Raw genomic sequence first — 56504 nt, forward strand, 5'->3', positions numbered from 1 at the left:
AGTTTGATACCGACGGCGTGGCCGGTGTCCTGGGCCATCACCACCTTGCCGGCGCCGGGGGAGTAGACCGTGTCGCCGCTGGGAATGATGCCGACACCGGGCCCCATGGTCCCGGATGCGAAGACGGGATCAGGCACCGATGACAGCGGTACGACATCGCCGTCCAGCGGGGAGGCGATCTCGGTGACCAGGGAGGTCGGCGAAGTGTCCGCCAGCGAGCTGGCGGCGGCCGCTGGGGTGGCGGAGGAGGTCTCGGCCGCTTCCGGGTCCTGCGAGGTGCTCGCCGCCGTCGAGGCTGCGGCAGCCGCGTCGGCCTGCGTGTCCACCGCACCCTCGGCAGCAACCGCCGGCTCCGGCGTCTTGTAGCCCGAGACGATGACCAGGAACATCGCGGTGAAGAACGCCGCGAGGACGGCGATCGCGTAGAGAATGGTCGGGCTGAACACCGGGATGGTCAGCAGCGAGGTGAACGCGAACGCACTGGTCTTCACGCCGCCGCCGATACCAATGATCACACCGCCGACCAGACACCCGACGAGCATTCGTGGATAGATCCGTTTGAACCGCAGATGGATTCCGTAGAGCGAGGGTTCGGAGATACCACCTAGCAGGCCGGCTGCCAGCGCACCGGTCGCCGTCTGCTTCATGTCCTTGTCACCCTCCCTCCAGGACAGGAACAGCACACCAGCGGTCGCGCCGAAGCAGGCGAAGTTCCACGCACCCATGGGGCCCTGGATGAAGTCGTACCCGAGGGTGCTGATGTTCGCGAGCATGATCGCGTTGATGGGCCAGTGCAGACCCAGCGGCACCATGAAGGGGTAGGCCAGCGGGATCACGATCGCAAAGATCAGTGGCGAGAAGTCGTTGATGCTCTTGAGCAGACTGCCCAGGCCGGCGCCGGCGAAGATGCCGATCGGACCGATCAGGAATGCCGTCAGCGGGATCATGATCAGCATCGACAGGAACGGCAGGAAGATCAGCTGGACGTTCTCGGGGATGATCTTTCTCAGGCCCTTCCAGAGCGCACCGAGCACGACGGCCATCAACAGCGGTGGGAACACCTGCGAGCCGTAGTCACGGATGAGCAGCGGGATGCCGAAGATGTGCGCGACGGGGATACCCGAGGTCCCGAAAAGGTCAGTCGTAGTCCCGCCGTTGGCTTTGTCGCCCAGCGCCTGGAAGGCCGGCAACATCAACACGGCCATGATGGCGAAACCCACCCACGGGTCGGCACCCACCTTCTTGGATGCGTTGTAGGCGACCATCAACGGCAGGAAGGTGAAGACGCACTGCCACATGAGATTGACGAACTGCCAGCTCGCGGGCAGCGTGACGTTCGGATCGTTCCAGGCCGGGATGACCTTCAACGATGCCATGAGCGCCATGAAGGTGATGAACAGCGAGGCACCCAGCAGGGCACCGATGAGGGGCCGGAACGAGTCGGACAGGAACTCGAAGAACGAGTCGAGCCAGTCGAACTTGCCCCGGGGCCCCTTGGCTCGTTCGGCCGCCTTGATGTCGGCGTCGCTCAACTGCGAGCTCGACGACATCGAGGGCAGCTTGTTGATCTCGTCATAGACGGTCTGGACCGCACCGCCGATCACGACCTGGTAGCGATCACCGCTTTGCGGTACGACGCCCATCACCTCGGGCACGGCCTCAACTTCCGCCGCGTCGACCTTGGAGGCGTCGCGCAACTGGAATCTCAGCCGCGTCGCACAGTGGGTGAAACTCTCGATATTCTCCGGGCCACCAATCCCGTCCACGATCTGCTGCGCTGAATTCGTCACGGGAGCCCCCAATTGGCCACCAACCGATGACGGACGCCGCCGCCGCGGGCACGTCGCACGAGCGCGTTGTGCGCTTGTAATTATCCTCCGGTACCACCCGCGGGGCGAGGGGGCAGCCGGGTGTTTTGGTGCTTCTTACCGGCCGCGGGCAGCGCGCCGATCGACCCGTGGAGCGTTACGCGGATCCATCCCCTTGGGAATTGGCGGTTTGGCGGCGCCGAGCGCGCGCAGTCGCTTGTTGACCGCGGCCACTTCGGCATCGGTCAGCTTCTTGTCCATCTTGTTCAGGCGCTTGGTCAACTCGGCAACCGGCACGGTGTCGGTGCCCTGCCCGACGCGCAGCAGGTGCACCGGGACCTCCGGTCCGGCAACCCGCACGACGCGCTTCTTCTCCGACTCCAGCAGTTTGCGGGTCGAGGTCGCCGGACCCTCTCCGACCAGCACCACACCGGGACGGCCGACGGCCCGGAAGACCATCGCAGCAGAGGCCAGGTCGTTGACGGAACGAGCCCGGTTCGCTTCTGCCGCAACAGGTTCCTTATCGAAGTACCAGCCGCGTTTGAGCGCGGACAATGCGGCGGCCGACGCGCCGGGCTGACCCTCGAGCTGGCCGTACGCGGCCTTCTCCGCCATCCGGCCGAAGACGATCATGGCCAGCAGGATGCCGATCAGCAGGCCGAAGAAGCCGAAGATGAACGGGTGGTGCAACAGCAGACCGATGATGAGCAGGATGCCGAATCCGAGCACGAACGCCAGCGCCATCCACCACGGAATGGACGGGTTCTGGGCCCGTGCCATGGTGAACAGCTGCTTCATCTGGGCGATGCGGCCCGGTTCTCCGGACGTGTTCTTCTTGCGCGAGAAACGCGACTTCTTCTCGGCGCCCGAGGCGGCCTGTGACGACGGTGACGGCATGGGGTTCAGGATACGCGGCTGCGGGACACCACGGACGCCGCTTCCTGGCGCGCGGGGGACTGTGCCGCCGCGGCCAGGTGCGCCAACTGCGGGGGCAGCTCGCGGCCCGAGGCCCGCATCGCCTGGGCGTACAGACGACCAGCACGGTACGACGAGCGCACCAGTGGCCCGCTCATCACACCTTTGAAGCCGAGATCGTTCGCGACCTCCATCCAGTGCACGAACTCCTCGGGTTTGACCCACCGGTCGACCGGGTGGTGTCGCAGGGAGGGCCGCAGGTACTGCGTGATCGTGATCAGGTCGGTGCCGGCGTTGTGCAGATCCTGCAGCGCCTGCTCGATCTCGTGGTCCTCCTCGCCCATGCCCAGGATCAGGTTGGACTTGGTGACCAGTCCGGCGTCGCGGCCCATCGTGATGACGGCCAGCGAACGTTCGTAGCGGAACGCCGGCCGGATCCGCTTGAAGATCCGCGGCACCGTCTCGACGTTGTGCGCGAACACCTCCGGCGCGGCGTCGATGACGGCGCCGACCTGTTCCGGGATCGCGTTGAAGTCCGGGATGAGGATCTCGACACCGGTGCCGGGGTTCAGTGCGTGCACCTGCCGGATCGTCTCGGCATAGAGCCAGGCGCCGCCGTCCTCGAGGTCATCGCGGGCGACACCGGTGATGGTGGCGTAGCGCAGGCCCATCTGCTGCACGGACTCGGCCACGCGGCGTGGCTCGTCGCGGTCCAGGTCGGCCGGTCTGCCGGTGTCGATCTGGCAGAAGTCGCAGCGGCGGGTGCACTGCTCACCACCGATCAAGAAGGTGGCTTCGCGGTCTTCCCAGCACTCGAAGATGTTGGGACAGCCGGCCTCCTGGCAGACCGTGTGCAGACCCTCGCGTTTCACCAGGGAGTGCAGCGAGGTGTACTCCGGGCCCATTTTCGCGGTGGTCCGGATCCACTCCGGTTTGCGTTCGATCGGGCTCTGCGCGTTGCGGGCCTCAACCCGTAGCAGCTTGCGTCCTTCGGGGGCGATGGTCACCCCGCAACTGTACGCCGCTGCGGGATCACCCCAGCCCGCCCGATCAGGAGGCGAGGGTCTCGCTGAGGTGCTTCTCGACGTACGGGAGGATCTCCTCGACGCTCACATCACGCCCCAGCTCCTGGCTGATCGAGGTGACCCCGGCATCGGCGATCCCGCACGGCACAATGACCTGGGACCACGACAGGTCGCAGTCGCAGTTGAGCGCGAATCCGTGCATCGTGACGCCCCGGGAGACCCGGATGCCGATCTGACCCAGCTTGCGTGCCGGTTTGCCGTTGTCGGCGGGCAGCCAGACGCCGCTGCGCCCCTCAACCCGCTCGACGTCCAGGCCTACGTCGCGGCAACTGCTGATCAGCACTTCTTCGACCTTCCGGACGTAGCCGACCACGTCCAGCGGTTCGGCGAGGCGCACGATGGGGTAGCCGACCAGTTGGCCCGGGCCGTGCCAGGTGATCTTGCCGCCCCGATCGACATCGACGACCGGAGTGCCGTCGAACGGACGCTCGTGGGCCTCGGTGCGTTTGCCCGCGGTATAGACCGCTTCGTGCTCCAGCAGAAGGACGGTGTCCTCCCGTGTCCCGTCGGCTACCTGCTCATGGATCTCGCGTTGCGTGGCCCACCCCTGCTCGTAGGGGACCAACCCAGGGAGGTACTCGAAGTGCATCGCGCCAGCGTACGCCGCGATTCTGGTTGTATGAGGTGTGACCTTCGACCGGGCGCTCGTCAGCCGCATCTTCTGGGTGCTGGTGGGTATTGCGCTGATCGGCCTCGGTTCGGCGACGTTGCGCGTCGCCCAGGTCGGCGTCGACCCGTACACCGCGGCCAACATCGGGATCAGTCACAAGCTCGGCCTTGACCTGGGCACCTACCAGCTGATCAGCAACGTGGTGCTGTTCATCCCGATGCTCATCTGGGGTCGCAAGTACATCGGCATCGGATCGATCCTGAACATGGTCCTGACCGGTTTCTTCGTGCAATGGTTCACGGCCCTGCTGGACCCGGTCGTACCCGACCACCCGGCGCCCTGGCTGGTCACCATCATGTTCGCCGTCGGCATCGCCGTGTTCTGCCTGGGCGCCGCTCTCTACATGCAGGCCGGCCTGGGCACCTCGCCGTACGACGCGCTGGCCCCGATGATCGTCGACCACTCGTCGGCGCCCTACCGCGCGATCCGCGGGTCCCAGGATGTGTTGTTCCTGGTGATCGCCGTGATCTTCCACGGCCAGATCGGACCGGGCACCGTCGTGACGGCGTTCTTCACCGGGCCGCTGATCCAGTACTTCACCCGAACCGTGACCGAGCCGCTGATGCGCAAGGCACAGGCCGCCGACGCGGCGCACGCCGCCAACCACCCGGTGACGGCCCGCAACCACTTCTGATCGACGAGCCCTGTGGATAACTTCTGCGGGAACCCCACGGGCACCGGCACTGTGGGCAGGTGACTCCTGACGCACCCGAGATCCCCGGTTATGAGGTCGTCCGCCAGATCGGGTCGGGCGGCAGTTCGACCGTGTGGGCGGTGCGCCGGCCCGACGGGATACGCCTGGCGGTCAAAGTGCTGCGTGATGACCGACGGGCGCCCGAATCCCAGTGGTCGGCGGCAGTCACCCACGCGCATCTGCTGCCCGTTCTGGACACCGTGATCGGCCGCTGGAACGACCGCGACGTGACCTGTCTAGTGATGCCTCTTGCCGAGGGTGGCTCGCTGCAGGACGTCCTGGCTGCCCGGGGTCATCTGACGGTCGGAGAGATCGTGACCGTTCTGGTGCCGCTCGCGCAGGCGCTGCACCACCTGCACACCCTGGGCATCGTGCACGGTGACCTCAAACCGGCCAACGTGCTGCTCACTGCCGACGGGCGGCCGCTGTTGGCCGATCTCGGTGTGGCCCGCCTGCCGGTCGACCAGAGCGACCGTGAGGTCTGGGCGACCGATCGCTGGTCGGCGCCGGAGGTGTTGCACGGTCAACCCGCCGATGCCGCCAGTGACGCCTACGGGCTGGGGGCGATCGCGTGGGCCTGCGCGGCGGGAGAGCCGCCACCGCCGGCCGCGCTACGACCGCTGCTGCACGACGAGGCCAGCCACCTGCCGCCTGCGGTCTGCGACGTGATCACCGCCTGCCTGTCCCACACGGCGAGCGCCCGCCCCTCGCCGGCGCAGTTCGCCGAACTCATCTGGTCGTCTGCTCAAGCCGAACCGTCTCCGGTGGCCCTGTCGCCGGGGGCTCGCACCGCGACGACCCTCCGCGAGCCGGGTGACGAACTGACCCGGCGGTTACGGTCCCGGGCGAAGGCGGCGGCCGACGAGCCCACCGCGGCTCCGCGCCGGCGGATCGCCCGCGGCCGTAACTCGGCGATCCGCGCCCACTGGGAAGTTGCCGCCCGAGACTTCCGGAACACTGCGGATTTCCGAGCAAGGGGACGGCGGCCCAGGCACGCGGTAGCCGGATCCAGTCCGTGGCGCCGGTGGGTCGTGCCGTTCGTGGGCCTGGTCGTGGTCGCCATCTCGGCCGGGTGGTGGCTGAGCAGGCCGCAGTCGCAGGTGACCGCTACCGACGGTCCGCCATCGGCCGGCGTGGCCCCGACCCCGTCGGCGGACTCCGCACCCCCTCGTCACGCCGCAACCGCCGCGTCCGCAGTGTCATCTCGCAGTCCTGTTGCCTCGGGTGAGGGGGACCCGGCGGCGGCGCTGCAACCGTTGTTGACCGCGCGCGCGGCGGCCTGGAACAACGGTGACGTAGGCGCCCTCACGAACGCCTTCGCGGCGAATTCGACTGCCTGGCAGAGCGATAGCGGTGCGATCAAGACGGTAGTGGGCCGCTCGGCGCACTACCGCGGACTGGACTTCCGCGTGCGGGGCGTGCAGCTCATGTCGCAGTCCGCGGACCGGGCCACGGTGCGTGCGCAGATCCTGCGGACGGCCGCGACCCTGACCGTCGGAGCAGACCGGCAGGCGGTGCCCGAGCAGGTCAGTACCGTCGACCTCGACCTGGTGCGTACGCCGGTGGGCTGGCGGATCGTCAATTGGCGCGGCGCGTGAGCCTCAGGTGAGCAACAGGGTCGCCAGGCGGCGGCGGACGATCGCCGTACCCAGAAGTCCCAACGCGATCAGGTAGACCACGGAGATCCCGGAGGCCCACGTGACGTGCCCGGTGGTGAGTTCGCGGCAGAGCACCACGCCCCGGTAGAGGGGCGTGCACTGCACGATCCATTGCAGCCAGGTCGGGAACGCGGTCAGCGGGAAGAAGGTCGCCGAGAACAGGAACATGGGCAGCGTTGCGAGAGTGATGTATTCGAAGTCCTGCCACGATCGCATCCAGGTGGTCAGCCCCATCGCGATGGCTGCGAAGGCGAAGCCGATCAGGAGCGCAGCGGGTAGCGCGAGGATGGCCAGCCACGAGTCGATCAGACCCATGAGGGCCATGACCACCAGGAACGCTGCTGAGTAGATACCGCCGCGGATCAACGCCCAGCTGATCTCGCCGCGCGCGATGTCCGATGGCGTCCGTGGAGTGGCCAGGATCTGGTCGTACAGCTTGGCGTAGCGCAGCCGGAAGAACACGTTGAACGTGGCGTCGAAGAGAGCCCCGTTCATCGCCGACGCGGCCAGCATGCCCGGGGCGACGAAGGCGGCGTACCGGATCAGGTGCCCGTCGACCTCGAATCCGGGGATCAGTTTGCCGACCCCGATGCCGATGGAGAACAAGTACAACACCGGCTCGAGGAAGCCGCTGACGAAGACCAGCCAACTGCGCCGGTAGACCAGCAGGTTGCGGTAGACGATGGTGCCGGTTGCTTCGAGCGCAGAGAGTTTGCGCCCGGTGACCCGGGCCGTGGTTGGGGCGATCACGGACATCAGCGCACCAACCGTCGGCGCAGGAACCGGACCGAGAGCACCGTGAAGACCAGTGCGACGGCCAGGAGGTAGAGCAGATGCCACCAGGCGCTGGAGTTCCACGTGCCCAGCGTTGCCATCCGGGTCAGTTCGACGCCCTGCCACAACGGAGAGATCTTGGCCAGATGCTCGAGCACGTCCGGCAGGTTCTGGATCGGGAAGAACGCGCCGGAGAACAGCACCAGCGGCATCACGACGAGTCGGAAGATGAGGGAGAAGCCGCTCTCGTTCTTCAGCAGGCAGGACACCGCGTACATCGGCGCGACGAACGCCCAGCCGATCAGCAACTGGACGGCGAACGCCGCGAAGCCGCCCGCCACGGTGGTGATCACGCCGAACGGGGCCATCACCAGCACGAAGACGGCCGAACTGATCGCGATCCGCAGCATGATGAAACCGAAGTGGGCCGCGACGATCTCGCCGATACCGACGGGGGAGGCGAGCATCGAGAAGTAGGTCTTATCCCACTTGATCGCGCCCATGACCGGGTAGGTCGCATCGCCGATCGCCAACTGCATGGACTGGGCCGCCAACAGGCCGGGCACCACGAAGTTGAGGTAGCTGGTTGCCCCGTCCAGGGTGGCCGGGTCGCTCTTGATGAAGCCGCCGAGGAACACCCCCATCGCCGCGACGTAGAGCAGCGGGTTGAGGAACGCGGTGACGATGCTGCCGCGCCAGGTGCGGCGCAAGACGGTCAGCCAGTAGTCGGTTAGTCGGGTGGTCAGCGCCCAGTGCGAGGGGGCGGCGGGTACGGCGCTCATCAATCCACCAGACTTCGGCCGGTCAGCCGCAGGAAGACGTCTTCCAGCGAGGCCCGACGCACCAGCGCGGCGGTGGGATGCAGACCGCGCTCGCCGACCGCCGCCAGGACCTTCTCGCCGCTGTCGGTGTAGAGCAACAGCCGGTCCGGGAGCACCTCGATCCGGTCGGCCAGTCCGTCGACCTGCTCGGCGTACGCCGCGTGGTCGACAACCCCGAACCGCACCTCGGCGACCTCCCGGCTGGCGTACTGCGCGATCAGGGTCGCGGGCGTGCCTTCGGCAGCGATGCGGCCCTGGTCCATGACGACCAGGCGGTCGCACAACTGCTCGGCCTCGTCCATGTAGTGCGTGGTGATGACCAGGGTGACGCCCTGCTGTTTCAATCGAAAAAGCTTGTCCCACAGGACATGTCGGGCTTGCGGATCCAGGCCGGTGGTCGGCTCGTCCAGGAGCAGCAACTCCGGATCGTTCACCAGGGAGCGCGCGATGGTCAGCCGCCGTTTCATCCCACCGGACAGGTCATCGACCTTGGCGTCGGCCTTCTCGGTCAACTGCGCGAAGTCCAGGAGTTCGTCGGCTTTCGCGCGCACCTGTTTGCGGCCGATCCCGAAGTAGCGGCCGTAGACGATGAGGTTCTCGCGGACGGTCAGTTCGTTGTCGAGGGTGTCGTCCTGCGGGCAGACCCCGAGGCGCGCGCGGATCTGCGAACCGTCCGAGGCGGGATCCATGCCCAGGATGCGCAACTCGCCGCTGGTGACGGGGGAGACCGCAGCGATCATTCGCATCGTGGAGGATTTGCCGGCACCGTTGGGTCCCAAGAATCCGAAGGACTCGCCGCGGGCGACGTCCACGTCGATGCCACGAACCGCTTCGAAGTCGCCGAACGACTTGTGCAGGTTGCGGGCCCGGATCATCACCTCGGGCGGAACGGCTGCAGAACCGGTGCTTACGTCGATCGGGCCAACCACTCCGCGACCGTATCAAGTGAGTCGAACTGCCATTGAAAGCCGTTGTCCTGCAGCACTTCCGGGACGATCTTCGTACTGGCGAGCACGTCACTGGCGAAGTCCCCGAGCACGGCGTGCAGCGCGAACGACGGGGCGGGCAGCACCGCCGGCCGGTGATAGGCGCTGCCCAGCGCCTTGGCCAGTTCCTTCTGCCGGGCCGGTGTCGGTCCCACGAGGTTGACCGGGCCGGTGATCTGCGGGTTGTCGAGCAGGAAGAGCATGGCGGCCACGTGATCGGGCAGGGCGATCCAGGGGAACCACTGCCGCCCGGAACCCAACGGCCCACCCAACCCCCACTTGGCCAGTGGCAGCATCCGACTGGCCGCGCCACCCTCCGGAGCCAGCACAATGCCGGTGCGCAGGTACGCGGTCGGGGCGCCGGCCTGCACGGCGGGTTCGGCCGCGTGCTCCCAGTCGCGCACGACTCCGGCCAGGAACCCCTCACCGGAGTCGCTGCGCTCGGTGAGTTGCTGCTCGCCGCGGTCGCCGTAGAAACCGCTCGCCGAACCCGACAGCAGACGCACCGGTCCCTCCAGGGCGGCGACCGCCGTGGCGATGGTGGCCGTGGAGTCGACCCGTGAGGAACGGATGACTTGTTTGTATTCCGGAGTCCAGCGTTTATCACCGATACCGGCACCGGCCAGGTTCACGACCGCTGAAACACCCTGCAGCGCCGAGGAATCCACCTGCCCGGCGCCCGGATCCCAGGTGACCTCATCCGGTTTCCCGGCCGGTCGGCGTACCAGCCGGATGACCTCGTCGCCGCGTTCGGTCAGCGCATGACTCAGCGCGCTGCCGATCAGGCCGGAGGATCCGGTGACGGCAACGCGCTGAGTCATGCGTTCAACCTAAACAGTCTTAGACCTCGAAGGCACCCTCTTCGAGACGTGCCTTGATCGTGGTCAGGAACCGAGCGGCGTCCGCTCCGTCGACGATCCGGTGGTCGTAGGACAACGCCAGGTAGACCATCGAGCGGATGGCTATGGTCTCGCCACCGTCCGCGTCGATCTCCACCACCGGACGCTTGACTACAGCGCCCGTACCCAGGATGCCGACCTGCGGCTGGTTGATGATCGGCGTGTCGAACAACGCGCCCCGGCTGCCGGTGTTGGTCAGCGTGAACGTGCCGCCGCCCAACTCATCCGGGGTCACCTTGTTGTCGCGGGTGCGGCTGGCAAGGTCGGCGATCCGGCGGGCCAGACCAGCGATGTTGAGGTCGCCGGCGCTCTGGATGACGGGTACGAACAGGCCCTTGGGGGTGTCCACCGCGATTCCGAGGTTCTCGCTGGCGTGGTAGACGATCGAGTCGTCCTCCACGCTGGCGTTGAGCACCGGGTAGGCCTTCAGGGCCTCGACTGTGGCGAGGGCGAAGAAGGGCAGGAAGCTGAGCTTGATCCCTTCGCGGCGCTCGAACTCGGCCTTGCTGCGAGCCCGCAACCGGGCGATCTTGGTCACGTCGACCTCGACCACCGTGGTCAACTGCGCCGACGTCTGCAGGGACTCCACCATGCGCGTGGCGATCAGCTTGCGCATCCGGCTCATCTTCTCGGTGGTGCCACGCTTGGCCGATACCGCAGCAACCGTGGCCGCCGGGGCGGCTGCAGCGGCGGGGGCCGCCGGCCCCGGCGCGGACTCCTGCGCAGCAGGCTGCTCCGCAGCCTTCTTCGCCGCTTCCGCCGCGGCCAGGACGTCCTGCTTGCGGATCCGCCCACCGACACCTGAACCGGTGATCGTCGACAGGTCGACGTCGTTCTCGGCGGCCAGTTTGCGCACCAACGGCGTCACGTAACTCGCCGCGTCATCAGTCGGCGCCTTCTCCGGCTCTGAACCGGCCGCCGTACCGACGGGTTCGGGCTCCTTGGCCGGCTCTTTCGCGGGCTCGGGCTCCTTGGCCGGTTCGGGCTTCTTGTCCGCCTCCGGCTGCTTCTCGGGTTCCTTCACCGGCTCGGGCTCGGGCTCCTTGGCGGCTTCCGGCTCCGGTGCCTTCTCGGCGGGCGCCTCCTGCGCCGGTGCAGCGGCACTGCCACCGACGATCGCGAGGTCGGCGCCGACCGGCACCGTCTCGTCCTCGCCGACCAGGATCTTGGTCAACTTGCCGGCGACGGGGGAGGGGATCTCGGTGTCGACCTTGTCGGTGGAGACCTCCAGCAGGGGCTCGTCCACGGCCACGTCGTCACCCTCGGCCTTCAACCACCGGGTGATGGTGCCTTCGGTCACCGACTCGCCGAGAGCCGGCATGGTGACGGTCTCACCACCGGACACCTCACCGCCCGAGGAAGACTCCTGCGCCGGCGCAGCCTGTTCGGTGGAAGGAGCGGTCGGCTCGGCCTCGGCCTGCGGTTCCGCGGCTGGCTCCTGCGCGGACTCCGTTGACTGCGAGGCGGATTCGGCCGGTTTGTCCTCCGCGGGTGCGGCGTCACCGTCGCCGACGACGGCGAGGTCGGCCCCGACAGGGACGGTCTCGTCCTCCTCGACGAGGATCTCCTGCAAGGTGCCTTCAACCGGAGACGGGATCTCGGTGTCGACCTTGTCGGTGGAGACCTCCAGCAGCGGTTCGTCCACCGCCACGTGATCGCCCACCTGCTTCAACCAACGGGTCACCGTGCCCTCGGTGACCGACTCTCCCAATGCGGGCATTGTCACGCGTTCAGCCATGCTTCCCAGTCTCTCCGATCTCTCCCAGCCCGCGCACGCGGGGTCCGTGGCTTGGTCAACGTCGGCGACGAGCACGGTCGGGACCGGTATGTCCGAACGCCTCGTCGCGTCGCTGTCCGCTCACCGCGATTGTGTCACTGGCCGTGCACAAATGGCTGGTCCGGCCAGCGGTGAGCATGCGAGAGTGGCCCGAAGGAATCCATCCACCGGGAGGTGATCGAGGTGGCCAAGACCCCTCAGGCAAGCGATGACGATCAGGCTCCGAAGGACGCAGAAGACTCCGCGAGCACTCCAGCGGACGAGGCCAAGCGCAAGTTTCGCGAAGCCCTGGACCGCAAGCACGCGCACGGCGGACGTGATGTCAGCGCCGGTGGCTCGGACAGCAAGGTGCACGGCTCGCACCGCGCCGAGACCAGCGGCGCGCAGCAGATGTTCCGTCGCAAGTCCGGCGGCTGACGGCCGCATCGGACTGCTGCAAGGGACGCGCGCGCGGTGAGCGTTTACATCGACGACGCCTTCATCGATGCGACGGTCGGCGGTCCCGATCGCCGGTTCCGGTCCCGCTGGTGTCATCTGGTCGCTGACAGCACCGCCGAGTTGTTGCAGTTCGCGCAACTGCTGGGCATCGACGAGCGCTGGCTGCAGCGACGCGGCGAGCCCGGCGAACACTTTGACCTACCCGAACCGCGTCGGGCCAGCGCCCTGCTGTGCGGCGCCATCGAGATCTCCTGGCGCGAAAGCGTGGCGCTGGTGCGGGCGCACCGGGCCGGCGAGACCTTCGATCTCGCCGGCCTGCGCGCGGCGGCTCAGCCGGCCAACGACTCGGCGAGCGCGACGACGGTGCGCACGCCGTGGCCGGTGCCGCCGGCGGGGGTGTAGCCGTACGGCGACTTGTCGTTGAAGGACGGACCGGCGATGTCCAGGTGCGCCCAGGGGATCTGGGTCCCGCCGACCTCGCCGACGAACTCCTGCAGGAACAGCGCAGCAGTGATCGCACCGCCCCAGCGCTCACCGGTGTGCTTCACGTCCGCGATCTGGGAGTCCAGCGACGGCCGCATCTCCTGCAGCAACGGCATCGGCCACATGTCCTCACCGGTGCTCTTGGCGGCGCTGATGACCTGCTCGACGATGTCATCGGTGTTGCCGATCACCGCCGTCGTGCGACCGCCGAGCGCGACCATCGCCGCGCCGGTGAGGGTGGCGACATCGAGCATCAGGTCCGGCTTCACGGTCGATCCGATCGCGAGGCCGTCGGCCATGACCAGGCGACCCTCGGCGTCGGTGTTGATGATCTCGACCGTCTTGCCGTTCGGCATCGTGACCACGTCGCTGGGGCGCTGCGCGTCGGAGCCGGTCATGTTCTCCGCGAGACACAGGTAGGTGGTGATAGCGATCGGCAGTCCGAGCGACGCGATCGCCCCCGTCGCGGCAGCGACCGCCGCGGCACCGGCCATGTCGCTCTTCATCGTGACCATCCCGTCGGCGGTCTTGATGCACAGGCCACCGGAGTCGAAGGTGATCCCTTTGCCCACGAGCACGATGTGCGCCTTCGCGCGCGCCGGTTTGTAGGTCAGGGTCACCAGGCGCGGCGGGCGCGCCGAACCGCGGCCGACGCCGATCAGGCCGCCGCACTGCTGACGCACCAACGACTTCTCGTCGGCGACCCGCACCGCGACCTTGCTTCCGGTGAAGTGCTTGCGGGCCTCGGCGGCGAACGAGGCCGGGTAGAGGTCCAACGGCGGGGTGTTCACCAGATCCCGTGCCCAGGTGACCTGCTCGGCAACGGCGATGGCCCGCGACAGCACCTTGCGCGCCGCGGCGCTCTTGGCGTCCGGGGTGACGACCGTCAACCGCCCCACCGGTGCCGTGCCGTCCTTGCTCTTGTACGTCGTGAACGAGTAGGCGCCGAACAGTGCGCCTTCGGTGACGGCAGCCAGCAACGCCGGTGTGGCGGCGGGGAAGAGCAGGGCCGCGTGCGACGTACCGGCAAGAGCGCGCGACGCCGAACCGGCGGCGCGGCGTACCGCTTCCGCGTCCTCGTCCCCGGGCGCAGCGTCCAGCCCGCTGCCGATCACCAGGACCAGGGCATCGGTGCCGGGGACGCCGGTCACCTTGATGACCTCGTCGGCGGCGCCGGAGGCGCCCAGGGCGCTCAGGTGCTCATCGAGGTACGAGACGGCCTCCGCGGAGAGCCCCTCGACGGGGATGACGTGAGCACCCTTGTCCTGCTTGTGCGACAGGAGCACCATCGTCGCGACGGCCGGTCGGGCAGGGATGCGGTCGGACAGACTGATCGAGGTCATGAAGCGGTTTCCTTCGCGTCGTTGGAGGATCGGGACACCGCCACGATCTGCGGTACTCCCGGTAAAGATACGCCGCAGGCTTCGATACCGTTCGGTCATGACTCTCGCGCATTCCCCGCTGCATGACCGCCACGTTGCCCTCGGTGCCAAGCTGGCCGACTTCGGCGGCTGGGAGATGCCCATCGAATACCCCGGTGGCGGGGTGCTGCGCGAGCACCAGGCGGTGCGTGAGCGCGTCGGCATCTTCGATGTCAGTCACCTGGGCAAGGCGCGCGTCGCCGGGCCGGGTGCGGCCGACTTCGTCAACTCCGCCTTCACCAACGATCTGCGCAAGGTGGCACCCCCGAAGGCGCAGTACACGATGTGCCTCGATGAGGCGACCGGCGGAGTGGTCGACGACCTCATCCAGTACTTCGAGGCCGAGGACGACGTCTTCCTCGTCCCGAACGCTGCCAACACCGCCGAAGTCGTGCGACTGCTGGAAGCGGCTGCACCCGAAGGGATTTCGGTCACCAACCTGCACACCGAGTACGGCGTGATCGCCGTCCAGGGCCCCAAGAGCGCCGAAGTCGTCGCTGCGCTCGGACTGCCCACCGAGTTGGACTACATGTCCTTCGTGCGCGCTGACTGGGGCGGGCGCGAAGTGATCGTGCTGCGCTCGGGCTACACGGGGGAGAAGGGCTACGAGTTGGTGCCGCGGTGGGACGACGCGCCGGCGCTGTGGGACGCCCTGGTCGAGGCGATGGCGCCGTACGACGGTCTGCCGGCTGGTCTCGGTGCGCGCGACACGCTGCGCACCGAGATGGGGTATCCGCTGCACGGGAACGACCTGTCGATGGACATCACCCCGAACATGGCGCGCGCCGGTTGGGCGGTCGGCTGGAAGAAGGACGCCTTCTGGGGCAAGGAAGCACTGGAAGCGCAGAAGGCACGCAAGGACTACCGCCTCACCTGGGGGCTGCTGGCCACGGGCAGGGGTATCCCACGAGCGCACTGCGCCGTCCTGGGTGCCGACGGTCAGGTGATCGGCGAAGTCACCTCGGGCACCATGTCGCCCACCCTCAAACAAGGTATCGCCCTGGCCCTGCTGGACCGTGGCGTCGCCGAGGGTGACGAGGTCACGATCGACGTACGCGGTCGGTCCCTGCCCGCAACCGTGGTCAAGCCACCGTTCGTCACGCCCCACACGAGCTGATCGCGCCAGTCAGCTCGGCGGGTGCAGTCAGCTCGGCGTTGCGGGTCAGTACGGCAGCGCAGGGAACGCCGATAGGTCGACAGCCCGGCCCCCGAGCAGCAGGACAGCCCGGCTCAGGTGGTTGGACAACACGGTGTTCGCCTGGCCGAGCGCGTCCTGCAGCGCCCGATCGACCGGCGAGTCCGCGGCCACCATCAGGCCCAGTTCACGGCTGATGACCACGGCGTCGTAGGGCAGCGCTGACAGCAGCGCGGCCAGTTCGAGCGTGGCGTCGGTGACGGCCGCGGTGGCCTTCTGAGGTGCTTCCCAGGCATCGGCCGCGGTGATCTTCGCGGCTACCCACGCGGCCAGGTTGTCCACCACGACAGCGCTGCGGGAGTAGAGGATCGAGCGCACCAGGTCGGTCGATTCCTCGGTGACCCAGCCCTCGGGCGGACTATCGAACACCGGCGCCGTGACGGTACTGATCGTGTCGGACAGCGCCGGGTTCGCGCCGTCTGCCAGCGGGCGCAGCACCCGGGTGCCGTCGCCGCTCAGCAATGACTCGGCGTACCGGCTCACAGGGGTATGCACCCCGGCGAGGACGAGAGTCGTGGTCACGGGGATGAGACTAGCGCGCGGGCCGGGCGGGCCCGGGCGCGGCCGGATGGTTGCGATACCCTGGCCACCTGCCCGGATCGTTGAGCCGGGTAGGCACGGTGGAAGGGGAAGCCGGTCAGAATCCGGCGCTGGTCCGCAACCGTAGGTGGTCATCACGACCACGAGCCGGGATACCAGCCATCGCGCAGCAACTCACACCCGTCGAGATCTGCGGGCCGAGTTCCAGGCGTTCCGCCCAGAATCAGGTCAGGCAGAGGACCTTCAGGAAGGCCTCATGCACCCCTTCACGACCGCGCGCCGCGCGGGACTTTGCGCTATCCCCGCCGGCATGGTTGCGCTCACCCTCGCGTTCGGCCCGCCCGCCACGGCCGCAGCGACCATCTCTGCGCCGGTCGACGCCGCCTCGCGGTACCTGGCACTGCGGATCGCTGATGGTGGCGGCCGGTTGCTCTACGACCCCGCCCCCTCCCAGGGGACGCAGTACGACAATCCGGGGGGAACCGCGGACGCGATGATGGGGATGATCGCCAGCGGCACGAGCATGACTGCCGTCAAGCAGGCGCGTACCTATCTGGAGAAGAACGTCGCCAACTACATCGGCAGCGGCAGCGAGTTGTATTCCGGTGCGACGGCGAAACTGCTACTGACGGTCACGAGTTCGGCCAGCCGGGTGGACCCGGGGCCCAGCGCTCGCAACTTCGGCGGCGTGGATCTGATCGCGCGACTGCAGAGCCTTCAGACGGCCAGCGGCCGGTTCAGTGACAAGTCCAGCTACGGCGACTACTCCAACGGCATCACCCAGTCCCTGGGCGTTCTCTCGCTCTCGCGCCTGAGGTACAAGGTCCCGACATCGGTCAGCTACCTGCTGAAGCAGCAGTGCAGCAACGGTGGTTTCGACCTCACCCTGGATAACCCGAAGGGTTGCACCAGTGATCCAGACACCACTGGTTATGCCGTCCAGGCGTTGGTCGCGGCGGGCGGTCAGAGCGGTGCCGTCGCCAAGGCCGTCGCCTACCTCGGCGCTGCGCAGAAACCGAGCGGGGCGATCGGGACCGGTCAGACCGGAGTAGCCAACTCGACGGCACTGGCCGCCATGGCATTCACCGCGGCGGGCGACAAGGCCCGGTGGGAGAAGGCCCGCCGCTACCTGTTCACCCTGCAGTACCCGTGCAGCACGCCGGCGAAGTTGCGGGGTGCGATCGCCGCCAACCCGCAGATTCTCGCGACCAAGATCGCCCAGGGCAGCAAGGCCACCCCTGACCAGTCCGACGATGTCGCGACCGGTCAGGCGTTGGTAGCGATGTCGGGAACGACCTACGTCTCGGTGGACGCCGAACTGACCGTGGATGCAGTGCCCACGGACCAGTGCGCCTCGACCGGGTCGGCGACGTCGTCGTCGACATCATCCTCGAGTACGTCGACCAGCACCTCCTCGGCACCCGTGACCGGGCCGCCGGTGATCACCGACGGCGCTGAGACTGATGGTGGTCCGGGCGCCGTGGGTATGGGCCTCATCGTGCTCGGTGGCGCTGCGCTCAGCGCCGGTGGTGTCGCCGCAGCGCGTCACAGCCGCGGTCGCCACGCCCGATGAACCGTTTCATCAGGGCGACCTTCGCGATCGTCGCCGCAGTGGTGGCGGCCATGGCACTGCTCGTGTGGCAGGCGCCCGCGAGCCGGGCGGCTGCCTGCGCCTCTGCCACCAGCGGCGTGACCGTCGTCGTGGATTGGAACGGTGTCGACGGCAAGACCGGGGTGACGGTCCGCTGCGCCCCCGGCGCCCCGTCATCCGCGTGGTCGGCCCTCCAGGCGGCGGGGTTCAGTACCACCGGGGTGCAGCAACAGCCGGGCTTCCTGTGCCGGATCAACGGCTCGCCGAGCACGGATCCGTGTGTGCGCACACCTCCGGGATCGGCCTACTGGGGTCTGTGGGTCGGACCCGCGGGAGGCTCCTGGAAGTACAGCTCGCTGGGTGTCGCCAGCTATTCCCCGGCGCCCGGGACCGCGGTCGGATTCAACTTCGGCGCAGGGGCCCAGCCGGGTGTGAGCCCGCCGGCCATCAGCTCAGGAGGCAGCACCAAGCCCACCGCGAAACCCACGGCGAAACCGTCGCCGAAGCCCACTGCCAGCTCCACGTCCGCGGCCCGGCCCACGACCAACCCTAAGCCGTCGACTCCGGCGAAGACATCCGGGCAAGGATCTTCGGGACCATCGAGTCCCGCTGCCGCGCAACCGGGTTCGACCCCTTCACGTACGTCGAGTGCAGGCTCTGCAGGCACCCCAGGTTCCAGCCGGGTCGCCCCGGGGTCCTCCACCGCAGGCCCGTCCGGCGCCGGGAGCAGCAGCCCCGGGGCCACACCGGGCACCAGCACGACTGGATCAACCAGCCCCGGCACGACCAGCCCCGGCACGACCAGTTCCGGCGCAGCCACCCCGGCCCCGTCCAGTGATGACAACACCGCAGTCGCCGCAGGGCAACCAGCGACGGCCTCGACCGCATCCGGCACCACGCCGGTGGCCATCGGTGCCGGTGTGCTTGCTGTCGCCGGGTTGGGTGGCGCGGGTCTGTTTGCGGCGCGTCGCCGCCGCGGCTGAGCACGATCAGTGGCCCGGACCCTGCACGCAGCCTCGGTGGTGCGATCGCTGCACCCCGGCGCGTGGTGGGCCTGGGCGATCTGCGTTGCGGCGGCGGTCAGTCAGATCACCAACCCGCTGCTGCTCGCGCTCGCCATGGCCGCGGTCATCTTCGTGGTGTTGTCCCGGCGCACCGACGCTCCGTGGGCTCGCGCCTTCCGGTGGTACTTCTACCTCGGTGCCTTCGTCATCGCGACCCGGGTGGTGCTCTACATCCTGGTGGGCGCCAAGACCGGTGAGACCGTCCTGGTGCGGCTGCCCACCATCCACATGCCCGGCTGGGCGGCCGGCATCCAGCTACTCGGCCCGGTCTCCGTCGAGGGACTGGTGGTGGCGTTCTGCGAGGGTCTGCGACTGGCAGCGATGTTCCTGTGCTTCGGCGCCGCCAACGCACTGGCCAACCCGCGGCGCCTGCTGCGACTGCTGCCCTCGGCGCTGCGGGACGTGGGCACGGCGGTCGTCGTCGCGGTCAGCGTGGTGCCGACGCTGGTGCTGGGCGTCGGCCGGGTGACCCGTGCCCAGCAGCTTCGCGGCGACCTGCGCGGCGGCATCCACCGCATCCGACGGATCGGTCTGCCGTTGATGGAGGAAACCCTCGAACGCTCGTTAGCCCTTGCGGCAGCGATGGATTCGCGCGGTTACGGCGCCCTGCGGGAGCAGTCCCGCACCAGTCGGCTCACCACCGGTGCGGTGACCTTCCTCGGCCTGATCGGGGTCTGCGTGGGCTTGTTCGGTCTGCTGGACCAGGGCGACATCCCGCTGCGGCTCAGTCTGGGTCTGCTGATCGGTGGCCTCGGACTCGGTGTTGCCGGAATCGCGCTGGCCGGTCGTAAGAACCCGGTCACGATCTACCGTCCCGACCCGTGGGGCGTGCCGGAGGCGTTGACCCTGGAGTGCGGGTTGTGGACCGTGGCTCTGGTGTACGCGGCGGTCAGCCTGCACCCGGATGCGGCCAGCATGCCGACCGAGCCACTCGGCGTACCTGCCGTCCCGCTGCTGGCGCTGCTCGGGTTCCTGGTTGCTGCCCTGCCCGGGGTACTCACCCCGGATCCCATGCTCGACCGGGACTCCCGGGGCGCCCGGGATGAGGTGGTGAACGCATGAGCGGCATCGTTCAGTTCGACCGGGTGAGTCTGACCTACGAGGGGGCGCCCGCCCCGACGCTGGTCGCAGTGGACCTGAGCATTGAGCCCGCCGAGCTCGTTTTGATCGTCGGGCGCACGGGTTCGGGCAAGTCCACCCTGCTCACCGCGATCAACGGGTTGATGCCGCACTTCACCGGCGGCACCGTCACCGGCACCATCACGGTCGCCGGCCGCAGCACCGCCGATCATCGTCCGCGCGATCTGGCCGACGTGATCGGGTACGTCGGGCAGGATCCGGCGGCCAGCTTCATCACCGACACCGTCGAGGAGGAACTCGCCTACGGCATGGAGCAACGCGGGCTGTCGCCCGAGGTGATGCGCAAACGGGTCGAGGAGACACTCGATGTCCTGGGCATCGCCGAGCTGCGCGACCGGCCGCTGTCGGATCTGTCCGGCGGTCAACAGCAGCGCGTGGCGATCGGCGCGGCCCTGACGATGCAGCCGCAGGTGTTGCTGCTGGACGAACCGACCTCGGCGCTGGACCCGAACGCCGCCGAGGAGGTGCTGGCCACCATCACCCGCCTGGTGCACGACCTGGCCGTCACCGTCATCGTCGCCGAGCACCGGATCGAACGCGTCATCCCGTACGCCGATCGCGTGATCCACGTGGGCACCGACGGTCGGGTGCAGATCGGCGAACCCGCTGTCATCATGGCGGTTTCGGATGTGGCGCCACCCCTGGTGGAACTGGGTCGCCTGGCCGGTTGGTCACCGCTACCACTATCCGTGCGCGATGCGCGACGACAGGCCGGGCCGCTGCGACAGGTCGCCGCCGACCTCGCGGAACAAGCTCCCAGCGGCGTCGGCAGCTCGCCGATCCTGACGGGTAGGAGCGTCGGCGTTACCCACGGGCGGGTCCCCGCCGTTCGCGGCGTGGATCTGGAGTTGCTTCCCGGGCAGGTCACCGCCCTCATGGGCCGCAACGGATCCGGCAAGTCCTCGCTGCTGTGGGCGCTGCAGGGCAGCGGACCGATGGATCACGGCACGGTACGGGTCAGCGGTCAGGACCCACGGGCATTGTCCGCCGGAGCACGCCGCGAACTGGTCGGCCTGGTCCCGCAGACGGCCTCCGACCTGCTCTACCTGGCCAGCGTCGGTGCCGAGTTACGTGCCGCCGACAAAGCGGCCGGTGCACCGGAGGGAACTGCACGCGGGCTACTGGACCAGTTCGCCCCCGGTGTCCCCGACGACCGCCACCCGCGGGATCTGTCTGAGGGACAACGACTTTCGCTGGTCCTGGCGATCCAACTCGCGGCCCGGCCGCACGTCGTACTCCTGGATGAACCCACCCGCGGGCTGGACTATGACGCCAAGGCGGCGTTACGCCGCACGGTCCGCCGGCTCGCCGACGAGGGCGCCGCGGTCCTGATCGCCAGCCACGACGTGGAGTTCGTCGCAGCGGCCACTGACCGGGTGGTGTTGATGGCGCAGGGCGAGGTCATCGCCGACGGGACCACCTCGGACGTGGTGCTCGCCTCCGCCGCCTACGCCCCGCAGATCGCCAAGATCATGGCGCCGGTGCCTGTCCTCACTCTCGAGCAGGTTGCTCCCCTGGTGGAGACCGCGTCATGACCGCCGCGATCGCTCTGAAACCACGGTCCCTGGCCGCCATCGTGCTGGTGAGCGCCGTGGGTGCGTTCGGGTTCCTGTGGCCGCTGTTCGTGGCACCCGGATCGGCGCTGGCGCAGCACGCACGCGACGCCCCGTTCCTGTTCGGTCTGCTGCTTCCACTACTGCTCGCCGTGGTGCTCGCGGAAGTGTCCGAGGGCGGCATCGACGCCAAGGCGATCGCGATGCTGGGTGTGCTCAGCGCCCTGGACGCGGCGATCCGCCCGCTCGGTGCGGGCACCGCCGGGATCGAGGTGATGTTCTTCCTGCTGGTCCTGGCCGGTCGGGTCTTCGGGGCCGGGTTCGGTTTCGTGCTGGGGGCCACGAGCATGTTCGCCTCCGCCCTGCTGACCGCCGGAGTCGGGCCGTGGCTGCCGTTCCAGATGCTCGGTGCCGGCTGGGTCGGGATGGGTGCCGCTCTGCTGCCGCGGTGTAGGGGATGGCTGGAACTGGCCCTGCTGTCGGCGTACGGCGCGGTGGCCAGTCTGTTCTACGGGTGGGTCCTGAACATGTGGTTCTGGCCGTTCGCCACCGGTGGCGACACCTCGATCAGTTTCGTGGCGGGTGCGCCGCTGGGGGAGAACCTCACGAGGTTCGTCGCATTCAACCTGGCCACCTCGTTCGGCTGGGACCTGGGCCGTGCGATCACCACGGTGACCCTCATCCTGCTGACCGGTGTGCCGGTGCTGGCAGCGCTGCGCCGGGCGGCACGCAAAGCCAACTTCCGGCCCGCCGTCAGCTTCGAATCCTGACCACATCCCGGCCCGGTCGTGCCGGCGAGGTGGCGGCTGTGGTTGAGTATGGCCCCTGGAGGCCACCCGCACCTCTTGTCTTTCGGTAGCCGGTCCACGTCGATCCCATCCGGGCCCTACTCTCGAAACACCTGCTTTCAGTTCCCTTTTTGGAAGGTCCCCTTGTCATGGCTTCGGCGCCTGCTGACCCCGCGTCCACGTTCGACTTCGACCCGGCTGACCCGGTCTTCGTAGCGCACGAGGGCGGCAAACTCGGGGTCGTCGCCCGCACGGAACTGCGGGACAGTTCCGACCTGTCGGTCATCTACACCCCCGGCGTGGCCCAGGTGTGCCGGGCCATCGCCGCAGACGCCACCCTCTCGATGCGCTACACCAGCCGCAGCAACACCGTGGCTGTCGTCAGCGACGGATCTGCCGTGCTCGGGCTGGGCAACATCGGCCCCGAGGCAGCCATGCCGGTGATGGAGGGCAAGGCGGTGCTGTTCAAGCACTTCGCCGATGTCGACGCGGTCCCGGTGTGCATGAACAGCGGCACCGTGGAGGAACTGGTCGACGCCATCGCGCGCATCGCCCCGACGTACGGCGGCATCAACCTGGAGGACATCTCCGCACCGCGCTGCTTCGAGATCGAGCGCAAGCTGCAGGAGCGGTTGAACATTCCGGTCTTCCACGACGACCAGCACGGGACGGCCGTCGTGGCCCTGGCCGCCCTGATCAACGCGGCCAAGGTCACCGGGCAGGAGTTGAAGCAGCTGCGCGTGGTGATCGGCGGTGCGGGCGCGGCCGGGGTGGCCATCACCGACATCCTGCGTCGCTCGGGCATCCCGGACGTCGTCGTGTGCGACACCCGCGGGGTGGTCGAGCCCTACCGGACCGACCTGAAGGACCACAAGCCGCGCCTGGCGATGTCGACCAACCCTCGTGGTGTGCGTGGCACGCTCGGCGATGCGTTACGCGATGCCAACGTCTATATCGGCGTATCCGGCGGCACCGTGCACGAGGAGTACCTCGCGGCCATGGCCCCGAAACCGATCATCTTCGCCCTCGCCAACCCCGACCCCGAGGTGCACCCCGACCTCGCGCATAAGTACGCCAGCGTGGTGGCCACCGGCCGTTCGGACTTCCCGAACCAGATCAACAACGTGCTGGCCTTCCCGGGTATCTTCCGTGGCGCCCTCGACTCCGGTGCACCGGCGATCACCGAGTGGATGAAGATCGCTGCGGCGCAAGCGATTGCGGGCCTGGTGGAGAATCCGCGTGCCGACATGATCGTGCCGTCGCCGTTCGATGAGCGGGTGGCGCCCGCTGTGGCCGCGGCGGTGGCCGCCCACGCCTGAGCACGACCTCTGGCAGGTACGACGAGGGGCTGGGTTCCGATCGGAACCCAGCCCCTCGTCGTACGTGGTGCGTTACTTCTTGCCGCCACCCAGCAGGCCGCCGAGGATGTCGCCGATACCGCCGCCGCCACCCGAACCGCCGGCGCCGCCACCCAGCAGGCCGCCCAGGATGTCGCCGATACCGCCGCCGCCACCGCCGGAGCCGCCACCCAGGACGCTGCCGAGGATGTCACCCAGGCCGCCACCGGATGCGCCTGCGTCACCCGCGGCTGCCGAACCACCCAGGTTGTCCGGCAGGGACACCGGGCCGGAGCCGTCACCTGTCGCAGCGGCCGCAGGGGAGGCGCTGGTCGCACCCTTGTTGCCGGTGAAGACCTTTCCGGCCAGGAAGGCCATCACCATGGGGGCCAGCATCGGCAGCAGCTTCTTCAGCAGGTCACCGCCGCCGGGGGTGGTCGCGCCCAGCTTCTGCACGACCTGGTCGGAGTTGTCGCCGAAGACGTTGTTGACGATCTTGCTGCCGTCTTCGACGTCGATGTCGTCCAGGCTCGTCGGCTCGTTGCCCGCGTGCTGCTGCAGCGCCTGGGCCAACGACTCCTCGCCGCCGTCGGCGGCGTTCGCGGCCATGCCGCCCACCAGCACCGGAACGGCCTTGCTGGCCGCGTCCTGGACTTCGTCGGGGCTGGCACCCAGGGCGCCAGCGATCTGGTCAATGGGAAGTTGCGCCAGGATGGCGTCGAGGTCGCTCATAGGACGTCCTTGTCATTCAGGAACCGAGTGGTTCTCCCGTGAGTAACCCGATCGGGTACCCCTTGGTATGAACTTACCGCGGGGGAAAGCGGGTGGACCAGGAAACGTTCAGGACGGTGTGTTGGCGCCGGATAGGTTGGGTCCGTGAGCGAATCGTGGACCTGGACCTATGAAGATGCCGCCGGAGCGCCGGTGAGCGATGTCACGCTGCCGCAGACCAGTTACCCGACCCAGAGCGACGCCGAGTCGTGGTTGGGACAGACCTGGCAGGAGCTGCGCGCGCAGGGGGTCAGCAGCGTGACGTTGTACCTTGATGGGACGCCGGTGTACGGCCCGATGGGCCTGACCGACGGAAGTTGACCAGGCTCAGTCGATCGCCGCGCCGCGCTTGACCTTCGGCCGGGGGATGCGCGACATCCGCATCTGGAACGAGCGCATGACCGTGTAGAACGCGCTGCCCTTGGGCGGCGGAGTGCCGAACTTGGCGGTGACCTTGCGCTTCACCCGCCGCCACAACAGTGCGGAGTCAATCACCCCGGCGACCAGAATCAGCCAGACCACCAAGAGACCGCCGAACTGCAGTGCCCGCACGGGCAGGAAGGTGAGCACCAGCACCACCAGCATCAGCGGCAGGATCAGTTCGCCGACGTTGAGGCGGGAGTCGACGATGTCGCGGATGTAGCTCTTGACCGGTCCGCGGTCCTTGGGCGGCAGGGCGCTCTCGTCACCGGCCATTTGGGCCGCGCGCACCCGCGCACGCTCCTCGCGGGCCTGGTTTCGGGCTTCCTTCTTGGCGGACTTGCGATCCTCCGGCACCAGGGGGCGACGCAGCGCCGCTTCGGCCTCTTTCCGCTTCGGAGTGGGCCGGCCCTTCTTGGCCGTTTCACCGGTCGCCAAGACCTCGCTCACCTCCGGGGTGGCCTGCGGGGTTTCCACGACGCTGTCTTTGCTACGACCGAACACGGAGCTATTTTCCCACACCCGTAGGGTGAACAAGTGACGTCTTCCAGCAGCCCCATCAGTGCGCAGCGCCGCTCCGAACTCGCCCAGCGGATCCAGGATGCGATGCCCGGTGTCCGCAGCGATCTGGAAGCGCTGACCCGCATCCCCAGCGTGTCGCTGGGCTCCTTCGACCAGGCCCATGTCGACCAGAGCGCTCAGGCCGTCGCCGAGTTGTTACGCGCGGAGGGACTCGAGGTCCAGATCGTGCGCGAGGGCGGGGCTCCGGCGGTGCTCGCCCACAAAGCCGGTCCGGCAGGCGCGCCGACGATCACGCTCTACGCGCACCACGACGTACAACCACCGGGCGACGAGAAGGACTGGGACAGTAAGCCGTTCGAACCTGTCGAGCGGGACGGGCGGCTGTACGGTCGCGGCGCCGCCGACGACAAGGCAGGGGTGATGGCCCACATCGCCGCGCTGCGGGCGCACGGTGACCAGCTGCCGGTCGGCGTGAACATCTTCGTCGAGGGCGAGGAGGAGGCCGGCTCGGAGTCGCTGCCTGCCATCCTCGAAAAGTACGGCGATGCGCTGGCCGCCGACGCGATCGTGCTGGCGGACTCGCAGAACTGGGAGATCGGCACCCCGGCCCTGACGACCACCCTGCGCGGTCTGGTGCGTGCGGTGGTGACCGTCCGCACGCTGTCGCACAGTGTGCATTCGGGGATGTTCGGCGGCCCGCTGCCCGATGCGTTGACCGCACTGGCCCAGTTGCTGACCCGGTTGCACGACGAGAAGGGGGACGTCGCCGTACCCGGCCTGGTCAGCGACGACGTGACCGAATTGGCGTACGACGAGCAGCGGCTGCGCGCCGAGTCCGGCGCGTTACCGGGGACCCGGCTGATCGGCACCGGAACGATCCTGCAGCGCCTGTGGGGCAAACCCACGATGACGGTGATCGGGATCGATGCCCCGAGCGTCGCGACCGCGTCCAACACCCTGGTCGCATCGGCCAGCGCCAAGCTGTCGATGCGGATCGCGCCCAGCCAGGACCCGCAGGTCGCGTGGGAGGCGCTGCGCGACTTCGTGCTCGCGCAGGACGTGTGGGGCGCGCAGATCGAGATCGACCTGGACGACATCGGGCCAGGTTTCAGCGCGAACACCCAGGGTCCGGTCTACGACGCGACCCGAGCAGCGTTCGCGTCGGCCTGGGACGGCACCGATCCGGTCGACATCGGCGTCGGCGGGTCGATCCCGTTCGTGGCTGCCTTCGCGGAGCGCTTCCCGCAGGCGGCCATCCTGGTGACCGGCGTCGAGGACCCGGACACCCGCGCCCACGGCGCCAACGAGAGCCTGCACCTGGCGGAGTTCGAGAAGGTCTGTCTGGCCGAGGCGTTGTTGCTGGAGCAGTTGGGCACGCAGGGAAAGGCCGATGACTGATGGCACAAGGCAGTTACGTGGAGCAGTCCTACGAGCGGGACACCCGCTACATCAACGACCGCATCACCAGCGACGGCTCGGGGCAGTGGCCGGTCGAGCCCGGCCGCTACCGCCTGGTGGTCAGCCGGGCCTGCCCGTGGGCCAGCCGCCTGGTGATCACCCGGCGGTTGCTGGGGTTGGAGGACGCGATCTCGATGGGGATCTGCGGTCCTACCCACGACGCCGACAGCTGGACGTTCGACCTCGACCCGGGTGGCCTGGACCCGGTGCTGAAGATCCCGCGGATCAAGGACGCCTACGAGAAACGGGAACCCGGCTATCCGCGCGGCATCACGGTCCCGGCCATGGTCGAGATCGCCAGCGGCAAGGTGGTGACCAACGATTTCGCCCCGATGGAGTTGGACCTGATCACTCAGTGGGGCTCCTTCCAGCGGCAGGGGGCACCGGATCTGTATCCCGAGGCGTTGCGCGAGCAGATGGACCCGTTGATGCGCCGGATCTACACCGAGGTCAACAACGGCGTCTACCGGTGCGGGTTCGCCGGCACCCAGGAGTCGTACGACGACGCGTATGACCGGCTGTTCACCGCCCTGGACTGGCTGACCGATCACCTCAGCACCCGGCGCTATCTGATGGGGGACCACCTCACGGTCGCGGATATCCGTCTGTTCACCACCCTGGTGCGCTTCGATCCGGTCTACCACGGCCACTTCAAGGCCAACCGCAGCAAACTTGCCGAGATGGAGGTGCTGTGGGCCTACGCCCGCGACCTGTTCTGGACCCCCGGATTCGGCGACACCGTCAATTTCACCCAGATCAAACAGCACTACTACCGGGTGCATCGCGACATCAACCCGACCGGTGTCGTCCCGGACGGGCCGGATCTGGCCAACTGGGCCGTGCCGCACGGTCGGGAGGCCCTGGGCGGCAGTCCGTTCGGGGACGGCAGCGCGCCCGGACCCATCGCTCCTGGTGAGCGGGTCGACCCTGCGGACAACCCGTTCGCCGGGCCGGACGGTCTGCTGGTGCACCCTGCCGGGTCGTGACTGCTCGGGTGGTCATCGCCCCCGACCGGTGGGGCCCGGTGGCAGCACCGCAGATCGCCGACGCCATGGCGCGCGGCTGGCGGACACGTAATCCGTCGGTGCAGGTGATCAGCTGTCCGCAGTCGAACGGGGACGCCGGTCTCATCGGGTCGATCGCCACGGCGAGACCCGACGCCACCATGGGTGTGTGCGAAGCCATCGGGTCCGGCGGTTCGCCCGTCCTCGTCCCTTACGTTCAGGTCGAGGATGAGGGTTCCCGCACGGCGTACCTGCCCCTGTCGTCCGGGCAGGCACCCGGTAGTGGTGGCAGTTCCTACGTCACCGGCCGGGCGATTCGCGACCTGATGGCCGCCGGCGTCGATTGCATCGTGGTGGGTCTGGCCGACAGCGGAGCGCTGGATGGCGGAGCGGGATTCATCTCGGGCCTGGCCGGCGCCGCACCGCCCGGAAGTCGGCAGCACCCAGAGGCGCCCGTCGTGGCGTTGGCCAAACAGGTGGTGCACGACCACGGAGTGGATCTGGTGGGCGCCTACGACACCGCCATCCCGTTGCTCGGCCTGACGGGAGCTGCGGCAGCTGCGCAGGACGGCCTCGGCCTGGACCCGTACCAAGCCCAGGATGCCGAGGCCTGGATGAGCCGGTGGGCCCACGACCTCCAGCAGCTGCTGCCCGGCCGGACCGATCTGCTGACCGGCAAGGCGCACCGCCACGACCGGACACCCGGCGCCGGTGCCGGAGGGGGAGTGGGCTTCGCGCTCGCGGCGCTGGGGGCAGACCTGCGCCCGGCTGCCGAGGTCGTCGCGGAGGCTACCGGGCTCAGCGACGCGATCCGGGCCGGTGACCTGGTCGTCACCGGAACGCTGGTGTTCGACTGGCACGAACTGAGCGACAGTGTGGTGCTACAGGTCGGCTCATCGGCGCAGGCCCTCGCCCGGCCGGCCGTGATCCTGGCGGGCCGGGTCGACGTCGGACGCCGCGAGCTGATGAGTCTTGGCTTCTCCGGCGGGTACGGCGTCGTGCAGTCCCCGCGTACCCCGCTTCCGGGACAGGCTGCTGAGATCACTTCTGCCGTCGAACAGCTGGCCTACCGGGTGGCCGGGACCTGGACACCTGTCGACAGCAGCCCGCACGGATGAACGCTCCACAGGCATCCAAGGGTTATCGTGATGGAACGGGAAGAATCGACGGACGCCTCACGTTGACGCTGCTGAGGCCGACGACGGCACCACGAGATCCAGACTTATATCCACTAGACGGACGAAGGATTCACCAATGACCTCATCGACCGACACCGGGACCCCGACCCAGTCCGAGACCCACGCTGTTCTGTTGACCGACGTGGCTGCCGCCAAGGTCAAGAGCCTGTTGGAGCAGGAGGGCCGTGATGACCTGCGCCTTCGCGTCGGGGTGCAGCCCGGTGGCTGCTCCGGCCTCATCTACCAGCTCTACTTCGACGAGCGCGCCCTGGATGGCGACCTGGTCCGTGACTTCGACGGTGTCGAGGTAGTGGTCGACCGGATGAGCGCGCCCTACCTGGACGGCGCCACCATCGACTTCGCCGACACCATCGAGAAGCAGGGATTCACCATCGACAATCCCAACGCCGGCAGCTCCTGCGCCTGCGGTGACTCCTTCAGCTGACCGCTGCGAATCCACCAACGACCCCCAGCCGTGCACACGGCGGGGGTCGTTGCCGTAAGTTTCCGGTATGCGGATTGCCATCACCGGGTCGATTGCGACCGATCATCTGATGACGTTCAGCGGTCGCTTCGCCGACTCGCTGGTTGTTGAGCAACTGGACAAGGTCTCGTTGTCCTTCCTGGCCCAGGACCTGCAGATCCGCCGGGGCGGGGTGGCCGCGAACATTGCCTTCGGCATGGCGCGCCTGGGGCAGCAGCCCATCCTGGTCGGCGCGGTCGGCGAGGACTTCGATGACTACCGGTCGTGGTTGGAGCGACACGGTGTCGATTGCGATTCGGTGCATGTCTCCGAGACCCAGCACACCGCCCGGTTCGTCTGCACGACCGACGACGACATGGCCCAGATCGCGACGTTCTACGCCGGTGCAATGAGTGAGGCCCGGGACATCGAGCTTGCGCCGGTGGCGGCCCGGGTCGGTGACCTGGATCTGGTTCTCATCGGGGCCAACGATCCGGAGGGCATGCTTCGGCACACCACTGAGTGCCGCACCCGCAGTATCCCGTTCGTCGCGGATCCCTCCCAACAGCTGGCGTTCGCCGATGGTCCTTTCATCCGTCAATTGATCGACGGTGCGGCCTATCTCTTCACCAACGAGTACGAAGCCCACCTGACCGAGCAGAAGACCGGGTGGAGCGCACAGGAGATCCTGGATCGAGTGGGCACCCGGGTGGTCACCCAGGGCAGCAAGGGTGCGGTGATCCAGCGCACCGGCGAGCCCGAGATCCATGTGCCGGTGGCCGGTGAGGTACGCCGCGCCGACCCGACCGGGGTCGGTGACGCCTTCCGGGCCGGCTACCTGTGCGGTCTGTCCTGGGGCCTTGCGCCCATGGAGTGTGCGCAGGTCGGGTCGATGCTCGCGACGTACGTCATCGAGACAGTGGGCACCCAGGAGTACCACCTGACGGGCGCGGACTTCTTGCGGCGCTTGGAAGCGGCGTACGGCGCGGCCACGGCATCGGCCGTGCGGCCGCACCTGCGCGTGCGCTGAGAAGGGTCATGCCGGCGCGTCCGCCCTACCCACCGATCGAGCCACCGCCGACCGCCTGGCGGTTACAGGATGCTCCGGACCGGGCGCAGGACCTGCTGGCCAGCGGCGCGGATCTCGCGCCGGGGACCCTGCTATCGGCGTACCGCATGGGGTTGTTCCCTATGGGCCTCGGCCCTGGGGGCGCCGAGCCGATCGGCTGGTGGTCGCCGGTACGCCGGGGAGTGCTGACACCGGGCGATCATCACGTGCAACGGTCACTGCGACGCTCCGCGCGGCGGCTGCGGGTCAGCGTTGATGAAGCGTTCGACGGCGTGGTCGCTGCCTGCGCCGACGCGTCACGGGACGGCCGCTGGATCACTCCGGCAGTCGCCCACGCCTACCGTGCGCTGCACGACCTGGGCTGGGCGCACTCCGTGGAGGTCTGGGCAGGCACGGAACTTGCCGGTGGCCTCTACGGAGTGTCCATCGGTGGCTTCTTCGCGGGGGAGTCGATGTTCCACCGGCACACCGACGCCGGCAAGGTCGCCCTGTGGGCACTGGCCGCCGCGGTCCTTGCCCATCCGGACGGCCTGATCGACGTCCAGTGGCAGACCGAGCACCTGCGCACCCAGGGGGTTCGTGAGGTGTCCCGGCAGCGGTACCTTGACCTGCTCCCGGCGGCGCTGCGTGCCCCCGTGCCGGCATTGCTGCGCGGCGAGGCGGCGGCGCCAGGATTGATGCCGACTCGTGATCGGTGACTATGGTGACCTCCCCGCAGGAACGAATGGGACTGGGATAGGGTTTCCCCGTGCACGGAACCGATCATCGCGAAGCTGACGAGCCAGGCTTGCGCTCACGCAGCGACCAGCAGAAAACGCCCGCCGGACACCGTCATTCGCGCATCGCCTTCGGCGCGCTCCTTGCGGTCGCGACGGTGGTCCTGACCGGTTGCAACGCGACCGTGGACCGCGGCTTCCTCCCCAAGGGTGTGACTGCCGTGACCCCGGAGGTGACGGACTTCTGGAAGGCCACCTGGCTGTGGGGTCTGGCGGTCGGTGTTCTGGTCTGGGGTCTGACGCTGTACTGCGTCGTCCGCTACCGCCGCAAGAAGTCCGACACCGGTCTTCCGCCGCAGTTGGCTTACAACGTCCCGATCGAGATCCTCTACACCGTCGTGCCGGTGTTCATGGTCGCCGTGCTCTTCGGCAAGACCGTGGAACTCGAGAACAAGATACTCGACATCCAGCCCAACCCGAACGTCACCATCAACGTGGTCGGCAAGCAGTGGTCATGGGACTTCAACTACGTGGGTGCGGACGTCTACGACACCGGCATCCAGGCCGACCTGCAAAGCGGGAAGCCGGGACAGGAAGCGGACCTGCCCACCCTGTACCTGCCGGTGAACGAGCGGGTCGAGTTCGTGCTCACCACGCGCGATGTGATCCATTCCTTCTGGGTGGTGCCGTTCCTGCAGAAGATGGACATGATCCCCGGCAAGGTCAACAGGTTCCAGGTCACCCCGACCCAGATCGGCACCTTCCGCGGCAAGTGCGCCGAACTGTGCGGTGCCTACCACTCGGACATGCTTTTCAACGTGAAGGTCGTCTCCAAGGCGGACTACGAGGCCCACCTGCAATCTCTGCGTGACCGCGGCCAGGTCGGCTTCCTGTCCAACGCGCTGAACCGCTCGACGCTGGAGCCCGGTCAGCAGCAGTACCTACCCGAAGGCGTCAAGGAGTCCGACATCAAGGAGGACGCAACATCATGACGAGCACCCTCGATCCCGCCACAGGGACGATCCCCGCGCCTCGGGTTCCCCGGGAGGACCGGGTCGGCCGCACCTTCGTGAAGTACATCACCACGACGGACCACAAGGTCATCGGCAACCTGTACTTCATCACCTCGTTCACGTTCTTCCTGATCGGCGGCCTGATGGCTCTGCTGATCCGCGCCGAACTGATCGAGCCCGGCCTGCAGGTCGTCGACAACCCGGAACAGTTCAACCAGCTGTTCACCATGCACGGCACGATCATGCTGCTGTTGTTTGCGACCCCGCTGTTCGCGGGCTTTGCCAACGCTTTGGTTCCCTTGCAGATCGGTTCGCCGGACGTCGCCTTCCCGCGGCTGAACATGTTCGCCTACTGGCTCTACCTCTTCGGTGGCCTGATCGCTTCGGCGGGCTTCCTCACGCCACAGGGTGCTGCCGCCTTCGGTTGGTTCGCCTACGCGCCGCTGTCGGACACCACCTTCAGCCCGGGCCTGGGCGGCAACCTGTGGGTCTTCGGTCTGGCCCTGGGTGGTTTCGGCACGATCCTGGGTTCGGTCAACTTCATCACCACGATCATCTGTCTGCGCGCACCCGGTATGACCATGTTCCGGATGCCGATCTTCACCTGGACGATCCTGATCACCTCGTTGCTGGCGATCATCGTCTTCCCGGTGCTGGCGGCCGCGATGTTCGGCCTGGGTCTGGACCGGGTGATGGGCGCCCACGTCTTCGATCCAGAAACCGGCGGAGCGCTGCTGTGGCAACACATGTTCTGGTTCTTCGGGCACCCGGAGGTCTATATCATCGCGTTGCCCTTCTTCGGGATCATCTCCGAAGTCCTGCCGGTATTCAGCCGCAAACCGATCTTCGGTTATAAGACGTTGGTCTTCGCGACCATTGCGATCGCCGCGCTGTCGGTGAGTGTGTGGGCCCACCACATGTACGCCACCGGTCAGGTGCTGCTGCCGTTCTTCGCGATCATGACCATGCTGATCGCGGTGCCGACCGGCGTGAAGTTCTTCAACTGGATCGGCACGATGTGGGGCGGCTCGCTGACCTTCGAGACCCCGATGCTGTGGGCGATCGGGTTCTTGGTGACCTTCCTGTTCGGTGGTCTGACCGGTGTCATCCTGTCCAGCCCCGCGCTGGACTTCCACCTGTCCGACTCCTACTTCGTGGTGGCCCACTTCCACTACGTGGTGTTCGGAACCGTCGTCTTCGCGATGTTCGCCGGGTGGTACTTCTGGTGGCCGAAGCTCACCGGCCGGATGCTCGATGAGAAGTTGGGCAAGATCCACTTCTGGATGCTGTTCATCGGCTTCCACATGACCTTCCTGATCCAGCACTGGCTGGGTGTGGCCGGTATGCCGCGTCGCTACGCGGACTACCTGCCCGAGGACGGATTCCAGTGGATGAACGACGTGTCCAGTGCCGGTGCGCTGCTCCTGAGCCTGTCGATGCTGCCGTTCCTGTACAACGTGTGGAAGACCTGGCGGACCGCCCCGCTCGTGACCGTCGATGACCCCTGGGGTTACGGCGCGTCGCTGGAGTGGGCGACATCCTGCCCGCCGCCGCGGCATAACTTCGACCGCATCCCGCGGATCCGCTCGGAGCGTCCCGCGTTCGACCTGCACCACCCGGAGGCGGCGGCCAGTTCGGTTGCGCCTGCCCCGGATCTGGTGTCGCAGATCGTCGGCCCGGCCGATCGCGGCGGTCAGACGTTCGGTGGCGAAGATGCGGGGGAGAGCCGATGAAGGTCGAATACAAGCTGTTCACGATCATCGGCGTGTTCGCCGTGGTCATGGGGTTCATCTACGGGCACTTCACCCACTGGGAGGAGCCGGTCGGCCCGGTCGCGCTCTTCCTGACCGGGGGGCTGTGCGCGATGATCGCGTTCTACCTGTGGCGCACCGGTGCCAAGCTCGACCCGCGCCCGGATGACGACCCGTACGGCGAGATCGACCAGGTCGAGGGCGACTTCGGTTTCTTCGCGCCGTACTCGTGGTGGCCGCTGTTCCTCGCCCTCGCCGCCGCCGTCCTCTTCCTCGGTGCGGCCGTTGGCTGGTGGCTGGTGATCATCGCTATCCCGTTCGGAGCCGTGGCGCTGGTCGGCTGGGTCTTCGAATACTCCAAGGGCGACGACGCGGTCTGATCCCATAACTCACGTCGAAGGGCGGCACCGGTTCACCGGTGCCGCCCTTCGACGTTCATGAGTGGGTTTTGCTCAGCCCCAGCCGAGTTCGTGCAGCCGCGCGTCGTCGATCCCGAAGTAGTGACCGACCTCGTGGATGACGGTCGTGTGGATCTGCTGCTTCAGATCGGCCTGGTCCCGGCTGATCCGGGTCAGCGGTCCGGCAAAGATCTGGATGGTGTCCGGCGTCGCCCCGCCGAAGCCGTAGAAGTCACCGCGCTGGGTCAACGGAATGCCCGTGTAGAGCCCGAGCAGCTCGCTGTGGCCGTCGGCCGCGCTGTGCTCGTGTCCGTCCCAGCCGCGGGCCTGCCAATCAGCCGCGGGTTCGTCCTCGACGACGATCGCCACGTTGTCGATCTGCTCCAGCAGATCCTTCGGGATGTCGTCCATCGCATCGGAGACAACCTGCTCGAACTGCTGACGCGACATCCCGGAGTGCATGGTGTCACTCTCTCATCCACGGATACTGATCCGATGGTGGACTTCGACCTCGAGCGTTACGTCAATGCCCAGGAGACGGGCGGCAGTTACGAACGTGCGCTGCAGGAGCTGGGTCGCGGCCAGAAGAGGTCCCATTGGATCTGGTGGGTCTTCCCGCAGATCGCGGGGCTCGGGATGAGCCCCACGTCCACGCGGTACGCCGTCAGCGGCCTTGACGAAGCACGCGCCTACCTCGCGCACCCCGTGCTGGGGCCACGGCTGCGGGAGGCGGCACAGGCGCTCCTGGCCGCGCCCGGTCGTGATGCCGAGCACATCCTTGGTGGCATTGACGCGGTCAAGGTCCGCTCGTCGATGACGTTGTTCGCCGCGGCTGATCCCGGTGCGCCGATCTTCGAGCAGGTGCTTGACCGCTTCTACGGTGCCGAACCCGACCCGTTGACCCAGCAGCTGCTGTCGTAGCTCAGAAGGCCGACACCGGCCCGGTGCTGCGCTGCGGACGGGACAGAGCGTGAATGATCGCAGCTTGCCCGTGTCGCTGGGTCGCCACCGCCGTCAGGAGACCGGTGACTCCCTCGAAGGCGCCGGCGGGGAATTCAGGCAGGGGCAGGTCGACGCTGGCGGCCAGGTCGTCGCTGTGCACGACGATCTCCATCAACCGGGTGATGAGGAAGGCGTTCGTGGTCAGCGCCCAGCCCTGCCAGTTGAGGTATACCAGGTCACCGAAGCGGTCCATGGCGTCCGGTAGCACTGACAGGCGCGCGCGGGCCTGGTCCAGGACAGCGTCGGGGCCGTCGGCGGCGGCGTCGTTTGCCCGGTCGCGGATCGTGCTGTTGACCTCCTCGTTCAATCCCGAGTTGGCCCATGCCGCACGCCGGTAGTGCTCGAGCAGGCTGATGACCTCGGCATCGGACGGTACGTCTTGTCCAGCCAGATCGACCAGGTAGCCCACCTGCGCGAGCAGGTGCTGGGCCATCGCACCGACGCGCATTCCCTGCGCTGCGCTCGGCTCGCCCCACGCGGCCCTCACCTCCGGCCGGCTGGTCAGATCCAGTGCCAACGCGGCCGTCGTCGTAACGACACCTCGGTCGAAGGCGGTCACGAAGGCGGGATCATCGGTCACGCTTCGATGCTGCCAGAAGGGGCCGACGGGCGAGGGCCCGTGCGTGGGCCTACGCCGAAGCGAACCAGCCACCGCTACGCGCGGAATGCTCCGTCAACCAACCGCGGCGTGACGTGATCGGCGTCGAGTTGCGCGGCGTACCTCACGTCATCCTCGAATCCGCGCTGCGCCAGCTCGATCCCGCTGCCCGTGGCCGGGAGCGCGGCACGCAGGTCGTCGCGCACCGACAGGAAGGCATCCGCCGCCGCGCGAGCCTCATAGGACAGGTCCTCCCGGGGCACACCGGTGGCGGCGATCACCGCCCCCGCACCCCACAGGTCCTCGACGGCCGGCCGCAGGGTGCCATCGGGCCATTGTTCGCCGGCGGCGATCACCGAGACGGTCAGTCCCGGCTCGTCGTACAAGGCTCGGCCCAGGAACGCGCCGAGCGCCGAAGCGTTGCGCACACAACCCGCAAAGACCTGCGTGGTGCGTTCAGCGCACCACGCGCTGATGGTGGCGCCGTTGGGGGAGGGCAGCACGATCCGGGCCGGGAGACCGGGCAACTGGGCCAGCCTGGCCGGCGAAAGGGACAGCGCGTCCGGTCGGCTGGCCTCGAGCCGCCCGACGGCAGGTACGGCGCCCTGCTGCTTGGCGTACGCCGCCAGTTGGTCGTCGCGGTGGTGCCAACGGTAGGGATACACGGCCGCGCCCCGGCTGACCGCTATCGAGGTGCTGGTACTGAAGCTCAGGACGTCGACGACCACGACGACGCAGTCCGTGGCTGACGATGTCCCCAAAAGTTGTTGGGCGCCGGTCAGGCCCCAGTCGCAGCGGATACGGAAAGTTCCCTGACCGAACACGTCGGTCAGGGAACTTCCGGTGGAGCGCTGCGTGGTTACTTGTCCGCTTCCTGGTCGTACGGGGTGTTGTCGCCCGATCCGGACCCGGATGAGACCATCGCCACGCTCTCGTCGTCGACCTCTTCGGCGCCGCCGTGCAGGTGGCCCCCGAACTCAGGGGAGTGGCTCTGCGCGATGACGGCCTCTTCGAGGGCGTGGTCGGGGTCGTGGTGGTCGTGATGGGCCGCCTCGAGCTCGGCCGGTGTGACCGCGGGGACCCGATCGCGGAAGTACATGCTGGACAAGCGGGTGCGCAGCTTCGCAGCGCCCGCGCCCTTGCGTCGTACACCGTTCTCGTCGACCGGTGCGAGGTACTCCTGCGGCTCCGGGGTCTCGTAGGAGACCAGACGCCAACGGTCGTAATCGCTGAGCGGTTCGTGGGCCTCGAAGAACCGGCCCTCGGCAGTGCGCACCACTCGACCGGTCTCCCGGCCGTGCAGCACCGTCTCGCGGTCCTTGCGCTGCAGACTCAGACACAACCGCTTGGTGACCCAGTAGGCGATCACCGGTCCGATGAAGACCATCGCCCGGAACACGTTGGTGATGTCGTTGATCGACAGGTGCAACTTGATCGCCATGATGTCGTTGCCCGCGGCGAAGAACAGCACACCGTAGAAGGTCAGCATCGCCATACCCAGGCCGGTGCGCGTCGGCGCGTTGCGCGGCCGGTCCAGGATGTGGTGCTCGCGTTTGTCGCCAGTGACCCACGACTCCAGGAACGGGTAGATACCCGCAACGGTCCACATCGCCGGGATCAGCAGGATGGCACCGATCATCACGTTGAACGACCAGGTGTGGCCGAGCAGGGTGAACTCCAGGAAGCCGGGTAGTAATCGCAGGGCGCCGTCAGCAAAGCCCATGTACCAGTCCGGTTGCGAACCAGCGGTGACCTGGGTGGGTTCGTACGGGCCGTACATCCAGATCGGGTTGATGGTGACCAGGGCCGCGATCAGGGCGGTGAAGCCGAACACGATGAAGAAGAAACCGCCGGCCTTGGCGGTGTAGACCGGCATCAGGCGGAAGCCGACGACGTTCTTGTTGGTGCGGCCCGGCCCGGGGTACTGGGTGTGCTTGTGCACCATCACCAGGATGATGTGCGCGGTGAACAGACCCACGATGATCGCCGGCAACAACAGGACGTGCACGGTGAACAGGCGCGGAATGATCGCCTCACCGGGGAAACCGCCGCCGAACAGGAAGTAGGCGATGTAGGAACCCACGATGGGGATCGAGAGCATGAAGCCCTGCGCTGCGCGTAGACCGGTACCGGACAGCAGGTCATCCGGCAACGAGTATCCGGCGAATCCCTCGACCAGGGCCAGCATGAACAGGATCAGACCGATGATCCAGTTGATCTCTCGCGGCTTGCGGAACGCGCCGGTGAAGAACACCCGGAACATGTGCAGCATGATCGCCACGATGAACAGCAGCGCCGCCCAGTGGTGGATCTGCCGGATCAACAATCCGCCGCGCACCGACAACGAGATGTCGACGGTCGACTTGTAGGCCTCACTCATCTGGACGCCGCGCAACGGGATGTAGTCACCGTTGTAGACGACGTGACCCGCGCTCGGGACGAACCAGAACGTCAAGAAGGTACCGGTGAGCAGCAGGATGATCAGCGAGTACATCGCGATCTCACCCAGCATGAAGGACCAGTGGTCGGGGAAGACCTTCCTCATGAGGTACTTCACGCCACCGGCAGCGCCGGTGCGCTCGTCGAACCAGTTGGCTACCTTGCCGACGGCGCCGCCGCCGCCCTCAGGAGCGGTTGCACGCTCGTCCTTGGCGTCGCGGGCGCGGAGCGAGTCCGGACCCAATTGATCGGGTCGCACGGTGGATTCGGTGCTCATGCGCGCTCCCAGAACGACGGGCCGACCGGCTGCTGGAAGCCTTGGGCGGCGATCAGATATCCCTCATCATCAACCGCGATCTTCAACTGCGGCAACGGCCTTTTGGCGGGGCCGAAGATGACCTCGCAGTCGTTGGTCATGTCGAAGGTCGACTGGTGGCAGGGGCACAGCAGGTGGTGGGTCTGTTGTTCGTAGAGACCGACCGGGCAGCCGACGTGCGTGCAGATCTTCGAGTAGGCAACGACACCGCCGATACCCCACTCCTTCTGGCGCTCACTGCGGATCTTGGACTCCTCCAGCTTCACCAGAAGGACCGATGCCTTGACCTTCTCGTTCAGCGGGTGCTCGGTGTCGTCGATTCCTTCGGGCAGTACGTGGAACGCCGAACCCATCGTGACGTCGCTCAGGCGGATCGCAGTGCCCGCGGGGTCACGCATCAACCGGCGCGGCTTGCCGTTGGGCAGTTTGGTGTCCCACAGCGTTGTGGACAGGTCGTTGCCCGGCAGGGGACCGAGGCCGCCCACCAACTGCACGCCGAGCGGGATCGCGAACAACCCCAGCGCGCCGCCGAGGGTGTACTTGATCAACGGCCGCCGTTTGATCTGGGAGACCTCGGCACCCTCGTTGAGGACCTCCAGGGCGCCGGCGCGGGCTTCGTCGGTGGAACGCAACTCGTGGCGTTCCTCGACGACTTCCTCGTCGGACATGATTGTCTTGGCCCAGTGCACGGCGCCGAAACCGATGCCGAGCAGCGAGATCGCCAAGGTCACGCCCAGTGCGAAGTGCAGTGCCTTCATCGGGCCGATCAACGGCAACGTGATGAGGTCGTCCTTGCCGATGGCGAAGTAGAAGACGACGAACAGCACCGTGGCGGTCATCGACAGCACGAACAAGCTGGCGACCTGGCGCTCGTAGCGACGGGCCACCTGGGGGTCGTCGTCACCGAACCGGTGCACGTGCGGCGGCAGGCCGGGGTTGGCGAAGACCTCTGAGGAGTCGGTCTGCTCCAGCTCGGTGCCGTGCTCGTTGCTGGGGGAGTGAGTGACGTCACTACTCATCAGGCGGCCTTCTTTCCTAGCCAGACCGCTGCTGCGATCAGCATGCCGATACCCAACGTCCAGATGAATAGGCCCTCTGGGACGGGACCCAGGTTGCCCAGGGTGTGGCCGCCCTGGCTGGGCTCGTCCTTGACGTTCTTCAGATAGCTGATGATGTCGGCCTTGTCCTGGGGGGACAGGTTGTCATCGTTGAACACCGGCATGGACTGCGGACCGGTGAGCATGGCCTCGTAGATGTGCTTGCCAGATACATCCATCAGGGACGGTGCGTACTTACCGCGGGTCAGGGCGCCACCGGAACCGGCGAAGTTGTGGCACATCGCGCAGTTGACGCGGAACAACTCGCCACCACGGGCGATGTCGCCGTCACCGGTGGTGTATTTGCTGTCCGGTACTGAAGGCCCGGGACCGAGCGAGGCAACGTATGCCGCGAGTTGCTTGATCTCGTCGGGGGAGAACTGCACCTCACCGGCCTGGGCCTGGGTGCCGGGCTGGGCCAGCGGCATGCGGCCGGTACCGACCTGGAAGTCCGTGGCCGCGGCACCGACGCCGACCAGCGACGGCCCCTCGTTGGTGCCCGTGGCGTTCAACCCGTGACAGGTGGCGCAGTTGGACAAGAACAACGCCTTACCGGCCGCTACGTCGTCGGCGGTACTGGCAGCAGCGTCGGCATCCTTGGGCGCCAGCACGGCGTACAGACCGCCGGTGATCACCAATGCAAGGAGCAACACGAGCAGCAACGCGGCGGGGTGCCGTCGTCGTGCGGCGAGGAAGCTCACAAGTCAATCCTGTCGTCGTGGTCGAACAATGCAATTGTGCGCCGGAAACCCGGCAAAACGGAGGACCTGCCTACTTGAGCAGGTAAATGGTGAAGAACAGCGCGATCCAGACCACATCGACGAAGTGCCAGTAGTACGAGGTCACGATCGCGCCGGTGGCCTGGTGGTGGGTGTAGCGGCGGCTGGTGAACGTGCGCCCGATGATCAGCAGGAACGCAATCAGACCGCCGGTCACGTGCAGTCCGTGGAAACCGGTGGTGATGTAGAACATCGACCCGTACGCGTCAGAGTTGATCGAGATGCCCTCCCCGAACATCTCGGAGTACTCCATCACCTGACCGGCGACGAAGATCGCACCGAAGATGTAGGTGAGGACGTACCACTCGCGCATACCCCATTTGCGGAAGTCCAGCAGCGAGCCGGTGCGTGCCGGCTGACCCTGCTCCGCCTTGAAAACACCCCACTGGCACCAGACCGAGGAGATGACCAGGATCAGGGTGTTCACCGCGGCGTACGGGACATTCAGGTGGGACGTGCGGTCGTGCCACAGGTCAGGAGCGGTCGAGCGAATGGTGAAGTACATCGCGAACAGACCGGCGAAGAACATCAACTCGCTGGCCAGCCAAACCATCGTGCCGACCGCGGTCATGTTCGGCCGGGTGACCGGTCCGTGTCCGGTCGGAATCGCGGAGGGTGCACTCGCACTCGTTGCTGTCGCCACGAGAGCATTATGGACCCCCACAGGTTGCCGTGTGGTTCCGACCCCCGAGGTTGCCCCCGAATTGTGATCAGAGCACCGATAACATCGGGATATGTCCGCCTCATCGCCCGAGTTGGCTAGTCCCTCTTCCGTTCCCGCCGCAGATGCCGCCTCTGCCGCGCCCGCCGTGACCCCAGTGCGTGTGTTGCTCTACAGCGACGATGTTGCTGTTCGCGACGCGGTGCGCGTCGGGGTCGGGCGCCGCCCGGCCAAGGACGTCGAAATCGTCGCCTGGCACGAGTGCGCGACACCCGAGGCCGTGATCGAGCAGGCGGACGCCGGGGGGCACGACCTGCTCATCCTGGATGGCGAGGCGGCCCCCGCGGGAGGGCTGGGTCTGACCAAACAACTGAAGAACGAGATCTTCGACTGCCCGCCGGTGATCGTCCTGACCGGACGGCCCGCCGACGGCTGGTTGGCCTCCTGGTCGCAGGCGGATGCGGCCGTGCCGCACCCGTTGGATCCGCTGCAGTTGTGCGCGACGATCGCCGAGGTCGTCCGCACGCATATCGCGTGACCGCCTCCGCCGCGACCGGCCGGACCTGGCCGGTGCTGTTGCGCGCCCTGCTGGGCGGGCAGGACCTGAGCCACGAGGACACCGCGTGGGCGATGGACCAGATCATGTCCGGCGCGGCCACCGAGGTCCAGATCGCCGGTTTCCTGGTTGCCCTTCGTGCCAAAGGGGAGACGCCCGCCGAGTTGGGCGGGCTCGCGGCGAGCATGATCGATCACGCGGTCCCGATCGAGGTCGCCGGGCCGACGCTGGACATCGTCGGCACCGGCGGCGACCAGGCGCACACCGTGAACATCTCCACGATGTCCGCGGTCGTGGCAGCCGGCGCCGGGGCGCGGATCGTCAAACACGGCAACCGCGCCGCGTCCAGTCGTTCGGGCTCGGCTGATGTCCTCGAAGCGCTGGGTGTGCGCCTGGACCTGCCGGCAGCCGCTGTGCAAGCGGTGGCCGAGCAGGCCGGCATCACCTTCTGCTTTGCCCAGACCTTCCACCCGGCGATGCGCTACGCCGCCACGACCCGTAGTGGGTTGGGTGTCCCGACGACCTTCAACGTCCTCGGTCCGCTGACCAACCCGGCGCGCGCCACCCACGCCGCCGTGGGTGCTGCTGACGCACGGGTCGCTGCACTGATGGCCCAGGTGTTCGCGGACCGCGGCACGCAGGCAGCGGTGTTCCGCGGCGATGACGGCTTGGACGAACTCACCGTGACCGGCACCTCGACGCTGTGGTGGGTGCGCGACGGTGTGGTGTCACGGCATCAGGTCGATCCGGCTGCTCTGGGGATGGAACTGGCGCCGGTGGACGCCTTGCGCGGCGGCGACGCCGCGACCAACGCCGCTATCGCGCGGGAGGTCTTCAGCGGGGCCCGGCGGGACGCCGTACGTGATGCGGTGCTCCTGAACGCCGGAATCGCACTGGCCGTGCTCGATGCCGACCACGGTGGCCGGTTCGGCACCGGTGACTCGTTCGAGGCGGCCCTGTCCGCCGGCGTCGACCGGGCAGCACAGTCCATTGATTCGGGCGCGGCGGCTGCAGCGCTCGAGCGCTGGGTGGCGGCTTCAGCGGCGCTGTCCGGCTGACCACCTGTTTGCGGCACAACTTGCGCGAGGCGGGCAGGATTGTGCGGTTCCAGCTTCTGCTTGCCGCACAACCTGCGCTAGACGGGTTACCTCAGGCGTCTTCGTCGAGCCCGAGCGCGAAGGCTGCGTCAAGGTCCTGGCTGGCGTAGGTCCGGAACGCGATGTGCGTCTCGGAGTCCAGCACACCGGGGACCTTGTTCAGCTTGTCAGAGACCACCTCGGCGATCTCGTCGTGACCGGCCACCTTGACGACCGCGATCAGATCCACGTCACCGGTCACCGAGTACACCTCGGCCACACCGGAGAGGTTGGCGATCGCCTGACCGACCTCTGGGATGCGCTGGACGTCGGCCTTGATCATCACGATGGCGGAAATCACGTTGCCAGGATATCGCCCGTCTATAGTCGCCCGACGTGACCACTCCCTCCGCGCTCAGCCGCATAGCTCTTATCTCGGATGTTCACGGCAACCTCACGGCCTTGGAAGCCGTGTTGGCGGATATCGAGGCTCGCGGGATCGACCGCATCTTCAACCTCGGTGACTACGTCGGTAAAGGTCCGCGCGGCCGCGAAGTCGTCGACGTCTGCCGGGACCGCTGTGAGGTCAACATCTTGGGCAACTGGGACGATTTCCTGCCCGACCCGGACCGGACCGCCGATAACCCGGCACTGGCCTGGTGGTTGCACCAACTCGGACCGGGGCAGGGACGTTGGCTGCGCTCGCTGCCGTTCTCACACGACTTCACCATGAGTGGTCGCCGCATCCGGATCTTCCACGCCTCCGAAGAAACGGTGCACCGTAGGGTTCGGTTCGATCATGACGAGTCGGAGTTCCTTGGGTTGTTCCAGAACACGCCAGCGACGGGCGACGGGCCGGCGCCGGATGTGATCGGGTATGCCGACACCCACGATCCCTACTACGAGACCGACCGAGGCCGCCGCACGGTGTTCAACACCGGCAGCGTGGGCAACTGTATGGGCGACCCCACTCCGGTCTACGTCGTCCTCGAGGGGGTGCCGGACTGCACTGTCGATGCGCCCTTTTCGATCTCGTTCGTCCGGGTGCCCTACGACGCGGAGGCTGAGCTCTCCGTCGCTGCCGCGATGGCCATGCCTGACTTCGACGCCTACGCGCTGGAACTGCGTGAGGGGGTCTACCGCGGCTACCTTGGCAGCGGGGAAGCCCCCGCGTACCACCGTCGTCCGCGCAGCGGGTCCTCCTAGCGACGACACGTCACGGCATCGGTCGGGCGGCGAGGAGTTCGCGTTGCCGCCCTACTCCGCCCCTCGGGCAGGTCCAGGACCCGACGATGTCCACCAGGCGAACCCCGGGCTGCTCGAGCCAGTCCAGGATCTGCTCGGTCTCTGCCGGGTGGGCAGCCGGCATCGGGGGGACCGGCTCGCTGACGACTTCGGCCGCGGCGACCATGGCCTGGATGTACGGCGTGGGGTCGGCCCGCGGGGGCGTCACCGTGGTGCCGGCCAGGCGACCGTGCCGCACGCAGACGACCTCCCAGCCGCCGCCGGCGCTGCGCCGCGCAGCGACCAACTCGGCGATCGCCGCCAGTGGTGCGATCCGCTGGGTGCGGGCCAACGCCCGCACCAGGCTCAGCATCCGGTCACGCACGATGCCAGCATCCTCGAAGCGTTCCTGAACGCTCAACTCGACCATCCGGTCCTGCAGTGCCTGGATGATCGTGGCCGCATCGGCGCTCAGCGCGTGCTGCGCGCGGCCGGCGATCTCGGCGTACTCCTGATGGCTCTGCTGGCCGGTGCACGGTGCGCCGCACTTGCCCAATTCGGCCAGGGCACAAGCGGATCGGCGGCCGGGAACCAGGGCGCCGGTGCACCGGCGCAGGGGAAGTACGTCGTGCAATGCCTCCAGTGCGGCCTCCGCCTGCCCGCGGCTGCCGAACGGCCCGGCGTACGTGGCGCCGTCGTCCCGGACGCTCCGCACGATCGACAACCGGGGGAAGCGTTCGACGGTCAACTTGATCCACACCGCCTTCTCGGGTCGCTTCGAGCGTCGGTTGTACGGCGGTTTGTGCTCGGCAATGAGGCGCAACTCCCGCACTCCGGCCTCCAGGCCGCTGCCGCACACGATCGGGGTGACCTCCGTGGCGATGGCGACCATCTCGGCCATCCGGGTGCGTTGCTCACTGGCGGTGAAATAGCTGCTGACCCGCCGGCGGATATCGACCGAGGTACCGACGTACAGCGGTCGCCCCGTGGCGTCTTTGAAGATGTAGACACCCGGTTTGCTGGGAAGACCCGCGGCCAGGACTCGTTTGCGTCGCTGGGCAGGGGTGACCCGGCTGGTGTACGACTGCAACTCCTCCAGCGTCTGGACCCCCAGGTTGCCCACCCGGGCGATCAACGCGTGGAGGACATCAACGGTGGCCCGGGCGTCGTGCAGCGCGCGGTGGTCCGGCGTCTGGGTAGCGCCGAAAAGCGTTGCCAGAGAACTGAGTTTGCGGTTCGGAGCCTCGTCGTTGCTCACCAGCTGCCGCGCCAGGTGCACGGTGTCGATCACCGGGAAACCCGGCCAGGTCAGCCCGAGCCCCGCCGTCGCGGTTTTCAGGAAGGTCACGTCGAACGGCGCGTTATGCGCGACCAGCACACTGTCACGGGCGAATTCAAGAAAGGCCGGAAGCGCCTGGTCGATGCGCGGTGACCCGGCGACCATCGAGTCGGTGATGCCGGTCAGGACCGAGATGAACGCGGGGATGCTCTGACCAGGATTGACCAGCGTCTGGAACTCGCCCAGCACCTGCCCGCCGCGCACCCGCACCGCGCCGATCTCGGTGATGCCGTCCGTCGACGCGCGGCCTCCGGTCGTCTCCAGGTCCACCACCACGAACGTCACGTCGGACAACGGACGCCCGAGGTCCTCGAACGTCGCCTGCACGAAGTCGTGACGGGCGGCGTTGCGAGTGGAGGTGATGGTCATGTCGTCAACGTAGGAGGCGGGTCCGACAACCTTCCGTCGCGACACGCGTAGCGGGAGGTTGTCGGTGCTGGCACCTAGCGTCTGGGTTGTCAAGGAAAGGAGGGTCGTGATGTCCCCAGGAAGTTATCCCGACGAAGTGTTCGTCGAGTGCCGCAATTGCCCTGTGCGACGGACACATTGCGCGGATTGCATGGTGACCGCCCTGTGGCAGTTGCCGGTCCCGCAGCGCCTGGACGACCGGGAGCGGCGAGCTGTGGATCTGCTGGTCGGGCACGGATTGGTGAGCGTTGCCGCCGCTGCTGATGCTCGCGTTGCCGATGAGCGCGTACGCCGAGGCGTCGGCTGACCGAGTGTGCTCACCGGTTCGGGTGGTTGGATCAGCGCATGGTCACCCGGCGGTCGGTGCTGCGCGCGATCAGTGCGCTTCCCGCCGCCGCTGTCGCGTCGTCGATAGCCGGCTGCACCCGCTCCGGCGATCGCGAAGCGTCCACCGACAGTGCCCTGCCTTCTGCGGCCTCCTCCGGCGTCTCGACCAGCGTGTCGCCGTCCGGGATCGCGATCACGTTCGAGCCAGGCGTGAGTGCCCAGGTCCGCGAGCAGACTCCCGCACTGGTTGACGCTGCTGCGAGCCGGGTCCGGTCGGTGTGGAGCGCACCGCTGGCGGCCGTCGGCCGCTCGATAAGCGGTCCTCGCAGCGTGCAGGTGACCGCGACCCAGGACCAGTTCGTCGCGCTCGGCGGGGCGAGCGGCCAGGAGGTTGCCGCCACCACACTCGCCGACGGAAGTGTAGTCCTCGCTCCGGATGTGTGGACCGGGACCACGCGGGAGGGGCGGATCGTGGTGATCGCCCACGAACTGACCCACGTCGTACTCAACAGTCAGTCCAGTCCCTCGGCGCGGTGGTTGGTCGAGGGTCCACCGGAGTGGACCGCATACCAGGACACCTCTCTGTCGCTGCCAGCCATCGCGCCCCGGGTGGCTGCTGCGGTCCGGGCGGGCCGCCCGGCCGGCGGTCCACCGGCCAATACCGAGTTCACCGACGGGCCGTTGCAAGCGGCGTACCAGAGCGCCTTCACCTGGTGCACGTTCCTGGTCCAGCGATCGACGGCCGAGACATTCACCGCCTTCGTCCTGGACGCCACGGACCAGTCGGCAGACCGGCTGCCGACCATCTTCCAGGCGCACTTCGGGTCATCCATCGCGTCCCTGGTGGGTGAGTACCAGGACTTCCAGCGGACGACCTTCGGCGCCGGGGCCCCGAGCGCGTAGGGTCTGCCCCATGAGCGACAGCACACGGGCCAGCGTGGTCATCGAAGCACCTAGTGCGGCAGTCCTGGACGTGATCGCCGACTTCGAGGAGTACCCCGTGTGGGCCGAGCAGGTGAAACGCGCGACGGTGCTGGAGGAGGACGAAGGTGGGTGGCCCCTGCAGGTCGAGTTCGTGCTGGACGCGGGCGTCATCAAGGACACCTATGTCCTGAACTACGACTGGCAGGTCGACGAGAGCGGTGAGGGCACGGTGCGCTGGTCCCTGGAGCGCTCGAACCTGCTGAAGTCGATGGACGGTTCCTACACGGTGCGCTCGTCGCCCGCCGGCACCGACGTCGTCTATGAACTCTCGGTTGCGGTGACCATCCCGGTGGTCACCATGTTGCGCCGCAAAGCCGAGCGGATGATCATCGACACCGCGTTGCGCGGTCTGAAGCAGCGCGCCGAGTCGCTCTGACCGGTCAGCGGCCGACCCCGATCCAGAAGGAAAACAGCGTGGCGTGGAGTATCGGCATCGACATCGGCGGCACGAAGATAGCCGGTGGGTTGGTCGATGACAGTGGCCGGATCGTGCAGCACGAACGGGTGGCAACCCCTGCGACCGATCCGCACAACATCGTCGTCGCCGTCGGTGGACTGATCCAGCGGCTCGCGGCGCGTAGCCCGCAACCGCTGACGGGGGCCGGAGTCGCTTCGGCTGGCTATGTCGACAAGATCGGGTCGACGGTGCTGTTCGCGCCCAACCTGGCGTGGCGCGACGAGCCGTTGAAGGCAAGGCTGGCCGCCTACACCGACCTGCCCGTCCTGATCGAGAATGACGCCAACGCAGCGGCTTTCGGGGAATTCCGGTACGGCGCCGGCCGCGATATCGACGACATGATCATGGTGACCGTCGGAACGGGCGTCGGTGGTGGCATCGTCATCGGCGGCCGGTTGCTGCGCGGCGCGTTTGGTCTGGCCGGGGAGATCGGCCACATGCGGGTCGTGCCGGGCGGTACCCGCTGCGGTTGCGGCAACCGCGGCTGTCTGGAGGCCTACGGCAGTGGTACCGCCCTGGTGCGGGAGGCCCGGGAAATGGTCATCTCCGGCAGTGCGTACGCCGCTCGACTGGCGGAACTGTGCGCAGGTGACCCCAGCACCCTGATCGGTTCCCAGGTCACCCAGGCAGCCCACGAGGGTGACCCGGCCAGTCAGGAGCTGCTCGCCGAGTTGGGCCGGTGGATCGGTGAGGCATGCGCCTCGCTGGCCGCGTTGTTCGACCCCGAACTCTTCGTCATCGGCGGGGGAGTCGCCGACGCCGGCGACCTGCTGCTGGATCCGATCCACGCCGGTTTCGCCGCCCAGTTGACCGGCCGGGGTTATCGCCCGGAGGCGACCTTCGTCAAAGCCGAACTGGGTAACGATGCGGGAGTGATCGGTGCCGCCGCGCTGGCGGCCGAACTCCCGGAGCCGGACCGTCGGGCGGCAGACAGCGCCTCGGACCAATGACCGCAGTCACCGCGATCGGGGTCGACATCGGCGGCACGAAAGTCGCAGCCGGCGTCGTCACCGACGAGGGTGTGGTGACCGCCCGGGCGCGGCGGGACACACCGCACCGATCCACCCGTCCGGAGGTCGTCGAGGACGTCATCGTCGACGCGGTCCAGGAGTTGCTCACCCCGCAGGTGAGCGCAGTGGGGATCGGCGCCGCCGGATTCGTCTCGTCCATGACCGGCCGGGTGGTGTTCGCTCCCCACCTGTCGTGGCGCGATGAGCCCCTCGGCGAACGGCTGGCCGCCCGACTACCGGTCCCGGTCTTCGTCGACAACGACGCCAACACCGCCTGCTGGGCAGAGCACCGGTTCGGTGCTGCGGCCGGCGAACGCAACGTGGTGATGGTCAATCTCGGGACCGGCATCGGGGGCGCCGTACTGATCGACGGCACCCTGCGGCGCGGTGAGTTCGGGATCGCGGGGGAGTTCGGGCACATGCAGGTCGTGCCGGGCGGTCACCGGTGCGAATGCGGCAACCGCGGTTGCTGGGAGCAGTATGCCAGTGGCAACGCCCTTGTGCGAGAGGCGCGTTCTCTGGTCGAGGCGAAGGCCCCCATCGCTGCGGATCTGGCGGCGCGCTGTGGTGACGACCCCACCTTGCTGACCGGTCCCATGATCACCGAAGCGGCCCGCGACGGTGACCCGACCGCGGCAGAGTTGCTGGCCGAGGTGGGCGAGTGGCTCGGGGTCGGGATCGCTGGCCTGGCGAACGCGTTCGATCCGGCGCTATTCGTGATCGGGGGTGGCGTGAGCGCCGCGAAGGAACTGTTGCTCGAGCCCGCGCGGAAGTCGTTTCGCAAGCACCTGACGGGTCGCGGTTATCGCCCCGAAGCCCGGTTGGTCGCTGCGGCACTGGGTAACGAAGCGGGTCTGGTCGGTGCCGCGGACCTGGCGCGGGCGAGCGTGCGATGACCCGAGCAGCCGACGTCGTGCGGGTCGCGAGTTACAACATCCATGCTCTGAAGAACGACCGGGTCGCGCTGCGGCGCGTGGTGGTGGCCATCGCCCCGGATGTGTTGCTGTTGCAAGAGGTTCCGCGTCATCCGCTGTCCTCGCACCGGATCGCTGCGTTGGCGGCCGACTTCGGTCTGACGTGGTCCGGCGGGTCTCGTGGCAGAACCAGTACCACGGTGATGACCAGCCTGCGAGTCGATCAACAAGCGGCGTGGCGGGAGTCTTTGCCGACGCCCCCGTTCAGTGAGCCACGCGGGTACGCCGCGGTGCGGGTTGCGCTGCCCGGTTGCCAACCGCTGACCGCGGTCGGCACGCACTTGGGCCTGCCCGCGGCCGATCGGGCCGCCCAAGCCACCGTTCTGGCTGATCGACTTCGTCGGATCCCGGGCCCGGTCATCCTGGGTGGCGATATCAACGAGGAACGGGGCGGCCCGGCCTGGCAGCAGTTCGGCGCGGTATTGGTGGCCGCGCCCGACCCCGGCAACACGTTTCCGGCGACGAATCCGGACCGTCAACTCGACGCGTTCTGGTCCACTCCGGGTCTGTCGGTGGAGGTGGCCGATCCCAGTACCTGCGGTACCTCGAGGGACCGGGCGCTAGCCAGTGACCACCTGCCCGCAGTGATCGACGTGCGCCTGCCGCAGCGCAAGAGCTAGAGCACAGCCCCGTCGTCGTGATCGTCCGGGTCGCGCGACCACGGTTGGCGCATCACCAGCATCACCAGGCCGGCCCCGAACAACAGACAGGCAAGGGTCCACCACAGCCAACCGGCGTACGGATCCAGGAACAACAGATAGGCGATCCACAGCGGTCCGCCGACCAGGGCACCGACGATCGCCCACAACTGCATGTCCTCTTCGGGCAGATCCTCCAGTTCCGGCGGCTCGAACCTCTCGTCCAGCAGAGAGTGCGAGCCGGAGTCCGGCACCCGCCAGCCGGTCGGCAACTGCAGAGGCGGTGTGGCAGGTTCGTCGTGCTCGACGTCGTCGGCCGGGTGGTCGTGGTCGTGGTCGTGGTCGTGGTCGGCGTTCATCGCCGCGACGATCTGCGCGAACCTGAGGTCGTAATCGGCCTGCGCCGCCAGCTCGGCCTGCTCGTCGTCGCGAGGGTCGGGGCTCATCGGCCTGCTGCCTTCGGCGCACCGGCTCGCGACATGTCGCCATTGTGTCACCGACAGTGCGCCCGACGTAGCGTCGGCTGGGTATTGTTCGAGTCGTCGTCCAAGGAGGTCCGATGTATTGGTTGCTCAAGCACGTGCTGCTGGGTCCATGGTTGCGATGGATCTTCAAGCCCGAGGTCGAGGGCGTCGAGAACGTTCCCGCCCAGGGGCCGGCGATCCTGGCGAGCAATCACTTGTCGTACACCGACTGGCTGTTCATGCCGTTGGTCATCTCGCGGCGCGTCACCTTCGTGGCGAAGGCCGATTACTTCGTCGGCGGTGGGATCAAGGGCGGCTTCCAGAAGTGGTTCTTCTCCAACACCGGGCAGGTTCCGATCGACCGATCAAGCGGTGATGCTGCCGCCGGCGCGTTGAACACCGGCTTGCAGATCCTGGCCGGGGGCGAGTTGTTCGGGATCTTCCCCGAGGGCACCCGATCGCACGACGGCCGTCTCTACAAAGGCAAGACCGGTGTTGCCCGGATGGCTCTGGCTGCACAGGTTCCGGTGATCCCGGTAGCAGTGATCGGCACCGACGAGATCGCACCTCCGGGCAAGGTGTTCGGTCGCCTGGTGCACCCGCAGGTCCGCTTCGGCAAGGCCATGGACTTCTCGCGCTACTACGGCATGGAGGACGACCGCTTCGTCCTGCGCTCGATCACCGACGAAATCATGTACCAGCTGATGCTGCTGTCTGGCCAGGAGTACGTCGACATCTACGCAGCCAAGGCGAAGAGCAAACTGGCCCAGGTCGCCCGCAACATTGGTGAGGGTGCGGCCACCGTGGCCACGAACATCGGTGAGGGTGCAGCGGCGGTCGCAACCAACCTCAACGACAAGATCCACGCCGCACGCGCGGGAGATGACAACGTGGCGGACGATCCGGGCGCCGACAACCAGCCCGTGGCCGTCGCGGTTGAGACGGCCAGAGAGGCCTGAGCACCAGTCCCACTTCCTGAGCGGGCGGTCGGCGTGATTCGCTGCCAACTGAAGGTCGCCGTACCCTGCTGGTTGTGAGAAGTGCCCTGGATGTACGCGGCGATGAGGCTTTCATGTTCGAACAGGTGACGGACGGTTCCGTCGGCGGCCACCTCGACTGGCCGTCGCTGCCAGCTGCCCAGCAGCCCACCTGGCCCGATGAAGGGGCCTTGCAGCAGGTCCGCGCCGAGCTCGCAACGATGCCGCCGCTGGTGTTCGCCGGGGAGTGCGACGATCTGCGCACCCAGCTGGCCCGCGCTGCGGCCGGCGAGGCGTTCGTGCTGCAGGGCGGCGACTGCGCCGAGCGGTTCGCCGAGGCCACCGCCGACAATATCCGGGACCGGATCAAGACGATCCTGCAGATGAGCGCGGTACTGACCTACGGCGGCTCGACGCCGGTCATCAAGATGGGCCGGATGGCCGGGCAGTTCGCCAAGCCGCGCAGCAAGGACACCGAGACCCGGGGCGAGGTCACACTGCCCGCCTTCCGCGGCGACATCGTGAATGACTTCGCGTTCACCGACGAGGCACGCCGCCCTGACCCGAACCGGTTGCTGCGCGCGTACCACACCTCCTCAGCCACGCTGAACCTCGTGCGCGCCTTCACCACCGGCGGTTTCGCCGACCTGCGCCGCGTTCACGAATGGAACCGTGGCTTCATCGCCAACGCCGCCTACGCGCGCTACGAGACGACCGCGGCCGAGATCGACCGGGCGATGAAGTTCATGGCGGCCTGTGGCGTGGACTTCGATGAGTTGCGCACGGTGGAGTTCTTCGCGGCCCACGAAGCCCTGTTGCTGGACTACGAGCAGCCGCTCACCCGGATCGACTCGCGGACGGGCAACCGTTACGACGTGTCCGGGCACTTCCTGTGGATCGGGGAGCGCACCCGTCAACTGGACGGTGCGCACCTGGACTTCGCCGCGCGAATCCACAACCCGATCGGCGTCAAGCTCGGACCGACCGCCGACACCGACGACATCCTGACCATGATCGACCGCCTGGACCCGGAGCGGGAGCCGGGCCGGCTGACCTTCATCACCCGGATGGGCGCCGGTCAGATCCGGGACAAGCTGCCGCGCATCGTGGAGAAGGTCGCGGCCAGCGGCGCGCCCGTGGTGTGGGTGTGCGACCCGATGCACGGCAACACCTACGAGAGCTCCACGGGCTACAAGACCCGTGAGTTCGACCAGGTCATCGACGAGGTGCGCGGCTTCTTCGAGGTGCACGACGCACTGGGGACCATCCCGGGCGGCCTGCACGTCGAACTCACCGGCAACGACGTCACCGAGTGCGTCGGTGGGTCGGAGAAGATCCTCGACGCCGATCTGGAGAAGCGGTACGAGACCGCGTGCGACCCGCGGCTGAACCACCAGCAGTCGTTGGAGATGGCCTACCTGGTCGCCGAGATGCTCAGCGACCGCAAGAAGCGCAGCCAGGGCTGAGGCTCAGACAACCGCCAGCCGGATGGTCGTGCCGACCTTCACCTTGCTGCCGGCGTCCTCGCTCTGGTTGCGGACGGTGTCGAAGATGCCGCCGAAGTAGCGGTTGACGTCCACCTTCAGACCGAGGGCTTGCAGCATCTGGGTTGCGGTGGCGGTGTCCTTGCCGGTCACGTCCGGCATGGTGACCACGTTGGGTCCCTTGGACAACACCAGCGTGACGGAGTCACCGTGATGGGCCTGCTGCCCGTCCGGTGGGTCCTGGCTGATCACGCTGCCACTGGGGACGGTGTCGCTGTTCTGTGCCGTGCCGTAGGCCACCTTCAGGCCCGCGTCGGCCAACGAGGCCTCCGCCGCCTTCTGCGTCTGACCGGTCACATTGGGTACGCCGACCGGCTGGGGACCCTGGCTGACCACCAGATCGACGGTGCTGTCGCGTTTGACCGATGCACCGGCGCCCGGCGTGCTGCTGATCACCTGGCCGGTGCGCACCGAGTCGTCGTAATCCCGGGTGATCGTGCCGATCTTGAGGTTCAGGGCGGTCACGGCGGCAGTGGCCTTGTCCTGGGTCAGGCCCTTCAGGGTCGGGACTTCGAACCGCTCCTTGCCCTTGGAGACTGTGAGGGTGATGGCGCTGCCCCGTCGCGTCGAACCCGACGGGTTGGTCGACACCACGGAACCAGCCGGTACCGTCTCGCTGAATTCCTGCCGGATCGAGGTGGTGAAACCCGCATCGACGATCTTGCTCACCGCCGCACCCTGGGCGCTGCCGGCGACCTGAGGAATCGCGACGGTGCCGAGCGGGCCGGCGGTGAACGTCCAGGCGGCGCCGCCGCCGATCAACGCCAGCACCAACAGCGCGGCGATCCACCAGCGACGCGCCCGTCCGCGGGCGGTGCCGGTCGGCCCGGCCGGCGGCCGCGGCCCGATGGCTCTGGTCGAAGCGGCCTGCAACCGATCGGTGGCGCCGTCCGGGCGGGGGGTGGCGGGCCGGTGCAGTGGTTCACGGGCTACCGGGGTAGCGGTCAGTTGGGCGGCCGGGAGGGCTCGACGTACGTCGCGCACCGTCCTCAGCAGTTCAGCGGCGTCCGCGGGGCGCTCGGTGGGGTCCTTGGCGCTGGCCCACTCCACGATGTCGTCCAGCGCGGCGGGGACCCCGTCGGCGTGCTCGCTGGGCAACGGCAGTTGCCCATGGACGTGCTGGTAGGCGACCTGGATGGGGACGTCGCCCGGGAACGCCTTACGGCCCGTCAGCATTTCGAACAGCAACAGTCCTACCGCGTAGACGTCGGTCTGTTCGCTGGCCGTCCCGAACTCGACCTGCTCCGGTGCGAGGTAGGCCGCTGTTCCCAGCAGCATGTCGCTGTCGGCGGTGAGGGTCTGCGTGCTGACTGCACGCGCCAGCCCGAAGTCAGCGACCTTGACGGTGCCGTCGGCGGCGATGAGAACGTTCTCCGGTTTCACGTCCCGGTGCACGATGCCGGCGTCGTGCGCGGCCGCAAGCGCCGCGAGCACCGGCTCGAGGATGCCGAGGGCGCGATCGATCTGCAACGGAGCGTCCGCGCGCAGCACATCGCGCAGGGTGCGGCCGCGGACCAGTTCCATTGCGATGAACACGTACGGGCCGTCCTGGCCCTGGTCGGTGACTGCCACGACCCCGGGGTGGGACAACCGGGCGGCGTTGCGGGCCTCACGGCGGAACCGGGCCACGAACGCCTCGTCGCGGGCCAGGTCGGGCCGCATGATCTTCAGCGCCACCTCGCGGTCGAGGCGCTCATCGACCGCCACGAACACCGTGCCCATGCCCCCATCGGCGAGGTGGGCGATCACGCGGTAGCGACCGTCCACGATGCGCCCCACGAGGGAGAAGGCAGCGTTGGGCGGCGCGGTGGTCACCAGATGAGTGTACGAACTCAGGTGCCCTGCGGCTGTCAGGCGCAATCGCGCGTCTAGTCTTGACCAGTGGCTGATGTCGAGACGCTGATCACCGAATGGCTGTCCATCCCGGAGTTTGCGGACGCATTGGGCCTCCCGCAGCGGCAGGGCCGCAAGTTGGTGGACGAGCAGGTCGTGCTCAGTGCCCGGATCGGTCCGAACCAGGCGCTCGCGGTCCCGGCCGCGTTCGTGCGCGACGGTCAGATCCTGCCCGGCTTGACCGGCACGATCACGGTGCTGCGCGATTCGGGTCTGCCGGACGACGAGGCGCTGGAGTGGTTGTTCACCCCGGACCCGACACTGCCGATCGAGGGCGGTCCGATGGGGATGTTGCTCGCCGGCCGTAAGGCGGAGGTGCGCAAACGCGCCATGGAAATGGCGTTATAGGCCCGATCAGGCCGCGCGCGCCGTACACACGGAGATCAACTCGACCAGCCGCGCCCGTGCCTCATCGGTCAGTTCCGCTCGCTCCAGGGCGACGGCTGATGCGGCGGCCTGCTGCTCGATGAGCTCCTCGACCCGGTCCACCGCGCCGGTGCTGATCGCCAGTTTGCGGACCCAGTGCACGTCGTCCTCGGTCAACTCAGGTGAGCCGAGGCAGCCGTCGAACCGCTCGAGTTCGGTGTGGCTGGCCGTATCCAGTAGGTAGGCGACCAACACGGTCCGCTTTCCCTCCCGGATGTCATCGCCGGCGGGTTTGCCGGTCGTGGCGGGATCGCCGAAGACCCCGAGTAGGTCATCGCGCAGTTGGAACGCCTCGCCCAGCGCGTAGCCGTAGTCCGACAGCGCCCGGATGCTGCGCTGATCGGCGCCGGCGCTCGCGGCACCGATCATCAGCGGTTGAGCGATCGTGTAGCCCGCGCTCTTGAACCGGATGACCGTCCGTGCGGATTCGACCCGCTCGTGGGTGGTCAGCTCGCGCCAGGAGCGTGCGGATTCGACGATGTCCAAGAACTGTCCACCCATGAGTTGGGTGCGCATCTGGTCCAAGTAGACCCGTCCGCGGGCCACTTCTTCGGGGGTCATACCGCAGGTCGCGAACAGTTGATCGGTCCAGTTCAAGCACAGGTCACCGGCCAGGATCGCGCCGGCCTCGCCGAATCGATCCGGATCGCCATACCACCCAGCTGCGCGGTGTTGCGCCGCGAGGGCCACGTGTGCGGTGGGCTGGCCGCGGCGGATATCACTGGCGTCCATGACGTCGTCGTGCAGCAGCGCCGCGGCCTGGAAAACCTCCATCGCGCTAGCGGCGCGGATGGCGGGGTCGCCGTCCTGACCGCCGGAGCCCAGATACCCCCAGAAGGCGAACGCAGCGCGCAACCGTTTGCCACCCTGCAGCAACGAGAACACGGCATCGAGCAGTGCCGTCGCGGGCTCGCC

The 56504-nt window shown here is 67.7% G+C and carries 59 protein-coding genes and 1 riboswitch (2 of these 60 running past the window's edge); of the genes, 33 read left to right on the forward strand and 26 right to left on the reverse strand.

Translation table 11 applies throughout. The features are described from left to right. The 4 genes from AZH51_RS12335 to lipB all read right to left on the reverse strand — a co-directional run. On the reverse strand, positions 1-1790 hold the 5' portion of the coding sequence (locus AZH51_RS12335) for a glucose PTS transporter subunit IIA (protein ID WP_291524716.1). 283 nt of this gene lie to the left of the window's left edge; only the first 1790 of its 2073 coding nucleotides appear in the window; the start codon lies at positions 1788-1790; the stop codon falls past the left edge of the window. 135 nt (positions 1791-1925) lie between these two features. Continuing rightward, positions 1926-2705: a DUF4191 domain-containing protein gene (locus AZH51_RS12340; protein ID WP_291524718.1), complete on the reverse strand. Its 780-nt coding sequence runs from the start codon at positions 2703-2705 to the stop codon at positions 1926-1928. A 5-nt stretch (positions 2706-2710) separates the two neighbouring features. Continuing rightward, positions 2711-3730 (reverse strand): lipoyl synthase, encoded by a 1020-nt coding sequence (lipA, locus tag AZH51_RS12345; protein ID WP_291524720.1) that lies wholly within the window; start codon positions 3728-3730, stop codon positions 2711-2713. 43 nt (positions 3731-3773) lie between these two features. Next, positions 3774-4397, reverse strand: coding sequence for a lipoyl(octanoyl) transferase LipB (gene lipB, locus AZH51_RS12350; RefSeq protein ID WP_291524722.1), 624 nt, complete (start codon positions 4395-4397; stop codon positions 3774-3776). A gap of 37 nt (positions 4398-4434) precedes the next feature. Here lipB and AZH51_RS12355 point away from each other — a divergent pair, with 37 nt between their 5' ends. Both AZH51_RS12355 and AZH51_RS12360 read left to right on the forward strand, forming a co-directional pair. Then, positions 4435-5112 carry a hypothetical protein gene (locus tag AZH51_RS12355; RefSeq protein ID WP_291524724.1) on the forward strand — a complete coding sequence of 226 codons (678 nt, stop codon included), beginning with the start codon at positions 4435-4437 and terminating at the stop codon, positions 5110-5112. A gap of 59 nt (positions 5113-5171) precedes the next feature. After that, positions 5172-6770: a serine/threonine-protein kinase gene (locus AZH51_RS12360; protein WP_291524726.1), complete on the forward strand. Its 1599-nt coding sequence runs from the start codon at positions 5172-5174 to the stop codon at positions 6768-6770. Positions 6771-6773: 3 nt separating this feature from the next. Here AZH51_RS12360 and AZH51_RS12365 read toward each other — a convergent pair whose 3' ends face one another. The 5 genes from AZH51_RS12365 to sucB are packed head-to-tail and all read right to left on the reverse strand — an operon-like array spanning position 6774 to position 12048. Next, positions 6774-7586 (reverse strand): ABC transporter permease, encoded by an 813-nt coding sequence (locus tag AZH51_RS12365; protein ID WP_291524728.1) that lies wholly within the window; start codon positions 7584-7586, stop codon positions 6774-6776. Beyond that, positions 7586-8386, reverse strand: a complete 801-nt coding sequence (locus tag AZH51_RS12370) for an ABC transporter permease (protein WP_291524730.1) — start codon at positions 8384-8386, stop codon at positions 7586-7588. Before AZH51_RS12370 ends, AZH51_RS12365 begins: the two co-directional genes overlap by 1 nt. Next, complete coding sequence (locus AZH51_RS12375) at positions 8386-9300, reverse strand: ABC transporter ATP-binding protein (protein WP_291525003.1); 915 nt, start codon at positions 9298-9300, stop codon at positions 8386-8388. Before AZH51_RS12375 ends, AZH51_RS12370 begins: the two co-directional genes overlap by 1 nt. A gap of 32 nt (positions 9301-9332) precedes the next feature. After that, positions 9333-10232, reverse strand: coding sequence for a TIGR01777 family oxidoreductase (locus AZH51_RS12380; protein WP_291524731.1), 900 nt, complete (start codon positions 10230-10232; stop codon positions 9333-9335). Positions 10233-10251: 19 nt separating this feature from the next. After that, positions 10252-12048 carry a 2-oxoglutarate dehydrogenase, E2 component, dihydrolipoamide succinyltransferase gene (gene sucB, locus AZH51_RS12385; RefSeq protein WP_291524733.1) on the reverse strand — a complete coding sequence of 599 codons (1797 nt, stop codon included), beginning with the start codon at positions 12046-12048 and terminating at the stop codon, positions 10252-10254. 222 nt (positions 12049-12270) lie between these two features. Between sucB and AZH51_RS12390 the strand changes: the two genes are divergently transcribed. Continuing rightward, positions 12271-12504 (forward strand): DUF5302 domain-containing protein, encoded by a 234-nt coding sequence (locus AZH51_RS12390; protein ID WP_291524736.1) that lies wholly within the window; start codon positions 12271-12273, stop codon positions 12502-12504. A gap of 36 nt (positions 12505-12540) precedes the next feature. Beyond that, on the forward strand, positions 12541-12927 hold the full coding sequence (locus tag AZH51_RS12395) for a DUF4031 domain-containing protein (RefSeq protein ID WP_291524738.1): 387 nt from the start codon (positions 12541-12543) through the stop codon (positions 12925-12927). On the opposite strand, the gene AZH51_RS12400 is transcribed toward AZH51_RS12395, so the two are convergent. Then, on the reverse strand, positions 12855-14351 hold the full coding sequence (locus tag AZH51_RS12400) for a leucyl aminopeptidase (RefSeq protein WP_291524739.1): 1497 nt from the start codon (positions 14349-14351) through the stop codon (positions 12855-12857). The two genes, AZH51_RS12395 and AZH51_RS12400, sit on opposite strands and share 73 nt — an antisense overlap. Before the next feature lie 97 nt (positions 14352-14448). On the opposite strand from AZH51_RS12400, the gene gcvT reads away from it, so the two are divergent. Next, a complete protein-coding gene (gene gcvT / locus AZH51_RS12405; RefSeq protein ID WP_291524741.1) occupies positions 14449-15546 on the forward strand; it encodes a glycine cleavage system aminomethyltransferase GcvT in 1098 nt (365 codons plus the stop codon). Positions 15547-15591: 45 nt separating this feature from the next. On the opposite strand, the gene AZH51_RS12410 is transcribed toward gcvT, so the two are convergent. Then, positions 15592-16146 (reverse strand): bifunctional adenosylcobinamide kinase/adenosylcobinamide-phosphate guanylyltransferase, encoded by a 555-nt coding sequence (locus AZH51_RS12410; protein ID WP_291524743.1) that lies wholly within the window; start codon positions 16144-16146, stop codon positions 15592-15594. 60 nt (positions 16147-16206) lie between these two features. Further along, positions 16207-16343, forward strand: a riboswitch (cobalamin riboswitch). Between the two features lie 77 nt (positions 16344-16420). On the opposite strand from AZH51_RS12410, the gene AZH51_RS12415 reads away from it, so the two are divergent. Next, entirely contained in the window at positions 16421-17737 is a 1317-nt protein-coding gene (locus AZH51_RS12415; protein ID WP_291524744.1) for a hypothetical protein, read from the forward strand. Between the two features lie 388 nt (positions 17738-18125). Here AZH51_RS12415 and AZH51_RS12420 read toward each other — a convergent pair whose 3' ends face one another. Next, positions 18126-18665 carry a hypothetical protein gene (locus AZH51_RS12420; protein WP_291524745.1) on the reverse strand — a complete coding sequence of 180 codons (540 nt, stop codon included), beginning with the start codon at positions 18663-18665 and terminating at the stop codon, positions 18126-18128. 82 nt (positions 18666-18747) lie between these two features. Between AZH51_RS12420 and AZH51_RS12425 the strand changes: the two genes are divergently transcribed. From AZH51_RS12425 to AZH51_RS12440, 4 genes are all read left to right on the forward strand, one after another. Beyond that, the gene (locus tag AZH51_RS12425; RefSeq protein ID WP_291524746.1) at positions 18748-19881 is read left to right on the forward strand and encodes an energy-coupling factor transporter transmembrane component T; all 1134 of its coding nucleotides are present in this window, start codon (positions 18748-18750) and stop codon (positions 19879-19881) included. Beyond that, the gene (locus AZH51_RS12430) at positions 19878-21494 is read left to right on the forward strand and encodes an ABC transporter ATP-binding protein (RefSeq protein WP_291524748.1); all 1617 of its coding nucleotides are present in this window, start codon (positions 19878-19880) and stop codon (positions 21492-21494) included. Before AZH51_RS12425 ends, AZH51_RS12430 begins: the two co-directional genes overlap by 4 nt. Beyond that, positions 21491-22282, forward strand: a complete 792-nt coding sequence (locus AZH51_RS12435) for an ECF transporter S component (protein WP_291524750.1) — start codon at positions 21491-21493, stop codon at positions 22280-22282. Before AZH51_RS12430 ends, AZH51_RS12435 begins: the two co-directional genes overlap by 4 nt. 167 nt (positions 22283-22449) lie before the next feature. Then, positions 22450-23619, forward strand: a complete 1170-nt coding sequence (locus AZH51_RS12440; RefSeq protein WP_291524752.1) for an NADP-dependent malic enzyme — start codon at positions 22450-22452, stop codon at positions 23617-23619. Positions 23620-23691: 72 nt separating this feature from the next. Here AZH51_RS12440 and AZH51_RS12445 read toward each other — a convergent pair whose 3' ends face one another. Next, positions 23692-24369 (reverse strand): DUF937 domain-containing protein, encoded by a 678-nt coding sequence (locus tag AZH51_RS12445; RefSeq protein ID WP_291524754.1) that lies wholly within the window; start codon positions 24367-24369, stop codon positions 23692-23694. Between the two features lie 144 nt (positions 24370-24513). Between AZH51_RS12445 and AZH51_RS12450 the strand changes: the two genes are divergently transcribed. Continuing rightward, complete coding sequence (locus AZH51_RS12450) at positions 24514-24729, forward strand: hypothetical protein (protein WP_291524756.1); 216 nt, start codon at positions 24514-24516, stop codon at positions 24727-24729. A gap of 6 nt (positions 24730-24735) precedes the next feature. Here the strand turns inward: AZH51_RS12450 and AZH51_RS12455 are convergent, their stop codons facing one another. Beyond that, positions 24736-25332, reverse strand: a complete 597-nt coding sequence (locus tag AZH51_RS12455) for a DUF3043 domain-containing protein (protein WP_291524758.1) — start codon at positions 25330-25332, stop codon at positions 24736-24738. A 33-nt stretch (positions 25333-25365) separates the two neighbouring features. Between AZH51_RS12455 and AZH51_RS12460 the strand changes: the two genes are divergently transcribed. The 9 genes from AZH51_RS12460 (at position 25366) to AZH51_RS12500 (ending at position 34382) form a co-directional block, all read left to right on the forward strand. Next, a complete protein-coding gene (locus tag AZH51_RS12460) occupies positions 25366-26748 on the forward strand; it encodes a dipeptidase (RefSeq protein WP_291524760.1) in 1383 nt (460 codons plus the stop codon). Beyond that, entirely contained in the window at positions 26748-27794 is a 1047-nt protein-coding gene (locus tag AZH51_RS12465; protein WP_291524761.1) for a glutathione S-transferase C-terminal domain-containing protein, read from the forward strand. The genes AZH51_RS12460 and AZH51_RS12465 overlap by 1 nt, the downstream gene beginning before the upstream one ends. Then, complete coding sequence (locus AZH51_RS12470) at positions 27791-28930, forward strand: glycerate kinase (RefSeq protein WP_291524763.1); 1140 nt, start codon at positions 27791-27793, stop codon at positions 28928-28930. Before AZH51_RS12465 ends, AZH51_RS12470 begins: the two co-directional genes overlap by 4 nt. Before the next feature lie 136 nt (positions 28931-29066). Next, positions 29067-29435, forward strand: coding sequence for an iron-sulfur cluster insertion protein ErpA (erpA, locus tag AZH51_RS12475; RefSeq protein WP_291524765.1), 369 nt, complete (start codon positions 29067-29069; stop codon positions 29433-29435). Between the two features lie 67 nt (positions 29436-29502). Further along, a complete protein-coding gene (locus AZH51_RS12480; protein ID WP_291524767.1) occupies positions 29503-30483 on the forward strand; it encodes a carbohydrate kinase family protein in 981 nt (326 codons plus the stop codon). A gap of 8 nt (positions 30484-30491) precedes the next feature. Next, on the forward strand, positions 30492-31220 hold the full coding sequence (aat, locus tag AZH51_RS12485) for a leucyl/phenylalanyl-tRNA--protein transferase (RefSeq protein ID WP_291524768.1): 729 nt from the start codon (positions 30492-30494) through the stop codon (positions 31218-31220). Between the two features lie 50 nt (positions 31221-31270). Beyond that, entirely contained in the window at positions 31271-32230 is a 960-nt protein-coding gene (gene coxB / locus AZH51_RS12490) for a cytochrome c oxidase subunit II (protein ID WP_367188048.1), read from the forward strand. Then, the gene (ctaD, locus tag AZH51_RS12495; RefSeq protein ID WP_291524769.1) at positions 32227-33984 is read left to right on the forward strand and encodes a cytochrome c oxidase subunit I; all 1758 of its coding nucleotides are present in this window, start codon (positions 32227-32229) and stop codon (positions 33982-33984) included. Before coxB ends, ctaD begins: the two co-directional genes overlap by 4 nt. After that, positions 33981-34382, forward strand: a complete 402-nt coding sequence (locus tag AZH51_RS12500) for a cytochrome c oxidase subunit 4 (RefSeq protein WP_291524770.1) — start codon at positions 33981-33983, stop codon at positions 34380-34382. The genes ctaD and AZH51_RS12500 overlap by 4 nt, the downstream gene beginning before the upstream one ends. 72 nt (positions 34383-34454) lie before the next feature. Here AZH51_RS12500 and AZH51_RS12505 read toward each other — a convergent pair whose 3' ends face one another. Beyond that, positions 34455-34862: a metallopeptidase family protein gene (locus AZH51_RS12505; protein ID WP_291524771.1), complete on the reverse strand. Its 408-nt coding sequence runs from the start codon at positions 34860-34862 to the stop codon at positions 34455-34457. A gap of 33 nt (positions 34863-34895) precedes the next feature. Between AZH51_RS12505 and AZH51_RS12510 the strand changes: the two genes are divergently transcribed. After that, a complete protein-coding gene (locus AZH51_RS12510; protein WP_291524772.1) occupies positions 34896-35321 on the forward strand; it encodes a DUF1810 domain-containing protein in 426 nt (141 codons plus the stop codon). Between the two features lies 1 nt (position 35322). Here the strand turns inward: AZH51_RS12510 and AZH51_RS12515 are convergent, their stop codons facing one another. The 6 genes from AZH51_RS12515 to AZH51_RS12540 all read right to left on the reverse strand — a co-directional run bounded on the left by AZH51_RS12515 (position 35323) and on the right by AZH51_RS12540 (position 41274). Continuing rightward, a complete protein-coding gene (locus AZH51_RS12515) occupies positions 35323-35982 on the reverse strand; it encodes a maleylpyruvate isomerase N-terminal domain-containing protein (protein ID WP_291524773.1) in 660 nt (219 codons plus the stop codon). Positions 35983-36056: 74 nt separating this feature from the next. Beyond that, a complete protein-coding gene (locus tag AZH51_RS12520; RefSeq protein WP_291524774.1) occupies positions 36057-36824 on the reverse strand; it encodes a 2-phosphosulfolactate phosphatase in 768 nt (255 codons plus the stop codon). A 35-nt stretch (positions 36825-36859) separates the two neighbouring features. Continuing rightward, positions 36860-38716 carry a ubiquinol-cytochrome c reductase cytochrome b subunit gene (locus AZH51_RS12525; protein WP_291524776.1) on the reverse strand — a complete coding sequence of 619 codons (1857 nt, stop codon included), beginning with the start codon at positions 38714-38716 and terminating at the stop codon, positions 36860-36862. Next, positions 38713-39774, reverse strand: coding sequence for a ubiquinol-cytochrome c reductase iron-sulfur subunit (locus AZH51_RS12530; RefSeq protein WP_291524778.1), 1062 nt, complete (start codon positions 39772-39774; stop codon positions 38713-38715). The genes AZH51_RS12525 and AZH51_RS12530 overlap by 4 nt, the downstream gene beginning before the upstream one ends. Next, positions 39774-40553 (reverse strand): cytochrome c, encoded by a 780-nt coding sequence (locus AZH51_RS12535; RefSeq protein ID WP_291524779.1) that lies wholly within the window; start codon positions 40551-40553, stop codon positions 39774-39776. Before AZH51_RS12535 ends, AZH51_RS12530 begins: the two co-directional genes overlap by 1 nt. Before the next feature lie 70 nt (positions 40554-40623). Beyond that, positions 40624-41274: a heme-copper oxidase subunit III gene (locus AZH51_RS12540; protein WP_291524780.1), complete on the reverse strand. Its 651-nt coding sequence runs from the start codon at positions 41272-41274 to the stop codon at positions 40624-40626. 91 nt (positions 41275-41365) lie between these two features. Between AZH51_RS12540 and AZH51_RS12545 the strand changes: the two genes are divergently transcribed. After that, complete coding sequence (locus AZH51_RS12545) at positions 41366-41830, forward strand: hypothetical protein (protein ID WP_291524782.1); 465 nt, start codon at positions 41366-41368, stop codon at positions 41828-41830. Beyond that, positions 41827-42906 (forward strand): anthranilate phosphoribosyltransferase, encoded by a 1080-nt coding sequence (gene trpD / locus AZH51_RS12550; protein ID WP_291524784.1) that lies wholly within the window; start codon positions 41827-41829, stop codon positions 42904-42906. The genes AZH51_RS12545 and trpD overlap by 4 nt, the downstream gene beginning before the upstream one ends. A 91-nt stretch (positions 42907-42997) precedes the next feature. On the opposite strand, the gene AZH51_RS12555 is transcribed toward trpD, so the two are convergent. Next, a complete protein-coding gene (locus tag AZH51_RS12555; protein WP_291524786.1) occupies positions 42998-43285 on the reverse strand; it encodes an Lrp/AsnC ligand binding domain-containing protein in 288 nt (95 codons plus the stop codon). Positions 43286-43320: 35 nt separating this feature from the next. Between AZH51_RS12555 and AZH51_RS12560 the strand changes: the two genes are divergently transcribed. After that, entirely contained in the window at positions 43321-44130 is an 810-nt protein-coding gene (locus tag AZH51_RS12560) for a metallophosphoesterase family protein (protein ID WP_291524788.1), read from the forward strand. Between the two features lie 10 nt (positions 44131-44140). On the opposite strand, the gene AZH51_RS12565 is transcribed toward AZH51_RS12560, so the two are convergent. Further along, complete coding sequence (locus tag AZH51_RS12565; protein WP_291524790.1) at positions 44141-45856, reverse strand: DEDD exonuclease domain-containing protein; 1716 nt, start codon at positions 45854-45856, stop codon at positions 44141-44143. Positions 45857-46049: 193 nt separating this feature from the next. On the opposite strand from AZH51_RS12565, the gene AZH51_RS12570 reads away from it, so the two are divergent. From AZH51_RS12570 to AZH51_RS12595, 6 genes are read left to right on the forward strand one after another with little or no spacing between them, the layout of a single operon-like run. Next, complete coding sequence (locus AZH51_RS12570) at positions 46050-46202, forward strand: hypothetical protein (RefSeq protein ID WP_291524792.1); 153 nt, start codon at positions 46050-46052, stop codon at positions 46200-46202. A gap of 38 nt (positions 46203-46240) precedes the next feature. After that, positions 46241-47125 carry a hypothetical protein gene (locus AZH51_RS12575; protein ID WP_291524794.1) on the forward strand — a complete coding sequence of 295 codons (885 nt, stop codon included), beginning with the start codon at positions 46241-46243 and terminating at the stop codon, positions 47123-47125. A 10-nt stretch (positions 47126-47135) separates the two neighbouring features. After that, positions 47136-47582 (forward strand): SRPBCC family protein, encoded by a 447-nt coding sequence (locus tag AZH51_RS12580; RefSeq protein ID WP_291524796.1) that lies wholly within the window; start codon positions 47136-47138, stop codon positions 47580-47582. A gap of 38 nt (positions 47583-47620) precedes the next feature. Further along, entirely contained in the window at positions 47621-48613 is a 993-nt protein-coding gene (locus AZH51_RS12585) for an ROK family glucokinase (protein ID WP_291524798.1), read from the forward strand. Then, on the forward strand, positions 48610-49569 hold the full coding sequence (locus AZH51_RS12590; protein WP_291524800.1) for an ROK family glucokinase: 960 nt from the start codon (positions 48610-48612) through the stop codon (positions 49567-49569). The genes AZH51_RS12585 and AZH51_RS12590 overlap by 4 nt, the downstream gene beginning before the upstream one ends. Continuing rightward, positions 49566-50267, forward strand: coding sequence for an endonuclease/exonuclease/phosphatase family protein (locus tag AZH51_RS12595; protein WP_291524802.1), 702 nt, complete (start codon positions 49566-49568; stop codon positions 50265-50267). The genes AZH51_RS12590 and AZH51_RS12595 overlap by 4 nt, the downstream gene beginning before the upstream one ends. Here AZH51_RS12595 and AZH51_RS12600 read toward each other — a convergent pair. Further along, positions 50264-50731 (reverse strand): hypothetical protein, encoded by a 468-nt coding sequence (locus tag AZH51_RS12600; RefSeq protein ID WP_291524804.1) that lies wholly within the window; start codon positions 50729-50731, stop codon positions 50264-50266. The two genes, AZH51_RS12595 and AZH51_RS12600, sit on opposite strands and share 4 nt — an antisense overlap. A 113-nt stretch (positions 50732-50844) precedes the next feature. On the opposite strand from AZH51_RS12600, the gene AZH51_RS12605 reads away from it, so the two are divergent. Both AZH51_RS12605 and AZH51_RS12610 read left to right on the forward strand, forming a co-directional pair. Next, entirely contained in the window at positions 50845-51708 is an 864-nt protein-coding gene (locus AZH51_RS12605; protein WP_291524806.1) for a 1-acyl-sn-glycerol-3-phosphate acyltransferase, read from the forward strand. A 113-nt stretch (positions 51709-51821) separates the two neighbouring features. Then, positions 51822-53192, forward strand: a complete 1371-nt coding sequence (locus tag AZH51_RS12610) for a class II 3-deoxy-7-phosphoheptulonate synthase (RefSeq protein ID WP_291525007.1) — start codon at positions 51822-51824, stop codon at positions 53190-53192. A 3-nt stretch (positions 53193-53195) separates the two neighbouring features. Here the strand turns inward: AZH51_RS12610 and pknB are convergent, their stop codons facing one another. Further along, positions 53196-55085 carry a Stk1 family PASTA domain-containing Ser/Thr kinase gene (gene pknB, locus AZH51_RS12615; RefSeq protein ID WP_291524808.1) on the reverse strand — a complete coding sequence of 630 codons (1890 nt, stop codon included), beginning with the start codon at positions 55083-55085 and terminating at the stop codon, positions 53196-53198. 66 nt (positions 55086-55151) lie between these two features. On the opposite strand from pknB, the gene AZH51_RS12620 reads away from it, so the two are divergent. Then, entirely contained in the window at positions 55152-55511 is a 360-nt protein-coding gene (locus AZH51_RS12620; RefSeq protein WP_291524810.1) for an Rv2175c family DNA-binding protein, read from the forward strand. Positions 55512-55517: 6 nt separating this feature from the next. Here the strand turns inward: AZH51_RS12620 and AZH51_RS12625 are convergent, their stop codons facing one another. Further along, positions 55518-56504, reverse strand: partial view of a polyprenyl synthetase family protein gene (locus AZH51_RS12625; RefSeq protein WP_291524812.1) — the 3' portion only. Its footprint extends 96 nt past the window's final position; only the last 987 of its 1083 coding nucleotides appear in the window; the start codon falls outside the window, past its right edge — the gene reads right to left on this strand; it ends in the stop codon at positions 55518-55520.

It is taken from the genome of Branchiibius sp. NY16-3462-2 (assembly GCF_001594145.1).
Lineage (GTDB): Bacteria > Actinomycetota > Actinomycetes > Actinomycetales > Dermatophilaceae > Branchiibius.

Bases quoted from the DNA above. Each gene is read 5' to 3' on its own strand.
- AZH51_RS12340 (WP_291524718.1), bottom strand. From the start codon at position 2,705: ATGCCGTCACCGTCGTCACAGGCCGCCTCGGGCGCCGAGAAGAAGTCG.
- lipB (WP_291524722.1), bottom strand. From the start codon at position 4,397: ATGCACTTCGAGTACCTCCCTGGGTTGGTCCCCTACGAGCAGGGGTGG.
- AZH51_RS12365 (WP_291524728.1), bottom strand. From the start codon at position 7,586: ATGTCCGTGATCGCCCCAACCACGGCCCGGGTCACCGGGCGCAAACTC.
- AZH51_RS12370 (WP_291524730.1), bottom strand. From the start codon at position 8,386: ATGAGCGCCGTACCCGCCGCCCCCTCGCACTGGGCGCTGACCACCCGA.
- AZH51_RS12375 (WP_291525003.1), bottom strand. From the start codon at position 9,300: ATGATCCGGGCCCGCAACCTGCACAAGTCGTTCGGCGACTTCGAAGCG.
- AZH51_RS12380 (WP_291524731.1), bottom strand. From the start codon at position 10,232: ATGACTCAGCGCGTTGCCGTCACCGGATCCTCCGGCCTGATCGGCAGC.
- sucB (WP_291524733.1), bottom strand. From the start codon at position 12,048: ATGGCTGAACGCGTGACAATGCCCGCATTGGGAGAGTCGGTCACCGAG.
- AZH51_RS12400 (WP_291524739.1), bottom strand. From the start codon at position 14,351: ATGACCTCGATCAGTCTGTCCGACCGCATCCCTGCCCGACCGGCCGTC.
- gcvT (WP_291524741.1), top strand. From the start codon at position 14,449: ATGACTCTCGCGCATTCCCCGCTGCATGACCGCCACGTTGCCCTCGGT.
- AZH51_RS12415 (WP_291524744.1), top strand. From the start codon at position 16,421: ATGCACCCCTTCACGACCGCGCGCCGCGCGGGACTTTGCGCTATCCCC.
- AZH51_RS12420 (WP_291524745.1), bottom strand. From the start codon at position 18,665: ATGGCCACCGGCGTGGTGCCGGATGCGGTCGAGGCCGTCGCTGGTTGC.
- AZH51_RS12430 (WP_291524748.1), top strand. From the start codon at position 19,878: ATGAGCGGCATCGTTCAGTTCGACCGGGTGAGTCTGACCTACGAGGGG.
- AZH51_RS12435 (WP_291524750.1), top strand. From the start codon at position 21,491: ATGACCGCCGCGATCGCTCTGAAACCACGGTCCCTGGCCGCCATCGTG.
- AZH51_RS12440 (WP_291524752.1), top strand. From the start codon at position 22,450: ATGGCTTCGGCGCCTGCTGACCCCGCGTCCACGTTCGACTTCGACCCG.
- AZH51_RS12445 (WP_291524754.1), bottom strand. From the start codon at position 24,369: ATGAGCGACCTCGACGCCATCCTGGCGCAACTTCCCATTGACCAGATC.
- AZH51_RS12465 (WP_291524761.1), top strand. From the start codon at position 26,748: ATGGCACAAGGCAGTTACGTGGAGCAGTCCTACGAGCGGGACACCCGC.
- erpA (WP_291524765.1), top strand. From the start codon at position 29,067: ATGACCTCATCGACCGACACCGGGACCCCGACCCAGTCCGAGACCCAC.
- AZH51_RS12480 (WP_291524767.1), top strand. From the start codon at position 29,503: ATGCGGATTGCCATCACCGGGTCGATTGCGACCGATCATCTGATGACG.
- aat (WP_291524768.1), top strand. From the start codon at position 30,492: ATGCCGGCGCGTCCGCCCTACCCACCGATCGAGCCACCGCCGACCGCC.
- ctaD (WP_291524769.1), top strand. From the start codon at position 32,227: ATGACGAGCACCCTCGATCCCGCCACAGGGACGATCCCCGCGCCTCGG.
- AZH51_RS12500 (WP_291524770.1), top strand. From the start codon at position 33,981: ATGAAGGTCGAATACAAGCTGTTCACGATCATCGGCGTGTTCGCCGTG.
- AZH51_RS12505 (WP_291524771.1), bottom strand. From the start codon at position 34,862: ATGCACTCCGGGATGTCGCGTCAGCAGTTCGAGCAGGTTGTCTCCGAT.
- AZH51_RS12510 (WP_291524772.1), top strand. From the start codon at position 34,896: ATGGTGGACTTCGACCTCGAGCGTTACGTCAATGCCCAGGAGACGGGC.
- AZH51_RS12525 (WP_291524776.1), bottom strand. From the start codon at position 38,716: ATGAGCACCGAATCCACCGTGCGACCCGATCAATTGGGTCCGGACTCG.
- AZH51_RS12530 (WP_291524778.1), bottom strand. From the start codon at position 39,774: ATGAGTAGTGACGTCACTCACTCCCCCAGCAACGAGCACGGCACCGAG.
- AZH51_RS12545 (WP_291524782.1), top strand. From the start codon at position 41,366: ATGTCCGCCTCATCGCCCGAGTTGGCTAGTCCCTCTTCCGTTCCCGCC.
- AZH51_RS12565 (WP_291524790.1), bottom strand. From the start codon at position 45,856: ATGACCATCACCTCCACTCGCAACGCCGCCCGTCACGACTTCGTGCAG.
- AZH51_RS12575 (WP_291524794.1), top strand. From the start codon at position 46,241: ATGGTCACCCGGCGGTCGGTGCTGCGCGCGATCAGTGCGCTTCCCGCC.
- AZH51_RS12580 (WP_291524796.1), top strand. From the start codon at position 47,136: ATGAGCGACAGCACACGGGCCAGCGTGGTCATCGAAGCACCTAGTGCG.
- AZH51_RS12590 (WP_291524800.1), top strand. From the start codon at position 48,610: ATGACCGCAGTCACCGCGATCGGGGTCGACATCGGCGGCACGAAAGTC.
- AZH51_RS12595 (WP_291524802.1), top strand. From the start codon at position 49,566: ATGACCCGAGCAGCCGACGTCGTGCGGGTCGCGAGTTACAACATCCAT.
- AZH51_RS12600 (WP_291524804.1), bottom strand. From the start codon at position 50,731: ATGAGCCCCGACCCTCGCGACGACGAGCAGGCCGAGCTGGCGGCGCAG.
- AZH51_RS12605 (WP_291524806.1), top strand. From the start codon at position 50,845: ATGTATTGGTTGCTCAAGCACGTGCTGCTGGGTCCATGGTTGCGATGG.
- AZH51_RS12610 (WP_291525007.1), top strand. From the start codon at position 51,822: ATGTTCGAACAGGTGACGGACGGTTCCGTCGGCGGCCACCTCGACTGG.